Raw genomic sequence first — 57,671 nt, 5'->3', positions numbered from 1 at the left:
TCTACAGCACCATTCCCCTTCTCTTCTGCCGGCTGAAAAATAAATCTAACCGTACCACTTTTCCATCTCATATTTTTCAATTGTAAAATAAGTCCCATTACAATGGTCATATGAGCATCATGGCCACATGAATGGTTCGCTTTAAATTCTCCATTTACTTCTTGCCAAAGTGCATCCATATCAGCACGAATCGCAATAACTGGATTCCCGCCTCCAATCTCAGCAATTACACCTGGACAATCATCAAATGTTCTATATGAAATTCCTTCTTCTTTTAAAAAGTCAGTAATATACGCTGTCGTTTCATATTCTTTCCAACTTACTTCAGGGTTTTCGTGTAAATGCTGAAAAATCTCCGTTAAGCGCTCTTGTAGCTCTAATGTTTTCAACGTTCCAGTCTCCTTCCCACATTACAAACGATTCGGGTTAATTATACTTATGAAAAACAGATGTTTTTATGAACATATTGAATTTTAAGAAAAAAGTCAATTATTTATTTTTAAACACTTAAAAATCTTACTCTGCACTTATATTACAAACTAAACAAACAACTAGAACATTCCTTATTTTCTGTTTTTTATGTTGACGCTTACATAAACTTTTAGTTATCATAACCTAATAAACGTCTATTTTACGACAATTCTAAAAATACAAACAAACATACGTAACAAGGAGGAACTTTATGAAAAAAGAAATACCTTTTGGAATAGCGATTATCCCTATTATCATTACCGTTGCAGTTATGATGGTTACAATTGTTGTATTAAAACAAAGCCCTCACGTTCCACTTATTATCGGTACAACCGTTGCCTCTATTGTCGCTTGGCGTTACGGTTACAAATGGAATGATCTTGAAGAAGCAATGTATAAAGGGATTCGTCTTGCATTACCCGCTATCGTCATTATTATTCTTGTCGGCTTAACAATTGGTGCTTGGATTGGCGGTGGAATCGTCGCAACGATGATTTATTACGGTTTAAAACTTTTAACTCCATCACTATTTTTAGTTTCCATTACCGTCATTTGTTCTATCGTTGCATTAGCAATTGGTAGCTCTTGGTCTACAATGGGCACAATTGGTGTTGCTGGAATGGGAATTGGCCTAAGTATGGGAATTCCAGCTCCAATGGTTGCTGGTGCCATTATTTCAGGCTCTTATTTTGGCGATAAAATGTCACCGCTTTCAGACACAACTAACTTAGCCGCAGGATTAACAAATACAGATTTATTCGCACACATTCGTCACATGTTATTTACTACAGTTCCAGGTTTAATTATTACTCTTATCGTCTATGCTCTCTTAGGAAGAAGCTTCGGCGCTAACAATATTGATGCGAAGAGCATCGATCAAACGTTACAAGTATTGCAACAAAACTTTGTTATCTCGCCTTTCCTACTCATTATACCCGTAGTCGTTATGATATTGGTCGCTAAAAAAGTCCCTGCTATACCAGCGATTCTCGTCGGTATTATTTTAGGATTCTTATCACAAGTCTTTATTCAAGGTGGTTCTGTCTCAGCATCTGTCGGTGCACTCCAAGCTGGATTTGTTATAGACACTGGAAACAAACTAGTAGACGAACTATTTAACCGCGGTGGCTTAGATTCGATGATGAATACAGTCTCTATGACAATTGTCGCTATGACTTTCGGAGGAGTATTAGAACATACAGGTATTCTTCGCTCAATTGTAAATCAAATTTTAAAGTTAGCGAAATCAGCAAAAGGGCTTATCGCTTCTACTATCGCATCTTGTTTTGCAACAAACCTTACTTGCTCTGAACAATATATTTCAATTGTTGTCCCTTCAAGAATGTACGCAAATGCATACACGGAAAAAGGACTACATTCAAAAAACTTATCCAGAGCATTAGAAGATGGTGGAACATTAACTTCTGTCTTCGTTCCTTGGAATACGTGCGGTGTATTTATTCTCGCAACACTTGGCGTAGGTGCATTTGAATATGCTCCTTATGCTATTTTGAATTTCATCGTACCTATTATCTCAATCATTTATGGTATAACAGGCTTCACAATTGTAAAACTATCAGACATTGAAAAAGCAGAACTACTAAAGAAACAAAAAGCTCAACTAGAAGCTTAAAAATAGCGGTAAATTCAGTTCATATAGTGCGCGAGGTCGCCCTTGTTGATAGGGCATTTCCTCGCCGCAAATATGAGCATACCCGTAATCAACTAATTTCTTTAACAACCTTTCTGTCGATCTTCGAGTCACTTGTAAATACTCAGAAAGGTCAGCTGCTGTAAACTTCAATGACGGGTGCGATTGACTAAATTGAATGATCTTTGACAAGTTGGCCGGACTAAGCTTTGTTTCCTTCGCTATTTTCATTAGTTCCGGATTATCATTTTTCAAACTTTGTACTCTCTGTTCTTTCGGGAACGGACCAAATAAATCTTTATCACTTGTTAGTATATAAAAACAACGATCTATTGGATTGTTCTTTGCAAAACTTTGAGCAATTTTTGCATTTTGCTCCGCTTCTTTCACGGTTTTCCCATAACCAAATCCAATAGCTATCGTTCCTTCTACGCTCGCAAACAAGTTATCTATTGCATTTGTTTTAATAATTGATTCGATATCACCACGAGTTGTATACAAAATGCATGTCATTTCATCCACTTGTTTAAATGAACCACGTAGTTCTTTTGAAATGACATCTAGTTTTTCAAGCAAACTCGCTCGTAATTCTAAGGAAGAAATAATACAAGCACCAACAGTAGCTGAATAGCTTTTTGCTAACTCAGCTTTTATTTTTGCATCTTTTAGCCCATGTATAATGGATTGTGTTGGATCAATCATGCGCTCTGAAGGAACACCTATTTTTTGAAGCTCGTCGTAAACAGCGTGAATACTAGTTAAAGCTAAATGAGCTTCTCCAGATTGATATTTAGCTACATGAAAATCGATAACTCTATTTATCTCATCTTTACTCCACAGCATATTTTCATAATCCAACACTTGCGGACTTTCTTTTATACCGATATCATGGAACACATTTGTAATAAACGAGCGGTCTACTAAATCGATGGAAATGTTATGTGGTTGAATACTTTGATGATACATGATAGAAAGAATTGAAGATGCGACAGTTGTCTCGTCTTGCTGTAAGTATGTACTTGGAATTCGTAATTGTTCTCTTATTTCTTTTGCCATATAATAAGGTAAAGCACCTGAGAAAAAGATGACATCACAAGGCTTTAGACACTTTAATAGTTCAGAAGATTCCGCCGGATGAAGGTAAATATATGGATCAATTTCTATTCCCTCTAATTTTTGAGCAATAGGAAAAAGGTTCTCCATAAACTCCTTTGAACCGACAACTGCAATTTTTATCATCATTTTCTCTAACTCCTTATCATTAATTAACGACTATTTAACGTCAACTATATCAAATGTATAAAACTATTGTAAACAGGAAGGGGTTTCTATTCAATGAAAATTACAGCTATTCATCTTTACGCAATTCGTTTACCGCTTCGCAATCCGTTTGTTATTAGTTATGGCTCTTATTCTGATATGCCCTCTATTATCGTCAAAATGGAAACAGATGAAGGTATTATCGGTTACGGTGAAGGCGTTGCTGATGATCACGTCACAGGTGAATCATGGGAAAGTACTTTCCATACTTTAAAACATACGCTAACCCCAACTCTAATCGGACAAAATCCAATGAATATCGAAAAAATACACGACATGATGTACAATACAATTTACGGTGTTCCAACAGCGAAGGCCGCAATTGATATTGCTTGTTTTGATATAATGGGCAAAAAACTAAATCAACCTGTATATCAATTAATTGGCGGGCGCTATCATGAAGAATTCCCTGTCACTCACGTTTTAAGTATTGCCGATCCTGAAGATATGGCTGAAGAAGCTGCTTCTATGATTCAAAAAGGTTACCAATCTTTCAAAATGAAAGTTGGTACGAATGTAAAAGAAGATGTGAAACGTATTGAAGCTGTACGAGAACGTGTAGGAAATGACATTGCTATTCGCGTTGATGTAAACCAAGGCTGGAAAAATAGCGCAAACACATTAACAGCACTGCGTTCATTAGGACATTTAAACATTGACTGGATTGAACAACCTGTTATCGCGGACGATATTGATGCCATGGCTCATATTCGTTCTAAAACAGACCTCCCGCTTATGATTGATGAAGGATTAAAAAGTTCTCGTGAAATGCGCCAAATTATTAAATTAGAAGCTGCTGATAAAGTAAATATAAAACTAATGAAATGCGGCGGCATATATCCAGCTGTAAAGCTCGCTCATCAAGCAGAAATGGCAGGCATTGAATGCCAAGTGGGATCAATGGTCGAATCATCTGTTGCCTCTTCCGCAGGATTCCATGTCGCTTTCTCAAAGAAAATCATTACGAGCGTAGAGCTAACAGGGCCATTAAAATTCACAAAAGACATTGGAAACTTACATTACGACGTACCATTCATTCGCTTAAACGAAAAGCCTGGACTCGGCATTGAAATAAACGAAGATACATTACAAGAACTCACCGTCTTTCAGGACATTGTACGCTAAAGGAGGACTAACGCATGACAGTTCTATACAAAGGAACATTAAAACAAAATAACAATCCATTTCACGTTACATTACTATCACTAGAGCACATCGAGCAAATCTTATCACTACAAAACATTGTAGTTGAAGCACTAGAAGATAAAAGTCGTTTACAACCACTCTCACAAGAAGAATTTCAATACATTCTAGAAGGAAATGGCATGATGATCGGTGCTTTTATCGAAAACGAACTCATCGCATTTCGCGCTCTACTCGTCCCTCCTATCGATGATGAACATTTAGGGCTCGATATTGGTTTGCCAGAAAGTGAACTACACCGCGTCATCTATCAAGAAATCTCAAACGTTCACCCGAACTGTCGAGGAAATGGGATGCAAAAAATATTAGCAAACGTCATCATGGACGAATTACAAAAAGAAGATAGCAAATATGATTATGTATGCTGCACCGTTGCTCCTTTTAACATTCCGAGCTTGAAGGATAAGTTTGCGCAAGGGATGGAGATTGCTGCGCTGAAGGAGAAGTATGGTGGTAGTCTGCGGTATGTTTTTGTGAAGGAATTGCGCAGAGATAAGGAAAACGATTGGACAGATGTTCAAAGTATTCTAATGAGTGATGCTAGTGGACAGCAGGCTTTGCTTTCGGAGGGGTATCGTGGGTATGAGATGGAGAAAGTGGATGGGGATTTTGTTGTGATGTTTGGACGCTAATCTATATACTCGAAAAGAGGAGATGTCTGCTGTGACCTCTTCTCTTTTCGATTTGTTGAACAATCCTGTAGTAAATGAAATTATATCAACGATTTTTCGAATATATCTATCATAACTTACAATATATCAACGATTTTTAAAATATATCTATCAAAACTCACAATATATCAACGATTCGACAAGAAATATCGATTTACAGACAAAAATCGATATCCCTTCCTAAACCGTCATCTTCCAACTAGATAACGCTAACCAATTCTCCATTTCCTTATAATCAGGCATTATCTTCCCGACAAGACGCCAAAAAGAGCGATCATGATTTAAATGAACCATATGACACATTTCATGAACGACTACATAGTCAATTACTCGCTGTGGTGCCATTGCTAGCTTCCAATTGAATGTTAGTTGTAAATTCGAATCGCAAGTACCCCAAGTACGACTACTATCTGTAATACGAATAGAACGTGGTTTTGTCTTAAAGTTACTTTGATGCGCTTTAATACTCTTCTCTACTAAAGTTTTACACTGCTTATAATAAAATCGTTTTAAAGCTTGCTGTATTTTCTCATCCTTTAGCTCTTTTACATAAATATGTAACTTATCCCCTTCAAAAATCGCATTATCTTGCTCAATGCTTATATCTTGGGAAATCTGTATCGGATACGTATTCCCTAAATACAAAAAGCCCTCTCCTTGATCGTAATCCTTTTCCTGTGGTCCATGCGCTCGCTCCTGCATTTCCTTACGTGTTGTCTGAATCCAATCCCACTTCTCCTCTAGCAACTGGACTAAGTATTCAACAGGTGTTCCTTTCGGAGCTTGCACTTCCACATTTCCGTATGAATCTACAAAAAGACGCACGGACTTTTTCTTCTTATAAGTTATATGAAAATTAATTGTCTCACCTAAATATGTATGTACCATTTCATCACCTAGCATAGTATTTTTACAAATAAAAAAGAGTAGGATACAAACGTCCTACTCTACCTATTATATCATTTACTGCTTTAACGAACTCATTATCCTCTATACTTTACAGCTAATCCTTTAATGAAATTCCTTGCGTATTTATCGCCGCACTCTTTGTAATTTTTATGGCCTTTTTTTCTTAACAGAGCGCCTAACTCTCCTTTTGTTACCGTAACGCCCACGCTATCTAATATATCAAGTACATCCTCACTCGTTAAAGATAGTGCGATTTTCATTTTCTTTAGAAGAAGGTTATTGGCACTCTCCTTGCTTTGTACAGGTGTCGGTTGTCCTGGTTTCGGATCTTGCTTTCCTCTTTTTAAAGTAATAAATCCATTTAAAAATGCCTCTAACATCATCATATCGCATGTTTTTACGTACTCATCTTCAGCTACCTCATCATTTTCAGCTTCATGCTGAGGAGCCCTCTTTATTTTTGTAAGCATATCAACTACGTCTTCTTTCGTTACTTCCATCCCGCCAAGTTTAAAGATTTCTACCATATCTATATCTCTTATGTCTAAAGCGTATCGTACTCTTTTTAATATATCGTTGTTGCTCATTGCCATTGGGTTTCCTCCTGAAATGTTGATTATTTATTCAGCGGTTAAAGTTTATGCTATAACCTGCTTTAAATTATCATGTTTAATCTAACCTTTTAGTTATTGTCCGCTAAATTAATACTTTAACATTTTAAAGATATGTTTTATAGTCTTACCCGAACTTTTCTCTATCATTGTATCTACAGAGCTCTTACATGTTTTTTATATGCCTATAAAAAGATTTCTCTCTTAACATTAACTAAAAGAAAAAAACAGTGCTTTGATTTCTCAAATACACTGTTCTTTTCCAGCTCTGCACTTATTTTCAACTCACTCATGTCATGCACTACATATGAAATGATTTAACTGCTTAAAAGTTAAACCGTTTCACTATCCCTAGCCTCACCAGCACTATCCTCAAACTTATCCAACAAAGCACGCACCTCATCCGTCGACTTCGTGCTCATCAATTGATTTCTCAATTCCGCAGCTCCTGGGAAGCCCTTCACATAAATTTTGAAGAAGCGGTGAAGCCCTGTGATTGAGCGTGGCAGTACTTCTGCATATTGATCTTGTAAATCAAGTTGTAGTCTTAAAAGATCTAGATGTTCTTTGCTGCTATGCTCTCTTGGCTCTTTTTCAAAAGCAAATGGATTTTTGAAGATGCCTCGTCCGATCATTACGCCATCAATGCCGTATTTTTCAGCAAGTTCCAGTCCCATTTTACGATCAAGGATGTCTCCATTGATTGTTATTAACGTATTTGGTGCAATGCGGTCACGTAATTTTTTAATTTCCGGAATTAGTTCCCAGTGCGCATCTACTTGGCTCATTTCTTCTCTTGTGCGTAAATGAATAGAAAGGTTTGCAATATCTTGTTTAAAAATGTGCGTTAACCAATCTTCCCACTCGCTTAACTCTTTAAAGCCAAGTCTTGTTTTTACACTGACAGGTAGTCCGCCCGCTTTTGCTGCTTGAATAAGTTCTGCCGCAACGTCTGGACGTAGAATAAGACCACTACCTTTTCCTCTTGATGCTACGTTCGGTACAGGGCAACCCATGTTAATATCGATGCCTTTAAATCCTAGCTCTGCCATACCGATACTCATTTGACGGAAGTATTCGGGATTGTCTCCCCAAATATGTGCCACCATCGGTTGTTCATCTTCTGTAAAAATTAAACGGCCACGTACACTTTTCATACCTTCTGGATGACAATAGCTATCCGAGTTTGTAAACTCTGTGAAGAATACGTCCGGACGACCAGCTTCACTTACTACGTGACGGAAAACAACGTCTGTCACATCTTCCATTGGTGCAAGTACGAAAAATGGTCGTGGTAATTCACGCCAAAAATTATCTATCATTTCAAATTCAAATCCTCTCACTATGAATACAATTTCAAAATCTCAATTTATAATTTGTGAAAATCAGCAATATTTATTTTAACTAAAATCGCTTATGAATGGTATTTTTGTAAACCAAAAAGCAGGTGGTATAGATTTTTTCTATATCAACTGCTTTCCTATTATACTAACTTAAGCCAAGCCACACACTCCACATGCGTCGTATGCGGGAACATATCAACAGGTTGTACTTCCTGTGTTTTATATCCGCCTTCTTCTAGTACTTTTAAATCACGAGCTAATGTTGCTGGGTTACATGATACGTATACGACGCGGTTTGGCTTCATGTCGATGATTGTGTTTAGTAATGCTTCGTCACAGCCTTTACGTGGTGGGTCTACGACCATTGTGTCAGCAATTACGCCTTCTTTGTACCATTTTGGAATGACTACTTCTGCTTCTCCTACACCAAATTCAGCGTTTGTCATGTTGTTTAGTGCTGCGTTTCGGTTTGCGTCTTCGATTGCTTCTGGGACGATTTCAACGCCGTACACTTTTTTCGCTTTTTGCGCTAGGAATAAAGAGATTGATCCGATTCCGCAATAGGCATCAATTACTGTTTCGTTACCGTTTAATTTTGCGAATTCTAACGTTTTATCGTATAGCACTTTCGTTTGTTCTGGGTTTACTTGATAGAATGAACGTGCTGAAATCGCAAATTTAATGTCACCGATAAAGTCATAAATATATTCTGATCCGTACCGTACTGTCGTTTTATCTCCGAAAATTACATTCGTACGCTTCGTATTTACGTTTTGAACAATCGATTTTACTTCTGGAAATTTCGCTGCAATTTCTTCAATAATTGCTTTTTTGTTTGGTAGTTCTGCTGTACGTGTAATGAAGACAAGCATAATTTCCCCTGTTACTTGTCCATAACGAGCCATTACGTGACGAAGTGTTCCTTTGTTACGTTCTTCGTTGTACGCAGTGATACCGTGCTTTTCACAAATACGTTTTACTTCTTGAATTAATGTATCGTTTTCTTCTGCCTGAATTAAGCATGATTCCATATTAATGATGTCATGCGTTCCTTGGCGATAGAAACCAGCTACAAGCCCACCTTCACGTTCTCCGATTGGTACTTGTGCTTTATTGCGGTATACCCACGGATTCTTCATACCAAGTACAGGATGAACAGGAACATCGCCTAGTCCTCCGATGCGCTGCATAACGTCACGTACTTGTTTTTCTTTCGCTTGTAATTGTCCTTCATAAGTTAAGTGCTGAAGCTGACAACCGCCGCACTGATTATATACTGGGCATTCAGCATCTTTACGATATGGACTTTCTGTATGAAGCTTCATTAAACGACCAAATGCGAAGTTTTTCTTCACTTTAATAATTTTAATTTGCGCTTCTTCACCTGGTAATCCGTTTTTAACGAAAATAGGATAGCCCTTTACTTTCGCAACACCGGCACCATCATGTGTTAAATCTTCAAATACTACATCTATAAACTCGTTTTTCTCAACTGGTGGCGTCATTTTAGTACTCATTTTCCGACCTCTCTTTTTCATAACACTGCGTTACATTTTATCATACTTATATGGTCTTTTTCTATTGGAAGAAAAAAAGCTATTGACGATACTTCTCTGTTAATGTTACGCTACTACTAATTTAATACGGACGATGTTACCTCATATATACTTGATAATATGGATCGAGAGTTTCTACCCGGCAACCTTAAATTGCTGGACTATGGGGAAAACTAATGAATATTAGCCTATGCGCAAAAAAGGACTCATATTGATTAGCTTTCTCTCATAGATGAAAGTGAATCCATATGGGTCTTTTTTTATTTTTATTTTTCTAAAAGGTCAGACATCTTACGTATGACATAAAACCTCATTCCTTTATTTTTAGTAATATAACGAGCGTTTTATGTACAAACTTTATACGAACTTCTGAAAGGGGCAACTACATGCAATATGTAATGAGCATTATCGGTATTATTGCCGTGTTAGGTTTATGTTTTGCTTTGTCAAACAACAAAAGTAAAATCAACTTCCGTGCAATTGCAATTATGATTGGTTTCCAAATTTTAATCGGTTGGTTTATGTTTGCTACAAAGATTGGTCAACAAATCATTATTTTCATTAGTAAAGTTTTCAACAAACTAATTAAACTTGGTACGACAGGTGTCGATTTTCTCTTTAATGGAATTCAAAGAGATTTTGTCTTTTTCTTAAACGTATTATTAATTATCGTATTTTTCTCAGCACTACTTTCAATCTTTAGTTATTTAGGTGTTTTACCATTCATCGTTCGCGTTGTCGGCGGTGCAATTTCAAAAATTACTGGTTTACCACGCGTTGAGTCATTCCACGCAGTAAACTCTGTATTCTTCGGTTCAAGTGAAGCTTTAATCGTTATTAAAAACGATTTACAGCATTTCAATAAAAACCGTATGTTTATCATTTGTTGTTCTGCGATGAGCTCCGTTTCTGCTTCTGTTACAGCATCATACGTAATGATGTTAGATGCAAAATACGTACTAGCAGCTCTTCCGCTAAATTTATTCTCAAGCTTAATCGTTTGTTCGTTATTAACACCAGTTGATACGAAGAAAGAAGATGAAGTGATTCAAAAATTTGATAGAACTCTATTCGGGGACAGCTTTATCGGTGCAATGATTAACGGTGCGCTTGATGGTTTAAAAGTAGCTGGTATCGTTGCCGCATTAATGATTGCCTTTATCGGTGTGATGGAAGTTGTAAACTACGTAATTAGTGCAGCTTCAGGCGCAATGGGACATGCTGTTACTTTACAACAAATCTTCGGTTACGTACTTTCTCCATTCGCATTCTTAATGGGTATTCCAACTCAAGATATTATCCCAGCTGGTGGTATTATGGGTACGAAGATTGTTTTAAACGAGTTTGTAGCAATCCTTGATTTAAAAGACACAGCTACAACATTAGCTCCACGTACAGTTGGAATCGTTACAGTATTCTTAATTAGCTTCGCAAGTATTAGCCAAATTGGTGCAATCGTTGGTACAATCCGTGCCCTTTCTGAAAAACAAGGAAGCGTTGTTTCTAAATTTGGTTGGAAAATGCTATTTGCATCAACACTTGCTTCTATTTTATCTGCGACAATCGCTGGATTGTTTATTTAATAAAAAATCACCTTACTTTAACGAGTAAGGTGATTTTTTTGATTCTTTATGAAATCGAGTGAAATTCAACTGCTTCTTCTGTATTGATAATCCTATCTTTATATATACCTTTTATTGAAATGTAAATGATAGATTTGTTTATGTTTTTTAACTTTCCTAATGAAAAATGATAAAGTAATCCATCGCTTTTTAAAGTCCACATCTTCCCACTCCATGGACCAGTAGCTTTTTGTTCATCCGACGCCTTTATTTCACCTTCATATTCGCATTCTCCTAAAGGAGTTTTAATTATATTCTTCTCTGTATCAATTCGAATATTTTTAATTAGATTCAAATTTTCATCAGAGAGAATTTGAATTTCATGATCTTTCTGTTTAAAAAAGAGTTTTCCGTCTTTGGTATTTACATATTCTGCATTATTCATTTTATCTATCATAAAATCATATTCTTCTTTTGTAATACCTAAGTTTTGATGATAAGGAAACGTTTTTTTCGGTATAATTTCTTCTTCGGCATACTTCAAATACCAATCTAAATTATTTGTAATACTATCGCTCATTTTATTTCCTATTTTCTCTAATTTCTCTTTTATCTCATAAGGAAATTCTAGTGTCATAATATCCGCCGTTACTTCCGCATTCATAAGATGCGATGGAATATACTCTTCCACACTATTCGCTTTACTCACTTCACTTTGACAACCAACTATAAATAGCGATATGAAAAAGATATATATTATTTTTTTATATTTCATTTCTATTCGCCACTCCATACATTATTCTTACTTAGTTTTATAGCGGTTTTTATTATAGTATAAAATCTTTATATTTTAATAAAATACATATCCTTATGCAAAATTGCATATTAATAAGTCTTCTTCTTACTTTAAAATTAGCTTAAATTACTTTCCAAATTATACAAATAACAAGTATTAAATGTTATAATTTGTAAAAAAACATTGGAGGACCTTATGAAAATTCACGCCCTTTTCGATTTCTTACATTTACTAGTCTTAACGCTGAAAAGCTATTATGTATGGGGAATGCCTATCTATGTCTTCATTATTCCTCTTATCTTTGTAGTCGGTTATATTATTATTAATTCTAATAAGAAACAAAAAAATACATCTATTCAAAGTCACTAATCTATTACCTTAATAGCCTCCTAAAAATCATATTCCCCTCATTTTCTTCAAATGATATGATGAACAAGGGTATATCCCCACCACTCTTATAGCGGTGGGGATTTTAATGTCAATATGCAACATACTACACAATAGAAGGTGATTTTTATGAGAAAATACGCAGCAATTGCTTTATGTACGTCTGCCATTCTAGCAGGCTGCAATACTAGCAATGTAAGCCAAGAACCTAAAAAAGAGAAAAAGGTTCAAGAAGTAGCTATACAAAAAGAGACTGTACAAGAACAAGGTAACATTTCTTATACTCCCATCACACACGAATCTACAACCACAAGTATTCATATTACAGACTTAAAAGATTCTTTAAATGAAGTACAATATAAAATTTGGCGCACAGCTGATGACAAGGAAAGTGCTAAATTTTTTTCTTCTAAAGAAAAAGAGAAACAATTCACACTTCCTTTTGATATAAAGGAATTTGAAGGAAAACGTGGTGAGTTCCAAATTGAAGCAACAGGAATGAAAGAAGATGGGAAAACACTCCCGCTTACGAAATCTACTATTACTTTCGAACAAAAGGTTCCTGTTCTTATGTATCACGCAATTGATGATTATCATGGTCAAGGCATTAAAGACTTATTCGTATCACCAGCTAACTTTGAAGCACAAATGAAATATTTAAAGGACAATGGTTATACGCTGTTAACCTTTGAACGCTGGGGCGATATAAATAAAGTAAATAAGCCGATTTTCGTTACATTTGATGACGGTATGAAAAATAATATGAATGCATTTCGCATTTTACAAAAGCTAAAAGATGATACTTTTAAACCGGCAGCAACAGAATATATGATTGTTGATAACGTTGATGTAGAAGGAGCATTGTCTACTTCTGAAATAAAAGAAATGGTTGATTCCGGCATTTTCTCGGTGCAATCTCATACTGCAACACATGCAGATTTACCGAAAATTACAAACTATGAGGAAGAGTTAAAAGGTTCAAAAGAAAAGCTAGAAAAAATAACAGGTAAGCCTGTTATCGCGATTGCTTATCCATTCGGTCATGTAGATGATAAGGTTGTTGCAGAAACGAAGAAGTATTATCAATTTGCGACGACGACAAAGCCTGGGCAATTCATTACAAAGGGTGAACCTGATGAATTGTTAAAGATGAAGCGCGTTCGTATACACCATACAACGACTGTAGAGCAGTTTGCTTCTTCAATTAAGTAAATATAAGGGCTCAACACATTTTGAGCTCTCTTTTTACTTTATATTTATATATATTTTTAGAATTTTCTTGTATTATATATAGTAAGAAATCTTTCAAATTAAAGGAGATTATACATATGTCATTTGAACAAACGTTAGAGAAATATGCTGCTCTTGCAGTTAATGTTGGTGTTAATATTCAACCTGGACAAACTTTATCAATTAGTGCACCTCTTGAAGCTGTACAATTTGTACGCCTCGTTACAGAAAAAGCATATAAATCTGGTGCAAAACACGTATATGTAGATTGGAATGATGAGACGTTAACACGCTTAAAATTCGATCTAGCTCCTGAAGAAGCTTTCGCTGAATTTCCATCTTGGAAAGCACATGCTCGTGAAGAATTAGCAAAAGAAGGCGCTGCATTTATGTCTATCTATGCAGAAAACCCTGATTTATTAAAAGGTGTAGAACCATCGCGTATCGCAACAGCTCATAAAGTAGCTGGAGAAGCAATGAAAGTATACCGTGATTACGTACAAGCAGATAAAGTAAGTTGGTGTGTCATTTCTGTTCCTACGAAAGAATGGGCTGCGAAAGTATTCCCTGACATAGCGCCAGAAGAACAAGAAGCAAAGTTATGGGATGCTATTTTCAAAGCTACTCGTGCTGATTTAGAAAACCCTGTAGAAGCATGGAAAGAACATGATGAAACATTACATACAAAAGTGGATTACTTAAACGAAAAGCATTATAAAGCTCTTCACTATACAGGTCCTGGAACAGATTTAACAATCGAACTTCCAGAAAAACATGTATGGGCTGGTGCTGGTAGCTTAAATGAAAAGAACGTACCATTTATGGCTAATATTCCAACTGAAGAAGTATTTACAATGCCACTTAAAACAGGTGTAAACGGCCAAGTTTCTAGTACAAAACCGTTAGTATTTGCAGGTAATATTATCGATAATTTCACGTTAACATTTGAAAACGGACGTATCGTAGACTATAAAGCTGAAGCTGGTGAAGAAGCTTTAAAACATTTAGTAGAAACAGATGAAGGTTCTCACTTCTTAGGGGAAGTAGCTTTAGTACCTCATGACTCACCAATTTCAAACACAAATGTTTTATTCTACAATACACTATTTGACGAAAATGCATCTTGCCACCTTGCGATTGGAAATGCTTACGCATTTAACTTAGTTGGCGGAAAAACAATGTCTAAAGAAGAACTTGCTGAAAACGGCGCAAACGCTAGTATCACACACAACGACTTTATGATTGGATCAGCTGAGCTTGATATTGACGGTATTACTGCTGATGGCAGACATGAGCCTATCTTCCGTAAAGGTAACTGGGCGTTTTAAATCTATTACCATAAAGAAACACATTGGATAATCCAATGTGTTTCTTTATTTATTTGGTTTCAATTCAAATTTTATCGTTCTATTTTCACGCGTAAACTCCGGTCTATACGTAGCGATATACGTATTTTCTTTCGCTACGTCAAATAGCATGATATCTTGAATTTTTTCATCTGGTGCTAACTTTTTACTAATAAAGCTATCAGGGTTATTATATTCTTTAAATCTTGTACCTTTCTTATCGGTAATCTCAAATTCATAAAATGCAAAAGGTATTTCCTTTTTACTATTATTTTCTACTTTGAAAATAATCCCCAAAATCTCCTCTTTCTTTTTATCCTCATCATAATCCGGATATCCTAATTTAACTGAATCGATAGTTACTTGCAAACCATCTACGTCTACTGTCTCCCCTATTTTATACACTTTATCTTGAACATCTTCTTGTTTACTTTCATTACTATCTTTAGTCTCAGTGCAAGCACTTAAACTAAAAGCTATGCCAAAAATTAAAACAATTTGACTTACCTTTTTTAACATACTCTTTCCTCCACATAAGACAATATTTCATATGTATTATAACAAAACGCTTTACTCTTTCTTGTCATATTTTGTCGTATTAATTGCTAACTGCACAAATAGAAAAAAGCTATCTTCTACAAAAGATAGCTTTCAGGATGCCGATGAAACCTTAAGCCCAATGACACCCAAAACAATAAAAAGAATACAAAATGCTTGAAATAAACTAATATGCTCTTTAAAAAAGTACACACTAATGATTGTAATAAGTAATGTTCCAACGCCAGACCAAATAGCATAAGCAATACTTAAATGAATCTTCTTCACAACGATGGCGAACACACTGAAGCAAATTCCATAAAATACGAAAATCAATACACTTGGAACGAGCTTTGTTAAACCATTTGATAGTTTCATCGCAATTGTTCCAGCCACTTCAAAAATAATTGTAACAAGTAATAATAGCCAATATACCATACTAGAATCTCCTTCTCTGTTACCTTATAGAGATTCTAGTATACTACTTATAGTCCTAATGAAATATATTTAATTTCTAAATATTCCTCGATGCCGAAATGGCCTCCTTCACGGCCGATACCACTTTCTTTAAAGCCACCGAATGGTGCTTGTGCAACTGATGGAAGACCGTCATTTAGACCGATAATACCGTACTCTAACGCTTCACTAATTTGGAATGCTTGGCTAATGTCTTTCGTGAAAATATACGCAGCTAAACCGTATGGTGTATTATTTGCACGTTCGATTACTTCATCAACTGTTTTAAATTTCGCAACTGGTGCCACTGGCCCAAATGTTTCTTCATTCATACAAAGCATCGTATCATTTGCCAACCCAATTACAGTCGGTTGAATGAAATGTCCCTCTAACTCTGCGACCTTTTCACCACCATATAAAACGGTTCCACCTTTTTGAATAGCATCTTCAATATGTTCTTGTACTTTTGAAACTGCATTCTCATCAATAAGTGGTCCGACAGTCGTTCCGTCACCGAAACCGTCTCCTACTTTCAACTGCCCTACTGCCCTTTGGAACTTCTCTACAAATACTTCGTATACTTCTTCTTGAACGAATACTCGGTTTGTACATATACACGTTTGTCCTGCGTTACGGAATTTCGAACCAATCACCGCTTCTACTGCTTTATCTAAATCTGCATCATTCATTACGATAAACGGAGCGTGACCACCTAACTCAAGTGAAACTTTTTTCATCGTTTGCGCCGCACTAGCCATTAACTCTTTCCCAATTTCCGTTGACCCTGTAAAGGACACTTTTCGAACGCGACTATCTTCCATCCATGTATCAGCAATTGCTTTTGCACTACCTGTTACGATATTAATTACACCCTTTGGAATATCCGCTTCATGAGCTAATTCAGCTAATTTTAATGCAGTTAGCGGCGTTTGACTTGCCGGTTTCACAACGGCTGTACAGCCTGCTGCAAGCGCTGGGGCTACCTTTCTCGTAATCATAGCAGCTGGGAAGTTCCAAGGTGTAATAGCTGCCATAACGCCAACTGGTTGCTTCATAACTAAAATGCGCTTATTCGGATGAGCAGCAGGAATCATTTCACCATACACACGTTTCCCTTCTTCTGCATACCATTCAACAAAACTATTTGCATAATTTACTTCACCAAGCGCTTCTGCAAACGGCTTTCCTTGTTCCTTCGTCATAATCGCTGCGATCTCTTCTTTATTTTTATCAATAAGCATGAACCACTTTTTTAACTTCGTTGCACGATCTGCTGCCGTTAACTTAGACCACGTTTTAAAAGCTTCATGTGCAGCATCAACAGCTTGCTTTGCCTCTGTTACTCCGCCTTTTGGTACAGTTGCAAATATTTCCTTCGTCGCAGGATTATTTACTTCAATTTGTTCTTGTAGTGTAATCCACTCACCATTTATATACATCGCCTTTCTATCTATACTTACGAAAGTCGCCTTTTTATCCAATGTTTTCTTCCTCCTCTATGAACTTCTTAATTTTCCTAGTAGCAGCAGATTGACTAATTTGCAAAAACTCAGCTACTTTATAACTTGATCCATACGTTTTATACGCTTTAAGAATAATATTTCTCTCTACCTCTTCCAGCATTTTATAAAGGCTTTGCCCCGATTGTTCAACTGCAGCCTCTTGCATAGAGAGTGGCAAATCCTCTACCGTTACAACATCATCGACAGTAATAACAATTCTCTCAATTACATTCTCTATTTCTCTATTGTTTCCTTCCCACGGATATCCAACAAACATTTGTAACGTACTCGGCGCTAGTTTCACATCACGTCCGTATTTTTTATTAAAGTGCTGCAAGTAATGATAAATAAGCGGTAAAATATCTTCTGTCCTTTCCCTAAGCGGGGGAATTGCAATTGGAATGACATTCAAACGATAGTATAAATCTTTCCGAAATGTTCCTTGTTTCACCATCTCACTTAAATCTCTATTTGTTGCTGCCACAATTCGAACATCCACTTTTTTTAATTCTCTTCCGCCTATAGGACGAAATGTTTTTTCTTGCAATACTTGCAAAAGCTTCGCTTGAATTTCAATCGGCATTTCACCGATTTCATCTAAAAAAAGAGTTCCTTTATGCGCGGATTCTAATAGTCCCTTTTTCCCTTCACGATTCGCACCTGTAAAAGATCCACCTGAATATCCAAAAAGCTCTGATTCAATTAAATTAGTTGGCAATGCCGCACAATTAATTTCATAGAAACTTTCATTCTTACGGTGACTCACTTCATGTAAATGGCGTACTAATCGACTTTTCCCAACTCCAGTTTCGCCTAAAACGAGAACAGTACTATCCACTACAGATACTTTTTTAATTGTATCGACTATTTTTTGCATAGCTAGACTTTTAAAAATAAGTCCTTCATGCTCATATGTTTCTCTTAATTCTTTTTTATATGTTTTTAGCTGATTATCCATTTCCTCTACCTTTTGACGTAATTGATAGAGTTCAGTAAGGTCCCGAGAATAACTAATCACTCTTCTTAAATTTCCCTCATCATCAAAAACAGGCCTTGTACGAACGTGTAAATACTCTCCTGATTTTGTAGTTTGAACGAGTTCAATTGGCCTCTTTTTTTCAATCACTTCTAATGTCGCTGATGGATAAAAGATTCCATCCTTTTGTAGTTCTTTTACATGCTTACCCACTAACTCTTCGGCAGCTAGTTGGTAGTGCCTTTCACATGTACTATTTACACGCACAACGATTCCCTGCTCATCTGTAACAAAAATTTCGTCAAACGCATATTCAAATACATCTTTTAAATCCATTAAAACTCGTTCCTTTTCTGCAACCATCCTAGCCACCCCTAACTTCAAATCCATCGATCCACTTCACTACCTTTATTATAAAGCGAATTTTCTGTATTTAATATAGAGTCAGCTAGAATGTTTGCTATTTATCCTTCAGTTTTTAAACACGAGCTATGTTTGTTTGCTCATAACAAGCTTGCAATGATTCTTCAATTATTGTTAAACCTTCTTCAAGTTGCTCATCTGTAATAACTAAAGGCATTAACACACGGATAACATTTCCATATGTTCCTGCTGATAATAACAGTAACCCACGCTTATTTGCTTCTGCACATAGATTAGCCGTTAACGTTTTGTCAGGTGCTTTCGTCTTACGGTCTTGAACGACCTCAAATGCACACATTGCTCCTAACCCACGCACATCACCAATGCAATGATATTTATTTTTCATCTCTTCGAATCGGTTCATTACGACTTTTCCTAATTCTATCGCTCTATCATTTAAATTCTCTTTTTCTATTACATCCAGTACTGCTAATGCTGCCGCACATCCTAATGGACTTCCTGCATACGTTCCACCAAGTTCACCTGGTGCAGATTCATTCATAATTTCTTTACGTCCAATGACACCACTTATCGGTACACCAGCCCCTAATGATTTAGACACTGTAATTAAATCTGGAACGACATCATAGTGATCAATTGCAAAATATTTTCCTGTACGACTAAAGCCTGTTTGTATTTCATCCGCTACAAATAAAATGCCGTTCTCTGAACAAATGCGGCGTACTTCTTGAACAAATTTCTTACTTGGGACGATAAATCCACCTTCCCCTTGAACAGGTTCCATTACAACAGCTGCGATTGTTTCTGGTGCTACTTCCGATATGAAGAAGTTCTTAAACTCTTCAATAATAAAATCATCATACTGCTCTTCCGTTAATCCCTCTGGGCGACGGTATTCGTATGGAAATGGCGCTTTATATACTTCTGGAGCAAAGGGACCAAATCCAAATTTATATGGCTTCACTTTACTTGTCATCGTCATTGTCATTAATGTACGCCCGTGGAAACCTTTAGAAAATGCGATAATACCAGGTCTCTTCGTATATTTACGAGCGATCTTCACCGCGTTCTCAACTGCTTCTGCACCACTATTTAAAAAGAGGACTTGCTTATCGAAACTTCCCGGTGCCAATGCCGCAAGCTTTTCCGCTAATTCAATATATGGCTCATACATCATGACATTAAATCCAGTATGAATGTATTGATCGACTTGTTTATGGAGCGCTTCTTTAACCGTTGGATGACAATGCCCTACGTTAATTGTCCCAATTGCTCCTGCAAAATCAATGTACTGATTACCATCAACATCTGTTACAAGAGCACCATTGGCAGATTGTACAAACGTTGGGATGCCGTTACTTACTCCTTTTGGTACTATATTTTGACGGCGTTCTAATAAAGATGCCGCTTTCGGTCCTGGAATTTGTTCATTTACTTTAGCAAATTTTTTTGTGTTCATTGCGTACCCCATCCTTTTCTTTACATTGTTTTCTCTTTTTATTGCAAAATGTATGCCAACTTTCTTTTCTAGCATTTATCCTATATTCTTTGTATCCAGGCATAAAAAATAAGTCTATAAAGACTCATTAAGAGTCTTTATAGACTTATTTTCCTTACACATTAGACTTTTCTTTCTCCCAGAAAAACTCACCCGATTGAGAAATAAACTCTCCAACAGAATCTAACACTAAATCAGCAAGTGGTTCTAATGTTGGACGGTCTCCCGTACCAGATAGCACCCCAATTGCATAGCAATCGCCATTTTTGGCTAAATGTAAATCAGTTGGCGTATCTCCAACAACCGCAACCTCACATGATTCTAAATTAAATTTCTCACAAAACACTTCTATAATCTTTTTATCTGGTTTTTGCGCAGGGAATGTATCCGAGGCTATAATATAATCAAAAAAGTTCTCCAACTTATATTGTTTTAAAAATAATTCTGTTGGTGCGAAATCATCTGCCGTGACAACCCCTAATATAAATCCTTTATCTTTTAATGCCTGTAACACTTTCGGTAAATCTGCTGTCATTTTCATATGCGAACGATGCTCATACATAAGGGAAAATAACTTCTCACTTACCCAATGGTGCATCTCTTCTTCTCTAGCAGACTCAATATAATTACAAAGCCCCTTCGCTACATCAAGGCTTGTTCCAGCAGCTATTGCACTCCTCGGATTAACAAATGCTCCCTCTACACCAATCTCTTCTAATAAGGTCTGCCCTATTGTACTTGGTAAATGATATAAACTTATACATTCAGCTACAAGTTCTTCAGCTACTTTTATCCATATTGAATGAAAATCCATTAATGTCCCATCTTTATCAAATAGTATTGCTTTTACCTTCTCCATAGCATCCTACCTCTCGTTTCTTATCTCCTCCAGTGTATCAATAAAATATGGATGTAAAATAAAAGAATTGTAAAAATACCATAAAAATCAAACTAACTCCCAATTTACAATTCATTTTAACAAAGTAAAAAAGGATGCCTTTACAGGGCATCCTCTTGATGTTCAGGAACAAATAGTTCTAAACAATGATATATATTTTCGAATTCCATCGGTGCATCTCCACCATACTCACCATCTAAATTAATCATTAGTTTATCTGGTGAATGTACTTTAATTCGGTTCGCTTGTGTATATAACACTTTTGGATTATTAATATGTTCACCACGTTGTGCTTGTGTTGCTGCTTTAATTAAATCAGCGATAGAACCTTTTTTCAGTACTAATAGGTCAAATAACCCATCGTTAATAGATGCATACGGTGCTACCTTTTCAAATCCACCTACTGAACGAGTATTCGTAATTAAAAACATCGTAATTTCTTCTTGTAGTAACTTTCCATCATACTCAATTTCAACATATGTCGGATGCAATGATGGTAACATCTCGATACCTTTTAGGTAATAAGCAAGTTGTCCTAATACTGTCTTTAACTTACTCGGTACTTCGTATGTTAATTCTGTAATACGACCGCCACCAGCGATGTTAATAAAATATGTATCGTTCGCTCTACCAAGGTCTAATGGCACTGTTTTTCCTTCGCAAATAATATCTGCTGCCTCTTCAATAGAACGAGGTACACCAATTGCACGTGCAAAGTCATTTGTCGTTCCAACTGGAATAATTCCAAATTTCGGACGGAATTCATGCCCAACTAAACCGTTTACTACTTCATTTAATGTACCGTCGCCACCAGCCGCAATAACAACATCAAACTTACGATCCGCAGCTTGCCTCGCCGCCACAGTAGCGTCTCCAGGACCCGTTGTCGCATGACAAGATGTCTCATAGCCAGCTTGTTCTAATTTTTGTAATACTTCTGGTAAGCTCTTCTTAAATAGCTCACGCCCAGAAGTAGGATTATAAATAATTCTTGCTCGCTTCATCATTTATTAGCACAGGAAATTTCTTTATGTATCGAAAAAGAACATACTGAACTTCTATTCAGTATTCCCATGCCTACCTCCTCTCATCTTGCTATCCTTCTTTTATCCCGCTCAAACAGGCAGTAAGAACCCGATTCGTGTAGTCCATCAAAAGTAAATATTCATTTCAATGGTTTTTTATTTGACTCCAAAATTTATCCCGCTATTTGCGGGCAGTAAATGCCCAATTGGTGAGGGCTAATAATCAGCTTTGGATGAACCTCCTACTGATTAAAGTTTCACTTTATTTCTATCCATTCTTCCATAAAAATTTACATATAACGAATAATAACTATCTATTATTTCATGAGATGAAAAAAACCTCTATGTTTAGATTTATCATTATTCCCACCTTTTTGCAACTATCATACCATAGTTGCTATACAAACATTTTTCCACTTTTGACAGTTAATCAAACGTTTGTTTAAACGATTTTGTCTCATTTAAACAAACGTTTGATTAACCTAGAAAAACACCCATGTACGGGTGTTTTTCTGCTTAATCTTTAAAAGTCACTACTATTATCGCTTATTAATCTCTTCAAGTAAGATTTTGTTAACAAGTGGTGGATTTGCTTGTCCTTTTGTAGCTTTCATAATTTGACCAACTAAGAAGCCAATTGCACGGTCTTTACCGTTTTTAAAGTCTTCGATAGATTGCTCATTATTATCAAGAATTTCTGTTACAACTTTACGAAGTGTACCCTCGTCAGAAATTTGAACAAGACCTTTCGCTTTAACGATTTCTTCTGGGTCTCCACCTTTTTCAATTAATTCGTTAAATACTTTCTTCGCGATTTTAGAAGAAATTGTACCTTTTTCAATTAATTGAACCATTTTAGATAAACCAGCAGGCGTTAATGCAACGTCTTTTAATTCTTTTTGTTGTTTGTTTAAGTATGCAAGTACTTCACCCATTAACCAGTTCGATGTTAATTTCGCATCAGCACCGTCTGCAACAGTTGCTTCAAAGAAATCAGACATCTCTTTCGTTAATGTTAACACGTGTGCATCATAAGCTGGTAAGCCTAATTCTGCAACGTAGCGAGCTTTACGTGCATCTGGAAGTTCTGGAATAGAAGCTCGAACTGCTTCTTTCCACTCATCATCGATGTAAAGTTCAACTAAGTCTGGCTCCGGGAAGTAACGGTAATCGTCAGATCCTTCTTTCACACGCATTAAGATTGTTTTCTTTGTTGCTTCATCATAACGACGTGTTTCTTGTTGGATAATGCCACCAGATAACAGTTCTTTTTCTTGGCGCACTTGCTCATGCTCAAGACCTTTTTGTACGTAAGTGAATGAGTTTAAGTTTTTCAGTTCCGCTTTTGTACCGAACTTCTCTTGTCCAACTGGACGAAGAGAAATGTTCGCATCACAACGTAAGGAACCTTCTTCCATCTTACAATCAGATACACCGGTGTATTGAATGATTGATTTTAACTTCTCTAAGTATGCATATGCTTCTTCTGGCGTACGCATATCTGGCTCAGATACGATCTCGATTAAAGGCATACCTTGACGGTTGTAGTCTACTAATGAACCATCAGCTGTATGCGTTGATTTACCAGCATCTTCTTCTAAATGAAGACGTGTAATACCGATACGTTTCTTTTTACCGTCTACTTCGATTTCAATCCAACCATTTTCACCAATTGGCTTATCAAATTGAGAGATTTGGTAAGCTTTCGGGTTATCTGGATAGAAATAGTTTTTACGGTCAAACTTCGTTTCCGTTGCGATTTCACAGTTTAATGCCATTGCAGCTTTCATTGCAAAGTTAACTGCTTCTTTATTTAAAGTAGGAAGTACCCCTGGGTATCCTAAGTCAATTACACTTGTTTGTGTATTTGGCTCCGCTCCGAATTCTGTTGGACTCGCAGAGAAAATTTTCGAATTTGTTTTTAACTCAACGTGAACCTCTAAACCAATAATTGTTTCTAAATTCATCTATGCTCGCCTCCTTACAGACTTGCTTTTTTTGTATGATAGTCTGTTGCTTGCTCAAACGCATGTGCAACGCGGTAAATTGTCGCTTCATCGAAGTGTTTACCAATGATTTGTAGACCAAGTGGCATGTTGTTAGCACCGAATCCACATGGAACAGAAATCGCTGGAACACCCGCTAAGTTTACTGGGATTGTTAAAATATCATTTGCATACATTGTCATTGGATCGTCAACTTTTTCGCCCACTTTAAATGCCGGAGTTGGCGTTGTTGGTCCAATAATAACATCATAGTTAGCAAATACATTTTCAAAGTCGTTCTTAATTAATGTACGTACTTGTTGTGCTTTTTTGTAATATGCATCATAGTAACCAGAGCTAAGCGCAAATGTACCAAGCATAATACGACGTTTAACTTCATCACCGAAACCTTCACTACGTGTGTTTTTGTAAAGATCTAATAAGTTATTTACATTATCAGAACGAACACCGTAACGCACGCCATCAAAGCGTGAAAGGTTTGCAGATGCTTCAGAAGAAGATAGTAAGTAATACGTTGCTAGAGCGTATTTAGAGTGTGGAAGCGATACTTCCTCCCAAGTTGCGCCCATACCTTCTAATACTTTTAAAGCAGCTAGTACTGACTCACGAGCTTCTTCGCCAACACCTTCGCCTAAGTATTCTTTCGGTACAGCAATGCGTAAACCTTTAACATCGCCTGTTAAACCAGCTAAATAGTTTCCAACTTCAACGTTTGCAGAAGTTGCATCCATGCGGTCAATACCTGAAATAGCTTGTAATAAGTATGCATTGTCTTCTACTGTACGTGTAATCGGTCCGATTTGGTCAAGTGAAGATGCGAATGCTACTAATCCGTAACGAGATACGCGTCCATAAGTTGGTTTTAAACCTACAACACCGCAATATGCAGCTGGCTGACGGATAGAACCACCCGTATCAGAACCTAGAGAGAATAGTACTTCTCCTGCTGCTACAGCTGCTGCAGAACCACCACTAGATCCGCCCGGAACGTAATCTAAGTTCCATGGGTTTTTCGTAGCGTAGAATCCTGAGTTTTCATTTGAAGAACCCATTGCGAACTCGTCCATGTTTAATTTACCGATTGTAATTGTGTCAGCAGCTTTTAGCTTTTGCACAACTGTCGCATCATAAATTGGATCGAAGTTTGCTAATATTTTGCTCGCACAAGTTGTACGAAGACCGTTAGTTACAATGTTATCTTTTACACCAATTGGCATACCGAATAATAAACCATTATCTTCAGCGCCGATTTTTGCATCTAATTCTTTCGCTTTTGCGCGTGCATTTTCTTCATCTAATGTAAGAAAAGCTTTTACGTTATCTTCAACATCCGCAATACGTTTGTAAGATTCTTCTACTAAATCCGTAACGGAAATTTCTTTGTTGTTTAACTTCTTATGTAACTCTGATACTGAATGATCAAATAATGACATCGAAATTCCCCTCCTCTATTCTAATACTGCTGGAACACGGATTTGATTATCTTTGTGATCCGGTGCATTTTTTAATACTTCTTCAACTGGTAAACCTTTTTCTGGTACATCTTCACGCATAACATTTTTCATAGTTAATACATGAGTTGTTGGTTTTACATCTGTTGTATCTAATTCATTTAACTGTTCTGCAAATGTAACAATTGCATCTAGTTGTTTTTGAAATTTTTCTGCTTCTTGATCAGTAATTGCAAGACGTGCTAAATGTGCTACGTGCTTTACATTCTCAACGGAAATTCTTGACACGGCTAGGCCACCTCCATAATATATCGTTCAATCTACAATACTATTGATGATACCAAATTTTCAGTACTTCAAGCAAGTCAACACAGAGTACTTACGCCATTTTTACATAAAAAAAGAAAGGCAAATGCCTTTCTTTACAATTTACTCTTTATCTAACGGTTTATTTTTCGGAAATCTCTCGTTATCTTCTTCATTATCACGAATTGTTTTTTGTAATACAAAACAAGACATCGTTAAAAATAATGTTCCAATTAAATAGTATCCTTTTACACTAAGCGTTTCATCTAACGTATAAATCCCAATTAGCATACCTGAAAGTGCACAAACAAATGAAGTCCATGCTAAAAACGTGAACGCTTGCGTATTACGTCTTCTCATCGTTCTCCCCCTCGTTAGCTGTATACCCATTATAGATAAGTATATTTACCATGATGGATTTTTATGTAAATTCTAGTTTTATATTTATAAATCTATCATAAAAGAATACTATTTTAAAGAAAGTTTTCTGCCTAATCTGAAAAAACAATTAAAATCATTGACAATTATTTCTATTCTACATAAAATAAAAATAAATATTACGAACTTCGAAATATACGGGAGTGGAATTAATTGTTGCAATATGAACATTTTTTAGACTTACTGCTAGATAACGCCAAGAAACTTTTCTATCCTGAAGAATGGGTAAGCCTAGATTTAACACTTTCTAAAACAGAAGTATTTTGTTTACTTTGGATGGAACGAAATACAGATATTACAATGACGAAAATTGCTGATCTTCTTGATATACCGATGAGTACAACAACGGGCGTTGTAAATCGCCTTGTAAAAAAGGGATATATTGAACGCTACCGTGATGAAAATGACCGACGTATTGTATTAATTCGGTTAACAGAAAACGGCGTAATGCTCGTTCAAGAAGTAAAACAAAATGCGGCCCATTACTTTAGCTTAGTAACAGAAGCATTATCAGAAGAAGAAAAAGCATTCTTACTACAAATCTTCCAAAAAATCATGGATCACATCGCTACGTCACAGCAAAAAACAGAAGAAAAGATTTCTACACCTAAAATGAAAAACATTCCGATTGAATAAAACCCTATCTGGGTTTTTATTCAATCATTTACTTCGGCACTCGTAATATTCGACATTCGGAACAAAGGGGATATGAATGATGAGAATTATCTTGTATACAGGTAAAGGCGGCGTAGGAAAAACTAGCATTTCAGCAGCAACAGCAATTCAAAGTGCGAAACAAGGATTAAAAACATTAGTAATGAGCACAGATCCTGCTCATAGTTTAGGAGATTCATTTGGTATAAAGCTATCTTCTGAGCCATTAGAAGTTCGTAAAAATTTGTGGGCACAAGAAATTAATACGATTTATGAGATGGAAAAAGGCTGGGGAAAATTACAGAAATATATTACACTACTCTTCACTTCCAAAGCAGCCGATGATATTACAACAGAAGAATTAACGATGTTTCCCGGTATGGAAGATTTAATTAGCCTACTTCGCGTACTCGATTATTATAAACAAAACACATATGATGTTATCATTATTGATTGTGCCCCAACAGGAGAAACATTAGCAATGCTAAGCTTTCCAGACATGCTCGGCTGGTGGATGGAAAAATTATTTCCTATTAAAAGAAAAGTTTTAAAAGTCGTTCGTCCTGTAGCTCAACCACTCCTTGGTGTCCCTCTTCCAACCGACGATATTATGGACGAATTAACAAGTACACTTGAACAGCTCGGAGAAATGAGAGATATTTTATCAAATCGAGAAGTAACAAGTATCCGCATCGTTGTAAATCCTGAAAAAATGGTCATTAAGGAAGCCCAGCGCAGCTTTACTTATTTGAATTTATACGATTATAACGTAGATGCCATTATGATTAACCGCGTCATCCCTAACACTGTCACCGATCCTTATTTTCAGGCATGGAAAGATGCACAGAAGAAATATAAAACATTAATTCAAGATAGTTTTCAACCCCTTCCTATTTACGAAGCTCCAATGTTTGAACAAGAAGTTGTTGGTTTGTCTATGTTAGAACGTGTAGGAGATTCTTTATTTAAAACTGATCATTCCCCTACAGAAGTGAAATTTAACGGGCGCACTCAATATGTAAAAAAGGATGGCGATGAGTATATTTTCGTTCTGTCCATTCCCTTCTCAAACAAAAGTGAACTTTCCTTAAATCAAAAAGGTGATGAACTTATTATTCGAGCGGGTTCTGTTAAACGGAACATCACGTTACCAAAAACATTAACACACCTTTCTATTCAAGGAGCAAAATTTGATGAAGATGTACTAAATATTCGGTTTGGAGGTGTAGTCCATGCATGAGGAATTACTACGAAGGGTAATTCGTACAAAAGTAAAAGTCGGGATGCATATATTAGAAGAGCTACCTAATCCAATCCAGCAATCCGCTAAGCAAATATTAAATATTTTACAAGAGGAACTAGCTGCTTATTCGATAGAACGAGAGCATCATGAAGTTAATTTAAAAAATATCATAATTGATTAACTATCTCTGTATAGATGGCCTTTTTTTAGGCTTTCTATACTTTATTGGAGTGATGTAAATTGATGAAAAAACATTCCACTACTATACTCTGGATTATTCCCTTATTATTTTTCATTCATAACCTTGAAGAAGCTTTCCAAATGCCACAATACCTTGCTAATCAATTTTCAATCCGTCTTATAACTAGCCAACAATTTTTCATTGCCATTTCCGTATTAACAATCTTTGTATTACTTATCGTCTTTCTATATCAACTTAACTTCTTGTCTTCTATATGCTGGATTATTTTTATACAAGGGGCCATCTTCTTCAACTCTGTTCAACATATTATTTTGTTTTTCATTTATCGCTCCTATAACCCCGGCGTAATATCCGCATTTTTCATTACTCTCTTTTCTATTTTCTTTTTTTTATCAAAAAAACACTTAATTCATCAAAAGCAATTCGTAATTACACTCCTTTTCAGCTTATTTTCTTATCCCATTATAATTGGGATTACCTTACTACTCGCTAGCTGCTTTCAGTAATAAAAAAAGACCAGGAAAACTCCTGGTCTATTACTCTACTTAACAAACATTGGATTCTATATTATACAGAATTGGAAGGTACAGAATTATGGTTTGTTTTGTTTGTTAAGTAGATTATATGTTGAACGAACTAACAGCGGAGGGGTTCCTTCTGTTAGTCCATTAAACCCAATGATTATTTTACGATTTTTTCAAGCTCCTCAAGTGAAAGATCTACTGAAATGGAACCATCATTTGTTTCTTTCTTAATTGCATCTGTTACTTCTTTTGAATGGTATAATTCAATTACTTTTTTCAGTGTTGGATCATCTTTATCTTTCGTACGAGCTGCGAAAATATTAATATAAGGCTTCGCATTTTCATTCTTTGGATCTTCTAAGAAAATAGGATCCTTCGCTGGATCTAATCCAGCTTGACCAGCAACACCGTTATTAATAACTGATGCCGCTACATCTTTTAACACACGAGGTGTTTGCTGTGCGATAACCGGTGTAATTTTTAATTTCTTCGGATTTTCAGCAATACCACTTGGATCTCCAAATAGACCAAAGTCTTTTTTAAGCTTTAATAATCCAGCTGCATCAAGAAGTTTTAATGCCCGTGCTTGGTTCGTTGGATCGTTTGGAATTGCAATTTCTGAACCATCTGGGATTTCATTTGCTTTCTTATATTTTTCAGAGTATAAACCCATTGGCGCAATTTGCGTTGTACCAACAGCTGTAATATCTAACTTATGCTCTTTTTTAAATTGCTCTAAGAAAGCAATATGCTGGAATGAGTTTAGTTCAATATCTCCATCAGCTAGCGCCTTATTTGGCGTTGTGTAATCAGAGAACTCAACCAGTTTAATTTTAATTCCTTCTTTTTCAGCTTTCCTCTTCAAAATTTCCCAAGCGTCTCCATCCGTTCCAGTTACACCAACGCGAACTACTTTTTCTTTAGCTCCTGCCCCTATGTCTCCACTTGAACAGCCACTTAACGCTGAAACTCCTACAATCGCTGATAATGCAAATGCTAAAATTTTCTTCATTTTCTTTTACCCTCTTCCTTTTTATGATCTGCGTAAAAAGACTTTCGCAAAGTAGTTTCCTAAATTTTGAGCTACCTGTACAAGAATGATAAGTAAAACGACCGTTACGAACATAACTGATGTATCAAAACGTTGATAACCATATGTCATCGCTAAATCACCAAGACCGCCACCACCGACAAGCCCAGCAACTGCAGAAAATTCAATTAAACCAACTGTCATAAATGTAACCCCTAAGATCAATGGCGCTAACGCTTCTGGCACAAGAATTTCAAAAACAATTCTAATTGGCGAAGCCCCCATTGCTTGAGCTGCTTCAATGACTCCCTTTGGAACAGAAACAAGATTTGTTTCAACTATTCTAGCAATGCCGATTGATGCAACTAACGTCATTGGGAAGATTGCTGCTGCTGTTCCAATCGTCGTTCCGATAACACTTCTTGTTAGTGGGCTTAAAGCTACTAAAAAGATAATGAATGGAACCGGACGAATTGTATTAATAATGATATTAAGAATAGAAAAGACCCATTTATTTTCTAAAAAGTTTCCTTTTCTCGTTACATATAATAGTAAACCTAGGGGTATACCAAGAATTGTAGCGAATATAAGGGTTACAATTACCATTAAGAGGGTATCCCCCGTCGCATCTAGTATGCGCGGCCAAAATATACTCCAATCAACTCGCATGAGCTTCTACCTCCTTCAGCTGCACTTGCAGTCTTAGATGTTGTAATGCTTTTTGAATTTCCCTCTGCTCACCTTGCAACTCTACAAGAAGATTTCCAAATAGCACATTTTGAAGTTCAATAATATTTCCGTACAGTACATTTACATCGACGTTATAGTTTTTTGCGATATATGATAGTACCGGCTGTCCTGTCTCCTCACCAGTAAATGTTAGACGATAAATTTGACCACCATTTTGAATTTTCGCTAGAACACTTTCCGGTAAATGATCATTAATGACAGAACGTACAAAGTTTTGAGTCGTCTTTGTTTTTGGTTGCGTGAAAACATCAAACAGTTTTCCTTCTTCAATAACTTTTCCTTTCTCCATTACAGCTACACGGTGACAAATTTCTTTCACAACATGCATTTCATGTGTAATAAGAAGAATTGTTAAATTGTATTCTCTATTTACTTTCTTTAATAAGTTTAGAATTTCTGTCGTTGTTTCTGGATCTAAGGCTGATGTTGCCTCATCACATATAAGAATATCTGGCGATGTCGCAAGTGCTCTAGCAATGCCCACACGCTGCTTTTGTCCACCTGATAGCTGCTCTGGGTAATAGTTTGCTTTATCTTCTAACCCTACAAACTTCAGCAGTTCATTTACTCTTTCTTTTATCTCATTCTTTGGTACTTTCGCTAACTTTAATGGATAAGCAATATTTCCAAATACTGTTCTTGAATTAAATAAATTAAAACTTTGAAAAATCATTCCAATTCTTTGTCTCAGTTTACGTAATTCTTTCGTCGATAATGATGTAATATCTTTATCATCTATTGAAATCGTTCCTGCCGTCGGTCTCTCTAACATATTTACTAAGCGTAATAACGTACTCTTTCCAGCGCCACTAAAACCAATAATGCCAAAAATTTCGCCTTTCTCAACTGATAATGTTACATCCTCCACCGCATGAACAGATTGCCCAGCTGATTCATACACTTTACTTACATTGTTAAAAGAAATCATTTTTTCCCCTCCTATATGCTGTAAAAACTTGAAGCAGAGCTTTCGAGGTAAAATAAAAAGTGCCCTCCTTCTTATCAACCATAAAGATAAGAAGGAGAGCACTTATATGTACTCGTTCACATCTTCTCATCTTCCAAGCCTTTATATGGCTTGCTGGAGTTAGCACGGTATTAAAAAAACCCGTTGCTGAGGTATCGTAGGGCCAGTCCCTCCACCTCTCTGGATAAGAATGTATCGATTTAATTGTCGTTTAATTAATTCTCATTATAGAACTCAGAATAATAAGAGTCAATACATTTTTTAGAAAAATATTAATTATTCCTTTATTAAAATTTTCAGATGAAAATTCATGAGAAAATAGTAACTTTCAAGGTTATTTAAAATTCTTTTTCCTCATATTTTTAAACAGGAGAATCCTCTCTACGAATTGAATAAATTTATTTGAATATGAAACTCGGAGGAAGATAAATATATGAAAACAGCTCTTTTACTCGTCGATATTCAAAACGATTATTTTCCAAATGGAAAGATGGAATTGCGTAATCCAGTAGAAGCAAGCGAATATGCTAATCAGTTATTACAACACTTTAGAACAAACAACGAACCTATTTTTCATATCCAACACGTAGCTATAAAAGATGACGCTACTTTTTTCCTACCTAATACAGAAGGTGTACATATTCACGAAAGCGTACGTCCACTTAGAGAAGAAACAGTTATAGTCAAACATTATCCAAATAGCTTCCGAGAAACTAATCTTCTAGAGCAATTAAAACGTTTAGATATTGAACATGTCGTTGTATGCGGGATGATGACTCATATGTGTATTGATGCTACAGTAAGGGCTGCATTCGATTTTGACTTTCAATGTACCGTTATACATGATGCTTGTGCTACAAAAGACCTTTCTTTTAAGAACGCTACTATACCAGCTGTTTATATTCACAATACAATTTTAGCTAGTTTAAATGGTGTATATGCAAATGTAATAAGCACGAAAGAATTTTTAGCTACATAAAAAAAACACTCCTTTCAGTGAGCAAAACCGAAAGGAGTGTTCCTTGTCGAACCATAGATTTTCTTTCAAATTGTATTATACAGGAAATTCTCAAAATGAATACTAAAAAAAATGACTAATAAGTCAACTTTTCTCATCATTTTATTTCTGTTCACATGTTTATCCCGCTATTAATAGGTTTTAGCTCATTCCTTTCGAACGATAGTAATATATAGGATTTCAATTTTAAAAGGAGCTCTTCACATTCTGTGAAGAGCTCCTCTACTATTTCTTATAAAGTTTCAGAAGTAGTTTTTGCTTGCATGTGAAGTGCTAAGTAATCAGGTCCACCAGCTTTAGAGTCTGTACCAGACATGTTAAAGCCACCGAATGGTTGGTATCCTACGATTGCACCAGTACATCCACGGTTGAAGTATAAGTTACCTACGTGGAAGTCTTCACGTGCTTTTTCAATATGGTCACGGTTGTTAGAGATAACTGCTCCTGTTAAACCGTATTCTGTATTGTTTGCAATTGCAAGTGCATGATCGAAGTCTTTCGCTTTACAGAATGCTACTACTGGTCCGAAGATTTCTTCTTTCATTAAGCGAGCATCTTCTGCAACGTCAGCAACGATTGTTGGTTGGATGAACCAGCCTTTAGAATCGTCTCCTTCGCCACCTGCTAAGATTCTACCTTCTTCTTTACCAATTGCAACATAGCTCATTACTTTATCGAATGCAGCTTGGTCATTAACAGGACCCATGTTTGTACCTAATACTGCTGGGTTAGCAACTGTTAATTCTTTTGTTAATTCAACAGCACGATTTAATACGTGATCGTATACATCTTCATGGATTACTGCACGAGAACATGCAGAACATTTTTGTCCTGAGAATCCGAATGCTGATGCAACGATAGACTTAGCTGCTAATTCAAGATCTGCTTCTTTATCAACAACGATTGTATCTTTACCGCCCATTTCAGCGATAACGCGTTTTAACCAAATTTGTCCTGGGTTTACTTTCGCTGCACGCTCATAGATACGGATACCTACATCACGAGATCCCGTGAAGCTTACGAAACGTGTACGAGGATGATCTACTAAGTAGTCACCAACTTCAGAACCGTTACCTGGAACGAAGTTTACTACGCCAGCTGGTAATCCAGCTTCTTCCAATACTTCCATAAATTTCGCTGCTACTACAGGAGTTGTACTAGCTGGTTTTAGTAATACTGTGTTACCAGAAACTAAAGCAGCTGTTGTCATACCTGCCATAATTGCGAATGGGAAGTTCCAAGGAGAAATGATAACACCTACTCCTAATGGAATGTAAGAGAAACGATTATATTCAATTGGACGGCTTTCTACTGGAATACCGTCTTTTAATTTTAACATTTGACGACCATAATATTCCATAAAGTCGATTGCTTCTGCTGTATCAGCATCTGCCTCATTCCATGGCTTACCTGCTTCTTTTACAAGAATAGCAGAGAATTCATGTTTTCTGCGACGAACGATTGCTGCAGCACGGAATAAAATGTCTGCACGCATTTCTGGCTTTGATTTTCTCCAAGTTTGGAATGTTTCATCCGCTACTTGCATTGCTTTTTCAGCTAACTCACGGCTTGCTTTTGAAACACGACCAACAAGTTCCTCTTTATTTGCAGGGTTTACAGAAACAATTTTGTCTTCTGTAGTGATTTTTTCTCCCCCAATAATTAATGGATAGTCTTGTCCAAGATAAGATTCTACTTTCTTTAAACCTTCTTCAAACGCTAATTTGTTAGCCTCCACTGAAAAATCTGTAAATGGCTCATGTTTGTATGCTACTACCATTCTTTTTAGCCTCCCCTTAGAAAAACGTTTACATTTTACAACATTATTCTACACGATAATTTAGATTTATTCAAATATTCCTAGACTTATATTTTAAAAATTAATAAATTTTTAAAATATAATAAAAAAAGAGATCCATACATGGGTATGAATCTACAAAATATGAGTATATTCCAAAACATTTTTTCCAATCAATAATATGGTAACTAATAAAAATAAAGTCCTCACATATCCAACACCTTTTTGAACCGCAAACTTCGATCCAAAATAAGCACCTAAGATCATTGATAATCCCATGATAATACCGTATTCAAAATGAATTATGTCTAAAAATAAAAAAGTAATTAAAGATACAATATTACTAACAAAATTCAAAAGTTTTCCAGATGCTGCTGCTTGAATAAAATCCAAGCCAATTAATAAAAATGCAAAAATTAAAAACGACCCTGTCCCTGGTCCAAAAAATCCATCATAAAATCCTATCATTAAAATAACAAAGAAAAATATTAATGTTTTTCTTTGCGTCATCTTCTTATAGGTAGACACACTTCCCCAATTCTTTTTTGCAATAATATAAATAGCAATAAATACCAACATTACAAGTACTAATGGGCGTAAAATATCCGATGGAATAAATTTTACTACTAAAGCGCCTGCCACAGCTCCAACAATAGTTAACGGGATTAACTTTCCTACAATTTTAAAATCAACTTTTCCTGATCGAATGAAATACATCGCACTCGTAAATGTCCCCATTGTTGCCGCTAATTTATTCGTTGCAATTGCCGAAGCTGGCGATAGGCCAACAAACATAAGTGCAGGAAGCGAAATTAACCCTCCTCCTCCAACAACGGAATCAATAAAAGCTGCTAAAAAACCGAATGCAATTAATAAAATAATGACTTGAAAACTTAATTCGTCCATGAGCTTTACCCCTTCCCCCTATTTTTTACAACATTTTAAATTATAACAAAATTACATAAGAAAAAAAGCTGTTCCATAGAGGAACAGCCTTCATATTTAATCTAAAATTTTCACAAGTGGTTCATCTTTTTTTGCTTCACGTATAATAATAGCTTCTGGGCGTTCTACAGATTTAATCGTTACTTGTACTTTCATATAATTCGGGAAGTATTCCATAACAAGCCCTGCCACATATTGTGTAAAACCAACTATTTCAGCTTTTCCATTAAACTGGACAGGAATATCAAGCTTCATTTCTCTTAATTCATCATCTCTATACATACCAGTACCAATAACAGCTGTATAGTCTCCTTGGAAATAATCGCTTAGTTTTGCCTTAAAGTTGGATACTCTTGCAAGATCTTCACGTTTATTATCTGTTTTCGCTTGCTCTGATGGGAACAAATAATATTTTTCATTAATTTGTTTCCAATCTTCAACCGTTTCACTACCTTTTTCGACATTTGCATAAGAAACAAAATTACCTGGCACGAGCGAAGACTTTGGAGCTTGGCGATAAATCGCAAATGTTATCGGAATATTTTTTGTTTCAGGTTCTTTTTGATGTATGACTTTCAAAATTTCTTGCGCCATTTTTTTCCCTTCAGCTAACATCTTTTCATCTGGGATTGCAGCTTCACGTGGGTAACCATGCTCTTCGTTAAAATATTGAACAGAATTCATCGCTAATCCAACTACCATACCAACACGTTCCTCGTCGTTATCGCCTTTTTTCACATAATAATCATGCTCTAAAATATTTGAAATATATATTGGATTTTTTTTATTTTTCACTTCTAGTGATTCGGATCCTGTTCCTAAGGCAGGATTTAATCCTATATTAGGAAATTTAACTGCATCTTTTTTTAATTTTTCCTCTAGTTCCTTTTGTTCAGCATCTGTACGTTTTCTTTTAACAAGCATCTGTATAGTTTGAGTATCTAGAGCTTTTCCGCCTTTTAAAAAATTATCTTTCGTACTAAATGATTCTTTTGCAATTCGCATTAATCCTGTTTCAAATTCATCTATATCAAGGCGACTATTTAACCCTTGCACCACTAAACCACGTGCCTTTCCACCATCAAATGGAATAGTCGTCTTATAATATTCATCCGAAATAGCGTATTTTGGAACAACTGATTGTTCTTTTGCTTTCCCCGATTTCCCAGCCACTTTTTCATCTTTGTCGGCACCTGCACTACACCCACTTACAAGTAGGCCAAGGCTTAATACCGCTAATGCTATTTTTTTCATGGTAAGTTTGCACCTCTTACTTATTTAGCTCTTGTAAGAACCTCTCTTCATTCCAAACCTCAACATTATGTTTCTCCGCTTGTGCTAATTTCGAACCAGCTGCTTCACCTGCAACAACCAAATCCGTACTCTTACTAACACTTCCTGTTACTTTTCCACCTAATGCCTCAATCTTCTTCTTCGCTTCACTTCGTCCCATAACTTCTAGCTTACCTGTTAAAACAACCGTTTTTCCTGCGAAGTAAGATTCAACATTTTGTAAATCTGCAATTTTTATACCTTTGTATGTCATATTCACGCCATACTCTTTAAACTGCTGTAATAACTCTAATACATCTTCATTATCAAAATATGTCACAACAGATTGAGCCATTTTTTCGCCAATTTCATTAATTGCTTTTAGTTCTTCTTCCGTTGCTTTTACAAGCTCATCCATCGTTTCAAAGTGCTCTGCAAATGTACGTGCTGCTTTCGCTCCAACGTGGCGAATTCCAAGACCAAATAATAATCGCTCTAACGAGTTTTCTTTAGAATTTTCAATTGCTTGTATTAAGTTTGTTGCTGATTTTTCACCAAAACGTTCTAACTGTAATAATTGCTCTTTCGTCAATGCATATAAATCAGCAAATGTACGAATGTAATCAGCATCAAAGAGTTGTGTAATGACACGTTCTCCAAGTCCATCAATATTCATTGCATTTCTTGAAACGAAATGGATTAACCCTTCTCGAATTTGAGCAGGACAAGTTGGATTTATACAACGAAGTGCTACTTCTTCTTCTAAACGAACAAGTTCACTCTCACATGCTGGACAATGAGTTGGCATGCGGTATTCTTCTTCCTCACCAGTACGCTTATCAAAAATAACGTTCACAACTTCAGGAATAATATCTCCAGCCTTCTTCACAACAACGTAGTCACCAATTCGAATGTCTTTTTCGCGAATTAAATCTTCGTTATGTAAAGAAGCACGACGAACAATCGTACCAGCAACTCTCACTGGCTCTAGTTCTGCAGTCGGTGTTACAACCCCTGTTCGGCCAACACTTAATTCAATGCCTGTTAATCTCGTTACAACTTCTTCAGCCGGAAATTTATAAGCAATCGCCCACCTTGGACTCTTCGCTGTAGTTCCTAGACTTTCTTGAAGAGCAACATCATCTACTTTTATAACGATTCCATCAATCTCATAATCAAGATGCGGACGTTTTTCTTGCCATTCTTCTACATAAGCTATAACTTCTTCAATTGTTTCACATGTACGGCGATTTGGATTTGTCTTAAATCCAAGTTCACCTAAGAAATCCAGCGATTCACTATGTGATGAAATTGTTTTTTCTTCTACATTCGCAAGACCATACACAAACATAGATAAGTTACGCTTCGCTGCAATTTTCGGATCAAGTTGACGTATTGAACCTGCTGCTGCATTACGCGGATTCGCAAATACATCTTCTCCATTTTGCTCTTTTTCTTCATTTAGTTTAACGAATGAACGCTTCGGCATATAAGCTTCGCCTCGTGCTTCTAACGTTACTTCTTCATTTAAACGAAGTGGGATAGCTTTAATCGTTTTTAAATTTTGAGTAATATCTTCACCCGTTACACCATCACCACGTGTCGCCCCTTGAATGAAGCGTCCTTTTTCATAATGAAGCGAAACGGCAAGCCCGTCAATTTTTAATTCACATATATATCTTACATTTGCACCATCAATTCCTTGACGTACTCTTCTGTCGAAATCACGTAAATCTCCTTCGTTAAATGCATTTCCTAAACTTAACATTGGTGACTTATGTGTTACTTTTTCAAATATATCAAGAACAGTTCCCCCAACGCGAACGGAGGGAGAATCTTCACTCATAAACTCTGGGTTCTCTGCTTCTAATTTTATAAGCTCCTGCATATTACGGTCATATTCCGCATCAGAAACAGAAGGATTGTCTAATACGTGATATTGATAGTTAAATGTATTTAACAAATCACGTAATTCTTCTATACGTTTTTTTGCTATCTCTTTTGACATATCCTCATTCCTTTCTATTGTTTCGTCACAGGTGCAAATTTTGCTAACAAACGTTTAACACCAATCGGGCTTGGGAACGCAATATCTAATTCTTTTGCATCACCTTCACCTTTTACACTTACAACTGTACCGATTCCCCATTTTTGGTGGGAAGCTTTATCGCCTACTGCCCAGCCAATTTGCTCACCGCCTGTCGTCTTAGCTGCAGGACGCGCGAAAGCTGAACGAGAGCGTGTTGTGGTTGTCGTTGTCATTTTACTGCTACTTGCTGTTCTGCCTTTTGCACCAAACGAATTTTCACGCTTCGGCGCTGTTTCATTTAATGATTCCACTAGTTCTGTCGGGATTTCTGTAATGAAGCGAGACGCAGCGTTCATACTTGTTCTACCAAATAAAGTACGCATTTGCGCATTAGATAAATATAGCTCTTCTTCTGCACGAGTAATACCTACATAAGCAAGACGACGTTCTTCTTGCATTTCATCCTCTTCCATAAGAGAACGAGTATGAGGGAATATCCCTTCCTCTAAACCAACAATAAAGACAACCGGGAACTCTAATCCTTTCGCTGAGTGCATCGTCATTAAGATAACTTCTTCACCAGCAGTTGGGTCTTCATCTACACGATCAATATCAGCAACAAGTGCTAAATCTGTTAAGAATGCAACAAGGCTCTTATCTTCGCTTTGAGATTCAAATGTTTGCGTAACAGATAAGAACTCGTCTAAGTTTTCTAAACGACCTTCCGCTTCTAAAGAACGTTCATTTTTCAACATATCGCGATAGCCTGTTTTTTCAATAACTTCTTCTACTAATTCTGTAACAGATAAATACTCTTGCATATTTACCCAGTTATTTAATAAATTCGCGAATTCTTTTACTGCCTTTGTAATTTTTGCACTTACTCCAACATGCTCAATCTCATCAAATACAGCAGTTAATGAAATTCCATTTTGCACACCGTAATTAATAATTTTATCGATAGAAGTCGCACCAATGCCACGCTTTGGCACATTTATAATACGTGCAAAACTAATTTCATCATCTGGATTACCGATTAAACGTAAGTACGCCAAAATATCTTTAATCTCTTTACGATCGTAGAACTTCGTACCCCCCACAATTTTGTACGGAATGTTAGATTTAAGGAAAATCTCCTCGACCATACGAGACTGAGCATTCGTACGATATAGCACTGCAAAATCAGTATATTTTCGTTTCCCCATTTGAATATCGTCACGAATTTTTTTTGCAACAAAATACGCTTCGTCCTTTTCAGTTGCGGCACGATAATACGAGATTTTACTTCCAACTTGATTGTCTGTCCATAATTTCTTCGGCTTACGATTCGTATTTTTTTCAATAACGGCATTCGCTGCATTTAAAATATTTTGTGACGAACGATAGTTTTGTTCTAATAAAATTACTTGTGCATTCTCATAGTCTTTTTCGAATGACAAAATGTTAGAAATATCTGCACCACGCCAGCGATAAATAGACTGGTCAGAGTCACCTACAACGCAAAGATTTTTAAAACGCGCTGCTAAATGTTTAACAAGAAGATATTGCGCTTTGTTCGTATCTTGATACTCATCAACATGAATATATTGGAACTTACGCTGATAAAACTCTAATACTTCTGGAACACGTTCAAATAGCTGAATCGTCGTCATAATTAAATCATCAAAGTCTAATGAATTATTTTTCAAAAGACGTTTTTGATACTCTGTGTATACATCGCTCGTTAATTTTTCGTATGGATCAGCCATTGTAATTTTTTTTGCATATTTATCCGCAGATAACAGTTCATTTTTCGCATTACTAATACCCGCTAAAATAGAGCGCGGCTCAAATTTCTTCGGATCAACATTGCGCTCTTTCATAATTTTTTTGACTACAGTTAGCTGATCACCTGAATCTAAGATTGTAAAGTTACGATTAATACCAATACGATCGATATCGCGTCGTAAAATACGTACACACATAGAGTGGAACGTCGAAATCCAAATATCTTCTGCTTCTGGTCCCACAAGTGTATCAATACGCTCACGCATTTCACGAGCTGCTTTATTTGTGAAGGTAATAGCTAGTACATTCCATGGTGCTACACCTTTTTCACCAAGTAAATACGCAATACGATGTGTTAACACACGTGTCTTACCACTACCTGCACCTGCCATTAGTAGAAGTGGTCCATTCGTTGTTTGTACTGCTTTTTGTTGCTGTGGATTTAAACCGTTTAATAACTTATCTGTCATACTCATATACGCCTGCACCTACTCTCCTTTTACTGCTTTAACTGTTTTTAACGCCGATTTTATATCATCATAAATAATATTTCCAACAACTACTGTATCAGCATATTGTGCCATTTCTTTCGCCTGTTCTGCATTAGAAATACCACCGCCATAGTATAACTTAGCTTGTTTCAATTCTGCTTTTACATTTTTAACAAGTTCAACATCTCCATACGTACCGCTATATTCTAAATAAAATATCGGTAAATGTAATAACTTGTCTGCTAAACGAGCATATGCAATAACGTCATCTTCTGTTAAATCACATTTCGCTTCTGTAAGCTGGGCTACTTTCGCTTCTGGATTTAAAACACAATACCCTTCCATAAAAATTTCGTCCCAGTCCATAATATCCCCAAATTCTTTCAATGCCTCATGATGAACACCTGTTATCCATTCTACTTTTCGGCTATTTAAAACACTTGGGATGTAATAAAAATCAAATCCTGGTGTAATTGCTTCTACATCAGAAACCTCTAATACACAAGGAACTGCATATCTACGAATGCTAACTAGCATGTGTAATACGTTATCAATTGTAACTCCATCACTTCCGCCTACAATAACCGCATCAGTTCCAGACTCACAAATCATTTCTAAATGTTCATCGCTTAACTCCTTATTTGGATCAAGCTTAAATACATGTTTCCATCCGGAAATATCGTACATGAAAACACCCTTTCTTTTCTCTAGTTATATATATTTCTGTTCAAAATAACAGTTTATTTTCATCATTATTGTTTTAACTTCATCTTAAATATTTGTTTAAAACGGAGAATTAAGTTTGGAATTACCTCTTCCATATTTTTTAAACTAGAGGATTTAATTTTGAAGTTCCTTTTATGCATTCTTTCATTATAACAAAAAAAGTTACTTACACACACGCACATTCCAACATCTTTTTCCACGTCAAATGTTGGATTACATATCCCAAAAATCAAACGGGATACTAATAAAAGAAATAGTATTATCTATTTCAACTTTCATAAAAAGGAGTGTTTTTCTAATGAAGCAAAATATCGGGACAATAAACGCTCTAATTCGAATTACACTTGGGCTTGTCCTCTTCGGATGTAGTGCAACTAAACTTGTACGCAAGCCGTGGTGCACTTGGTCTAACATTTTTCTATGGATTGGTGCAATGAAAGTTGCAGAAGGAATTGTTCGTTTCTGCCCTGTTGTTGAAATGTGGAAATTCGGAAAATACATGAATATGGGGGCATTTAAAATGCCTAGCATGAATTTTGCTAAAAAAGGACATGCTAAAGAAGAAGTGAATCAAACTTCCACTCATGACAAGCCAGAGTCAAAAGGAAGTTATGACGCTTCTGACAAAGAGATTGAGTCAGCGATTGAAGATATAATCCTGGCAAAACCGCTTTGAATCATTTGTCACGATGCAAGATGCTCTCAAAGGGACTTAGCTGCTGCAGTGGGCGGTTAAGTCTTCTTTATTTTATCATAAAACAGAACGTATATTCTCTTTTTCGACCTTAAAATGTATATAAAAGATATCAATCAATAAAATTCAGAAAATTAGATACATACCTCTTGCTTAAAATGATATAAAAGTGATATCATTTTTATATCAGGAGGCGATCATATGAAAGAAAAACAAGTATTTTATGTAAATGGTTTTCTCGGTATTATTGGAATTTTGATTTTAGCTGCTATCGGTGTATTTTTCCTTGCACAAGAAATTTTCATAGGAGCGGCACTAACTATTATATTAGCCGCAGTTCTCGCTACAGGTATCGGTATTGTTCAACCGAATCAAGCGAAGGTTATTACGTTCTTCGGTAATTATTTAGGAACAATTCGTCAAAACGGTTTATTTTTAACGATTCCGTTCGCATTCCGTCAAACTGTATCTTTACGTGTTGAAAACTTTAACAGTAAAAAATTAAAAGTAAATGACGTTGATGGAAATCCAATTGAAATTGCAGCTGTTATCGTATATAAAGTTGTTGATTCTGCAAAAGCGATGTTTGGTGTTGAACATTATGATCGATTTGTAGAAATTCAAAGCGAAACGGCAATCCGCCATGTTGCAACAAAATATCCTTATGACAATTTCCAAGATGAAACCTGCGTTACGTTACGCGGAAATACTGAAGAAATCTCTGAAGAATTAAAACGTGAGTTAGAAGCACGTCTTGAAATTGCTGGTGTAGAAGTATTAGAAACTCGTTTAACGCACTTAGCTTACGCAACAGAAATTGCCCATGCAATGCTACAACGCCAGCAAGCAAAAGCAGTATTAGCTGCTAGAAAAGAAATTGTTGAAGGCGCTGTGAAGATGGCAAAAGATTCCATCCATATGTTAGATGAAGAAGGCGTACTAGAACTCGATGACGAGCGTAAAGCAAATATGGTAAACAACTTATTAGTTGCCATCGTTTCAGATAAAGGTGCGCAGCCAGTTATTAATACAGGAAGCCTATACTAAGGGCTATAAGTAATTAATTATGGCTAAAAAGAAAAGCTTTCCATTACGTATTGATCCTGAATTACACGCAGTCATCGAAAAATGGGCAAATGATGAATTTCGTAGCGTCAATGCACACATCGAGTATTTACTTCGAGAAATGGCAAAGCAAAAAGGGAAATTAAAAAAAGATAAAGATGCATAAAAATCCCGCTGATTCCTCAGCGGGATTTTTACATATTAACTTTTCGTCATCTCATGCCCAATTGCACGATATCCTATATCACTTCGATAAAATAGACCATCACTCTCAATTTTACCGATTTCTTTATATACTTTATCTTTTGCTTCTTGTAAACTATTTGCCTTACAAGCAACAAATAATACACGGCCACCGTTCGTTACAAAGTCCCCATGTTTCATTGCTGTACCTGCATGGAAAACAATCACATCTTGCAGTGCATCTAGTCCGCTAATAATATCACCTTTTTTATATGCTTCTGGATATCCTTTAGAAGCAAGTACAACACCGATTACCGCTTCTTCTGACCATTGTAACGTTAGTTCACTTTCATCTAATACAGCGTTACATACATCAACTAAATCGTTTTCTAATCGAGGTAATACAACTTCTGTTTCAGGATCACCGAAGCGTGCATTAAATTCAATTACCTTCGGACCATCATTTGTTAAAATAAGACCTGCGTATAAAATACCTGTAAACGAACGGTTTTCTTCAATCATCGCCTTAGCAGTTGGATGCAATACGGTTTGAATCGCTTCTTGAACTGCTGATTCTGGAATTTGTGGTACTGGAGAATATGCACCCATTCCGCCCGTATTTGGACCTTTATCACCATCAAAAGCTCTTTTATGATCTTGGGCGATTACCATTGGATGTACAGTTGTTCCATTCACGAATGCCATTAATGAAAATTCTTGTCCATCTAAAAACTCTTCAATAACGACCTTCTTACTTGCCGCGCCGAATTTCACATCTTGTAGCATTTCTTTCACAGCTTGTAATGCCTCTTCAAGCGTCATTGCTACCGTTACCCCTTTACCCGCAGCTAGGCCGTCAGCTTTAATAACGATTGGTGCACCAACTTTTTGAATGTACTGTACTGCTTCTTCATAATCTGTAAAAGTTTCGTACGCCGCAGTTGGAATATCATACTTTTTCATAAGCTCTTTTGTAAAAGCTTTACTACCTTCAATAACAGCAGCCGCTTTATTCGGACCAAATACACGAAGTCCCTCTTCTTTAAAACGATCAACAATTCCATTCATAAGCGGAATTTCTGGTCCAACGAAAGTTAACTCAACATAATTCTCTTTTGCAAATAAAACTAATGCATCAAAATCATTTTCATCAATGTCAACTGGTGTTGCAACATCTCGCATACCTTCATTACCTGGTGCTACATATACCTTTTCTACTTTTTCAGATTGTGCAAACTTCCAAGCTAAAGCATGCTCACGCCCACCGCGGCCAATTACTAAAACATTCATATTTCATCCCCCAATAATTAAATAAGTACAAACTAGAAGCTATGCTCCTAGTTTGCTTTTTCATATCAATAAAAGGTTATCTCAATCGGATTTTTAAACATCCTCTATTAGTGTTTGAAATGACGTACGCCAGTGAACACCATAGCAATCCCATACGTATCTGCCACTTTAATAGAATCTTCATCACGGATTGATCCGCCCGGTTGAATGATTGCTGTAATTCCTGCTTTTGCTGCTTCTTCTAATGTATCTGGCATTGGGAAGAAAGCATCAGATGCAAGCGCGCTACCTTGTGCTTTTTCACCAGCTTGTGTAATTGCGATTTTTGCAGAACCTACACGGTTCATCTGTCCCGCACCGACACCAATCGTCATGTCATCTTTCGCTAAAACAATTGCGTTTGATTTCACATGTTTTACAACTTTCCAAGCTAGTTTTAAATCTTTCCATTCTTGCTCTGAAGGTTCACGTTTCGTTGGAATTGAAATTGTACTTTCATCTAATGATAACGTATCTTCCTCTTGAACTAGAAGTCCACCTTGTACAGAAGTTAGTTTTTTGCTTGCACTTGTCGCTTTTTCAATATTTATAGTTAATAAACGTAAGTTCTTCTTACTTTGCAACACTTCTAAAGCTTCTTGCGAGAACGAAGGTGCGATAACAATTTCTAAGAAAATTTCATGTAACTTTTCTGCTGTAGCTTTATCAATTTCACGATTTGCTGCAATAATACCGCCGAAGATTGATACCGGATCTGCTTCATAAGCACGAGTATATGCTGCGTGAATATCAGTTCCTACTCCAACACCACATGGATTCATATGTTTTACTGCTACTACTGCTGGTTCTGTAAATTCTTTTACGATGCTAAGCGCTGCGTCTGCATCATTAATATTGTTATACGATAATTCCTTACCGTGTAATTGTTCTGCGTATGCAACAGAAGAAGTTGCTGCGAATGGCGCTTTATAGAAAGTTGCTTTTTGATGTGGGTTCTCGCCATAACGTAAGTCTTGCTTTTTCTCAAATGTCACAGTTAATGTTTCTGGACTTTCTTCACCCATTTGCTCTGTTAAGTAGTTAGAAATTAACGCATCATACGCTGCTGTATGACGGAATACTTTCGCTGCTAATTTACGTTTCGTTTCTTCTTTTACTTCACCGTCTTCTTTCAGTTCTGCTAATACAACATCGTAATCTACTGGATCTACAATTACCGATACAAATTTATGATTTTTCGCAGCAGAGCGAATCATTGTCGGGCCACCGATATCAATATTTTCAATTGCATCAGCAAATGTTACATCAGGCTTAGCGATTGTTTCTTTAAATGGGTATAAGTTAACAACAACAAAGTCAATTGGCTCTATACCTAACTCATTCATTTGTGTTACATGTGTTTCATTATCACGAACTGCTAATAGACCACCATGAATATTTGGATGTAATGTTTTCACACGGCCATCCATAATTTCAGGGAAACCAGTTACTTCAGAAATACCAATTACTTGTAAACCGTTTTCTTCTAGTAACTTTTTCGTACCACCTGTTGAAATAACTTCAATCCCTTGTTCTAGTAACCCTTTAACAAATTCTACTACTCCTGTTTTATCTGAAACACTTACTAATGCACGCTTTTTCATTTATCCTTCACCCCTGGTTGTATGTTAGTTAACAGTTGACTCTTTCACAGACTGAACAATTTGATTCACTGTATTTACGTATAATTTATGTTCAACTTGTTGAATTTTCTTTTGTAAGCTTTCTCTCGTATCCCCTTCAGAAACAACCACTGCTTCTTGCGCAATAATTGGCCCTGTATCCATACCTGCATCTACATAATGAATTGTTACTCCAGTTACTTTCACACCTGCTTCTAACGCTTGACCGACAGCATCTTTACCCGGAAAGCTCGGTAGTAATGATGGATGAATATTAATAATCTTCCCGCCGTATGCTTCTAGTAACGTCGGCCCGATTAAACGCATATATCCAGCTAAAATAACATAATCAATTTCATATTCTTCTAGCTTCTTTAATATCTCTTTTTCAAACACTTCTTTTGACTCATATGCTTTCGCTGAAAAAGCAAAACACGGAATATGATGATAATTTGCCCGTCCAACAGCGCGTGCTTCTGGTTTATCACATACTAATAAACTAATTTCTGCATCCAATCTTTTTTCTTCTACCGCATTAACGAGAGATTGAAAGTTAGATCCACTTCCAGAAGCAAAAACTGCTAATCTACTCATAGTGCTGTGCCCCCATTAAAAGTAACGCCAGCTCCTTGTATAGTACGTCCAATAATACGAGCCATTTCTCCTTGCTCTTCAAGAAGACGAACAACATCTTTTGCATCTTCTTCCTTCACTGCTACTACCATACCAATACCCATGTTAAAAATATTGAACATTTCTTTCTCTTCCAGTTTTCCAACTTCTTGAAGCAAACTAAAGATCGGCTGAATTTCCCAAGATCCTAGTTCAATCTCAGCACCGATTCCTTCTGGCAACATGCGTGGAATATTTTCAATAAATCCGCCACCTGTAATATGCGCCATACCGTATACTTCATGTTTCTTCAATAGTTCTAAAATAGGTTTGACATAAATTTTCGTTGGTTTTAATAATTCTTCACCAAGAGGTAGTTCTAAGCGGCTATAAATACGCTCTAAAGATAGTTCTCCATCTTCTAGTAACACTTTTCGTACTAAAGAGTAACCATTGCTATGAATACCGCTAGATGCTAAGCCAATTAGCACGTGACCAGCTTCAATCTTTTCACCTGTTACAATTTTCTTTTTATCAACAATCCCAACTGTAAAACCAGCTAAATCATATTCTTCCGTAGAATACATTCCTGGCATTTCAGCTGTTTCTCCACCGATTAATGCACAACCAGCTTGGCGACAGCCCTCTGATATACCTTTGACGATGTTTTCAATTTTACTAGGTTCAGCTTTACCACAAGCAATATAATCAAGGAAGAAAAGCGGCTCTGCTCCTTGGACAACAATATCATTTACACACATTGCTACTGCATCAATACCAATTGTGTCATGTTTATCTGCCATAAAAGCGAGCATCAATTTCGTTCCCACGCCATCTGTTCCAGATACTAATACAGGTTCTTCTAATGCAAATTTTGATAGATCAAACATACCTCCAAAACCGCCTAAACCGCCTAGTACTTCTTTTCTCATAGTTGTTTGTACGTGTTTTTTCATGCGAGATACCGCTTCATATCCAGCTTCAATATCTACTCCTGCTTGCTTATATGCATTCGCCATCGTTATTTACACCTCGTCTTTTAATTTCTTCCCATCCAGGGCGGGCTATTTTAAGAAAGGAGCTAGCTTCTACATCAAAAGAAGTAGAAGCTTTTCTCACTTTTCTTATTTCATACTTTCTAAAAGCTCTTGCTCATAATCATAAAGAGCTGTTGGATAGTCCCCATTAAAGTAAGCCATGCATAGGCCGCCATATTTCCCTTCATATGGACGTCCAATTGCATCTACTAATCCATCTTCACTTAAAAATGTTAAAGAATCTGCTCCGATTATTTCACGGATTTCTTCTACTGTATGATTTGCTGCAATTAATTCTTTTCTCGTTTGAATATCAATGCCATAGAAACATGGATATTTCAGAGGTGGTGAAGCAATTCTTACGTGAACTTCTGTCGCTCCAGCCTCACGAAGCATACGAACAATTCGTTTACTTGTCGTTCCTCTTACGATAGAGTCATCAATCATAACAACTCGTTTCCCTTCAACTACACCTCTTACTGCGGAAAGCTTCATCTTAACCCCTTGCTCGCGCAGTTCTTGAGAAGGTTGGATAAACGTACGTCCAACGTAACGATTTTTAATTAATCCTAACTCATATGGAATACCTGTCGCCTCCGCATAGCCAATCGCAGCTGAAATACTAGAGTCTGGTACACCAGTAACAACATCTGCTTCAATAGGAGCTTCTGCCGCTAAACGTTTCCCCATATTCTTACGTGCTGCATGAACGTTAACGCCTGCAATATTAGAATCTGGTCGTGCAAAGTAAATATATTCCATACTACAAATTGCATGTTCTACATCGTTTGTGAAACGATCTACGTGAATTCCTTCATCATTAATGATAAGTAATTCACCCGGTTCTACATCACGAATGTATGTTGCACCTACTACATCAAAAGCACATGTTTCAGATGCTACAACGTAAGCATCCCCCATCTTTCCAATTGAAAGCGGACGGAACCCATTCGGATCTAATGCAACGATCATTTCATTTCCAGTTAGTAAAAGATACGCAAACGCACCTTTCACTTTATTTAAAGCCTCTTTTACACTTTCAATTAAAGAATCTTTCGTGCTACGTTTAATAAGATGTAAAAGTACTTCTGTATCTGAACTAGTTTGAAAAATACTGCCCTCTGCTTCTAATTCACGACGAAGCATTTTTGCGTTAATTAAATTTCCGTTATGAGCTAATGCCATACTATGATCGGAAAAACGGAACAACAATGGTTGAACGTTAGCAACTTCACTTCCACCAGCTGTTGCATATCGTACATGTCCGATTGCTGATTTTCCATTTAATCCTTCTAGCTCACCTCTTGAAAACACTTCTGATATTAAACCTAACCCCTTGTGACCGACGATTTTTTCCCCATTATTTACGACAATGCCTGCGCCTTCTTGCCCACGGTGCTGTAAACTGTGCAATCCGTAGTATGAAACTTGTGCTGCATTTTCATGCCCCCAAATTCCGAAAACACCACATTCTTCGTTTAACCCCTTTATTTCAGCAAGCATGGGATTGCCCCTTTCCAAGCCTTTCTCATTTCATCTACATTTGCTGTAAGTAATACTTCATTTTCTTCATTATGAATTGTTACTTCATTTGTACTTGTTACTTCTCCAACTTGGATTGCTTCTACTGCTTTCTCAAACGCCTCTTTATTTTCACGTTTTACAGTTATCACAAAGCGAGACTGTGATTCAGCGAATAATGCTGCTGTTGCTTCTCCATCTAATTTCACAGTAGCACCTAAGCCTTTAGCACCAATTGCACTTTCTGAAATCGCAACTGCTAAACCACCTTCAGCAACATCATGTGCAGATTGAACAAGACCAGCTTGAATTGCTTCTAATACTTGTTTTTGGCGTCTTAATTCTACATCTAAATCGATACTTGGTGATTGACCGAAAATTTTGCCGTGAATCATTTTCTGTAATTCACTTCCGCCAAACTCAGCTTTCGTCTCACCAATTACATACACTAAATCACCAGCTTGCTTAAACTCTTGTGTTGTTACATGTTTTAAGTCATGCACAAGTCCGACCATCCCAACTGTCGGTGTTGGATATACAGCTTCACCACTACGCTCGTTATACATCGATACGTTTCCGCCGATAACTGGTGTTTGTAATGTGCGACAAGCTTCACTCATACCGTCTACTGATTTCTCAATCTGCCAGAAGATTTCTGGTTTTTCTGGGTTACCGAAGTTTAAGCAATCTGTAATTGCAAGTGGCTCTCCGCCAGAACATACGATATTACGCGCTGCCTCTGCTACTGCAATTTTACCGCCCATCTCTGGGTCTAGATAAATGTAGCGAGAGTTACAATCTGTCGTCATTGCTAATCCTTTTTCTGTACCGCGTACACGTACAACTGCAGCATCTGAACCTGGCGTAACAACTGTGCTTGTGCGAACTTGGTAATCGTATTGATCGTATACCCACTCTTTACTTGCAATGGTTGGTTGCTGTAATAGAGCAAATAACGTTTCTTTATAATTTTCTACTTTTGGCGTTTCCATTTTCATTGCTTGGAATTCAGTAAAGTATGCTGCTTCTTTTGATGGCTTATGATAAATTGGTGCTTCTTCTGCTAAAGCATCTGCTGGAACTTCAGCTACCTTTTCACCTTTATGGAATAAACGAAGCATTTTATCTTCTGTTACTTTCCCCATCGTAACCGCTGCAAGACCATACTTCTCAAATAAATCTACTATTTCTTGTTCTCTACCTTTTTTCACAACAATTAACATACGCTCTTGTGATTCAGATAGCATCATTTCATATGGTGTCATTCCTGTTTCACGCTGTGGTACATCATCTAAGTACATTTCAATACCCATTCCTGCTTTACTTGCCATTTCTGCAGATGATGATGTTAAACCAGCCGCACCCATATCTTGAATTCCAACAAGTGCATCGGATTGAATTAATTCTAAACACGCTTCAATAAGAAGTTTTTCCATAAATGGATCCCCTACTTGAACCGCTGGACGTTTCGCTTCTGAGCTTTCAGATAGTTCTTCCGACGCGAATGTTGCACCGTGAATACCGTCACGACCAGTTGATGCTCCTACGTACATTACTGTGTTACCAGCACCGTGCGCTTGCCCTTTTTTAATGTCTTCGTGGTTAATCAAACCTACGCACATTGCATTTACAAGTGGATTTCCTTCATAACATGGATCAAATTGTACTTCGCCGCCAACAGTCGGAATACCGATGCAGTTACCGTATCCTGCAATTCCTGCTACTACTTCTTCGAATAAATATTTCACACGTGGTGACTGTAATTCACCGAAACGAAGTGAGTTTAATAGAGCTACCGGACGTGCTCCCATAGAGAATACGTCACGAATAATACCACCAACACCTGTTGCAGCTCCTTGATATGGTTCAATAGCTGAAGGATGGTTATGACTTTCCATTTTAAATACAACTGCTTGATTATCACCGATATCTACAATTCCAGCACCTTCTCCAGGTCCTTGCAGAACGCGCTCACCTGTAGTTGGAAACTTACGAAGAACTGGTTTCGAATTTTTATAACTACAATGTTCAGACCACATTACAGAGAATAACCCTGTTTCTGTATAATTTGGCAGACGACCTAAAATCTTTTCAACCATGGCAAACTCTTCGTCTGTTAGCCCCATTTCCGCATATATACGCTCTTCTTTAATTTGTGTTGGATTTGGTTCAAGCATTAACGACATATGTTTCCCTCCACTGTTTTAAGATAGATTGAAAGACTTTTAACCCTTCAGCACCGCCAAGTAATTCATCTACAGCACGCTCTGGGTGTGGCATCATACCAAGTACATTTCCTTTTTCATTTACAATACCAGCAATATCTGAAACGCTACCGTTAGGGTTTTCTACGTAACGGAATGCGATTTGATTGTTCTCTTCTAATTGTTTAAGCGTCGCTTCATCACAATAGTAATTCCCCTCACCATGCGCGATTGGAATATTAATTACTTCATCTTTTCCATATTGTGATGTAAACATCGTTTCATTATTTTCAACACGCAACTGAACAGTGCGACACATAAATTTTAAGTTTTCGTTTCTCATTAATGCTCCTGGTAGTAATCCTGATTCAACAAGAATCTGGAATCCATTACATACACCTAAAATCGGCTTTCCTTGCTCAGCAGCTTTTTGCACTGCTTTCATTGCATTAGCAAAGCGAGAGATAGCACCGCAGCGTAAGTAGTCACCATAAGAAAATCCACCTGGTAGTAGAATTGCATCATATTCATCTAAATTCTCTGTATCGTGCCAAACGTAATCTACTTCTTCGCCAAGCTCATCTTTAATTGCATGGAACATATCGACATCACAGTTCGAACCCGGAAATACTATTACGGCAAATTTCACTGTGCGACAACCTCCTCAACTTCATAACGGAAGTCTTCCATTACAACGTTCGCTAATAGTTTTTCACACATTTCTTTTACCTTGCTATCTAAATCAGATACAGATTTATCAATTGTTAGTTCCATGTACTTTCCGATTCGAACGTCTTGTACTTCTGTGAATGAAAGACTATGAAGTGCTCCTTTTACTGCTGTTCCTTGTGGATCTAATACGCTTTCTCTTAATGTTACATATACCTTAACTTTATACATGTGAAATTCCCCCTAAACGTTTTAAAATCTCTTCATAAGCATCTGTTAAATTTCCAAGATCGCGACGGAATACGTCTTTATCAAACTTTTCATTGCTCGTTTCATCCCATAAACGGCAAGTATCTGGTGAAATTTCATCCGCTAAAATGATTTCTCCTTCTTCCGTTACACCAAACTCTAATTTGAAATCTACTAATCTTACACGACAGCTTGCGAAATGATCAATCAACACTTGATTGATTTGTAGAGCCATATCTCGTAATACACTTACTTGCTCTGGTGATGCAACGTTTAATACACGAATATGATCTTCCGTTACAAGCGGATCTCCTAAATCATCATCTTTGAAGTAAAATTCTACGATTGGTTCTGCAAGTGCAGTTCCCTCTTCCATTCCTAATCGTTTTGAAAGACTTCCTGCAATTACATTTCTTGTGACAACTTCTAAAGGAATAATACTCACTTTTTTAACAAGTTGTTCTGTTTCAGATAACTTCTCAACAAAATGTGTTTTAATTCCCACTTCTTGTAACTTTCTGAACAATAAAGTTGTAATTTCATTGTTCAAACGACCTTTTCCTGTAATCGTCTCTTTTTTCTCCCCATTGAAAGCAGTCGCACTATCTTTGTACTCTACCCAAACCATATCTGCTGATTCTGTACGATAAATTCTTTTTGCCTTACCTTCATACAGCAATTCTAGCTTTTGCATTTCGCAAGCCCCCTGTAGTTTGAAAAATGTGAATAATGTTTTTATAAAGAATGGCACAGAATGACTCTATTCTGTGCCATATGAAATTTTACGCTTCGTTTAATCCTAAGCGTTCAAAGATTGTATCAACGTGTTGCATATGATGCTCATAGTTGAAGCATTCATTAATTTCTTCCTGTGTTAACTTGCTTGTAATACGCTCATCAGCTTCTACAAGCTCTTTAAATTGTACTTGTGTTTCCCAAGCTTCCATCGCTTTAGGCTGTACGATATCATAAGCTTCTTCACGTACCATACCTTTGTCGATTAGTGTAAGCATTACGCGCTGAGAATAAATTAAGCCGTATGTTCTTGTCATATTGCGTTTCATATTCTCTGGGTATACAGTTAAGTTTTTAACGATATTACCAAAGCGATTTAACATGTAATTTAATGCGATTGTAGCATCTGGTAAAATTACGCGTTCTGCCGAAGAGTGAGAAATGTCACGCTCATGCCATAATGGAACATTTTCGTAAGCTGTCATCATATAACCGCGGATAACACGAGCTAAACCAGTCATATTTTCAGATCCAATTGGATTACGCTTATGTGGCATTGCAGAAGAACCTTTTTGACCTTTTGCGAAAGCTTCTTCAACTTCACGTGTTTCACTCTTTTGTAAACCACGAATCTCAACTGCCATCTTTTCGATAGATGTTGCGATTAATGCAAGTGTTGACATGTAATGAGCATGACGATCACGTTGCAATGTTTGTGTTGAAATTGGTGCTGCTTCTAATCCTAAGTTTTCACAAACATACTTTTCTACGAATGGATCGATATTTGCGTATGTACCAACCGCACCAGATAATTTACCAACACGAACTGTATCAGCAGCTTGTTTGAAACGCTCTACGTTACGTTTCATCTCTTCATACCAAAGACCAAGTTTTAAACCAAATGTCGTTGGTTCTGCATGAACACCGTGTGTTCTTCCCATCATGATTGTGTATTTATGCTCTTTCGCTTTGTTAGCTAAAATGCTTACAAAGTTCTCTAAGTCTTTTAATATAATTTCATTCGCTTGTTTTAAGATGTAAGATAATGCTGTATCTACTACATCTGTAGATGTTAAACCGTAATGAACCCATTTACGTTCTTCGCCTAATGCTGGCGTTTCTGATACAGCACGAGTGAATGCAACTACGTCATGACGTGTTTCTTTTTCAATTTCATAAATACGATCAATATCAAATGATGCATGTTCACGAATTTTTTTAACATCTTCTTTTGGAATATCGCCAAGCTCAGCCCATGCTTCACAAGCTAAAATCTCAACTTCTAACCACGCTTTAAATTTGTTCTCTTCCGTCCAAATCGCACCCATTTCAGGGCGTGTATAACGACTAATCATCTTTTTCCCTCCAACAGTTGTTCTTGATGGTCCCAAATATGCAAACTCTTCGCTTTTTCTAGAGCGACTTCAATATTATCATTTAAAATATTAACATGCCCCATTTTTCGCTGTGCTTTTGCTTCTTCTTTTCCATACAAGTGTAAATAGCACCCGGTTAATCTATTCACTTGTCTTAGGACCCCTTCTATATGTTCGCCTAAAATGTTTACCATGACAACTGGTTTTAACAAATTTGTTTCTCCTAGAGGTAAATTACAGATTGCTCGAATATGTTGACCAAATTGACTCGTTTCACATGCATCCTGTGTATAGTGTCCTGAATTGTGAGGTCTTGGCGCTAATTCATTAATATAAATCTCACCATTATCTGTAGCAAACATCTCTACAGCTAGTGTTCCCACAAGTTCTAATTCATCCGCAAGTACCTTTGCATAAGCAATTGTTTTTTGAGAAAGCTCTTCTGTAATGCGAGCTGGAACGATAGATTCATGTAAAATGTTATTTACATGAATATTTTCTGCTACTGGAAACACTTTTGTTTCACCACTTACACTACGAATCACAATAACTGATACTTCTTTTTCAAAAGGCACCCATTTCTCTAAAATACATTCTGCTTTATCCACAAGATTTCTTGCTGCCTCAACATCAGCTTCACTTCTTAAAACAACTTGCCCTTTCCCATCATATCCACCTGTCGTCGTTTTTAAGACGGAAGGGAATGATAACTCAGCAATTGCTTCTGTAAGCTGATCTTGATTTTGAACTAATCTATACGTTGCTACTGGTAACCCAGCCTTCTCAATCGCATTCTTTTCTGTAAAACGATTTTGCGTTGTATTTAACAACTGACTACCTTGTGGTAAGTACGCATGTTTTTCAAGCCATTGTAAACATCTATAATCAATATTCTCAAATTCATATGTGACAACATCACTTATCTCTGCTAAATGCTGAATTGCTTTTAAATCGTCATATGATGCAACAATTTCAATATCAGCAACTTGTGCACATGGTGAGTTTTTTGTAGGATCTAAAACAGCAATTTTATATCCCATCTCCTTAGCTGCCAATGCCATCATTCTTCCTAGCTGGCCGCCTCCAATAATACCGATTGTTTTTCCAGGTAAAATGATTCTCGTCATACTAGCTCACTACCTTCGCGCACATCTTTTTCAATTGCTTCTCTTCTCAATTCTAATGCATCATGTATGTCATCATGGAATGATCCAATTATTTGTGCAGCAAGTAAACCAGCATTCGTTGAACCAGCCTTACCAATTGCAACAGTTGCAACTGGAACTCCTCCTGGCATTTGGACAATGGATAATAATGAATCTAAGCCGTTTAACGCTTTTGATTGAACTGGAACTCCGATTACAGGAAGATTCGTCTTCGCTGCAACCATTCCTGGTAAATGTGCTGCTCCACCAGCTCCAGCAATAATAACTTTCAATCCACGTTCACGAGCCGTCTCTGCATATTCAAACATATAATCCGGAGTCCGATGAGCGGATACAACCTTTTTCTCATACGGTATATTTAATTCATCTAAAATGTCACAAGCATATTTCATTGTTTCCCAGTCTGACGTGCTTCCCATTATGACTCCAACTAGTGATTTCATATTAGAATCCCCCCGATTCAAATAAAAAAAGCCTGAAATAGAACAGTTTCTCTTTTACTATGAGAGAAAGCGCTCTACTCAGGCATACGTATCCCTTGTGAATAGAAAAATACCGAGTGACTTTCCCTCATAGTCTAACGAATAACGGTCGTTAGGTAGAGACTTGCAGGCCATATCCCCGCGATTATATGAGGTCTTATATATTATTCTTTCTATGGCTATATTAACAATATTTCATAAACAATGTCAACAAATAATCGAATGTTTTTTTATTACTAATCAATAACGTTCGTGTTTTAGTTATATTCAAAAGAATAATTGTAACTATATGCAAGAAGGATAAGAAATTAGAATATATATTTCTAGAGATCTATCATACACAAAACGGTTTGTGTACAAATTCCATATGCTTTAATATAAAGCATATCGTTTATATTCCTTTGTATCGCAACCATTACTATAATGATCGAATACTTGTTTATATCATCCCGCTTTTTTCACTCTCATTATTTAAAATATATACTTGTAGTAGAAATAACAGTTCCTATTATAAGGATTGTTTGGGAGCACTTAGAAAACCTGACAAGCAAAAAATCATTCCTATTACTCTCAATACCCTCATTTTCATTCTTTTTCCTCATTAAGATTTGGATATAAAAATAAACACAAAAAAACCTAAGTCGAAACGACTTAGGTTTTTGCTTGGCGACGTCCTACTCTCACAGGGACAAGGTCCCAACTACCATCGGCGCTAGAGAGCTTAACTTCCGTGTTCGGTATGGGAACGGGTGTGACCTCTCTGCCATCATCACCAAAC

The 57,671-nt window shown here is 36.6% G+C and carries 54 protein-coding genes, 1 rRNA gene and 3 riboswitches (1 of these 58 running past the window's edge); of the genes, 15 read left to right on the top strand and 40 right to left on the bottom strand.

Going from position 1 to position 57,671, the window contains the following annotated elements:
• A protein-coding gene (locus CGQ22_RS19680) for a M20 peptidase aminoacylase family protein (protein ID WP_089149202.1) crosses the window boundary here: on the bottom strand, positions 1 to 389 show its beginning. Its footprint begins 703 nt before the window's first position; only the first 389 of its 1,092 coding nucleotides appear in the window; it begins with the start codon at positions 387 to 389; its stop codon lies beyond the left edge, outside the window.
• Between the two features lie 293 nt (positions 390 to 682).
• On the opposite strand from CGQ22_RS19680, the gene nhaC reads away from it, so the two are divergent.
• Positions 683 to 2,104 (top strand): Na+/H+ antiporter NhaC, encoded by a 1,422-nt coding sequence (gene nhaC / locus CGQ22_RS19675; RefSeq protein WP_089149201.1) that lies wholly within the window; start codon positions 683 to 685, stop codon positions 2,102 to 2,104.
• Here the strand turns inward: nhaC and CGQ22_RS19670 are convergent.
• Positions 2,093 to 3,364, bottom strand: coding sequence for a hypothetical protein (locus CGQ22_RS19670; protein ID WP_000972806.1), 1,272 nt, complete (start codon positions 3,362 to 3,364; stop codon positions 2,093 to 2,095). The genes nhaC and CGQ22_RS19670 overlap by 12 nt on opposite strands.
• 93 nt (positions 3,365 to 3,457) lie before the next feature.
• Here CGQ22_RS19670 and CGQ22_RS19665 point away from each other — a divergent pair, with 93 nt between their 5' ends.
• Positions 3,458 to 4,567, top strand: coding sequence for a mandelate racemase/muconate lactonizing enzyme family protein (locus CGQ22_RS19665; RefSeq protein WP_089149200.1), 1,110 nt, complete (start codon positions 3,458 to 3,460; stop codon positions 4,565 to 4,567).
• A 14-nt stretch (positions 4,568 to 4,581) separates the two neighbouring features.
• A complete protein-coding gene (locus CGQ22_RS19660; RefSeq protein WP_089149199.1) occupies positions 4,582 to 5,277 on the top strand; it encodes an N-acetyltransferase in 696 nt (231 codons plus the stop codon).
• 219 nt (positions 5,278 to 5,496) lie between these two features.
• On the opposite strand, the gene CGQ22_RS19655 is transcribed toward CGQ22_RS19660, so the two are convergent.
• The 4 genes from CGQ22_RS19655 to rlmD form a co-directional block, all read right to left on the bottom strand.
• A complete protein-coding gene (locus tag CGQ22_RS19655; protein WP_000233767.1) occupies positions 5,497 to 6,204 on the bottom strand; it encodes a M48 family metallopeptidase in 708 nt (235 codons plus the stop codon).
• Between the two features lie 95 nt (positions 6,205 to 6,299).
• Positions 6,300 to 6,818, bottom strand: a complete 519-nt coding sequence (locus CGQ22_RS19650; RefSeq protein WP_001251729.1) for a YehS family protein — start codon at positions 6,816 to 6,818, stop codon at positions 6,300 to 6,302.
• A gap of 350 nt (positions 6,819 to 7,168) precedes the next feature.
• Entirely contained in the window at positions 7,169 to 8,158 is a 990-nt protein-coding gene (locus CGQ22_RS19645; protein ID WP_000566704.1) for a tRNA dihydrouridine synthase, read from the bottom strand.
• A 161-nt stretch (positions 8,159 to 8,319) separates the two neighbouring features.
• Complete coding sequence (gene rlmD / locus CGQ22_RS19640) at positions 8,320 to 9,696, bottom strand: 23S rRNA (uracil(1939)-C(5))-methyltransferase RlmD (protein ID WP_089149198.1); 1,377 nt, start codon at positions 9,694 to 9,696, stop codon at positions 8,320 to 8,322.
• A gap of 121 nt (positions 9,697 to 9,817) precedes the next feature.
• A riboswitch (purine riboswitch) is annotated at positions 9,818 to 9,919 on the top strand.
• 202 nt (positions 9,920 to 10,121) lie between these two features.
• Between rlmD and CGQ22_RS19635 the strand changes: the two genes are divergently transcribed.
• The gene (locus tag CGQ22_RS19635) at positions 10,122 to 11,318 is read left to right on the top strand and encodes a NupC/NupG family nucleoside CNT transporter (protein WP_001200485.1); all 1,197 of its coding nucleotides are present in this window, start codon (positions 10,122 to 10,124) and stop codon (positions 11,316 to 11,318) included.
• 46 nt (positions 11,319 to 11,364) lie between these two features.
• On the opposite strand, the gene CGQ22_RS19630 is transcribed toward CGQ22_RS19635, so the two are convergent.
• The gene (locus tag CGQ22_RS19630) at positions 11,365 to 12,072 is read right to left on the bottom strand and encodes a hypothetical protein (RefSeq protein ID WP_074593411.1); all 708 of its coding nucleotides are present in this window, start codon (positions 12,070 to 12,072) and stop codon (positions 11,365 to 11,367) included.
• A 216-nt stretch (positions 12,073 to 12,288) separates the two neighbouring features.
• Here CGQ22_RS19630 and CGQ22_RS32090 point away from each other — a divergent pair, with 216 nt between their 5' ends.
• The 3 genes from CGQ22_RS32090 to CGQ22_RS19620 all read left to right on the top strand — a co-directional run bounded on the left by CGQ22_RS32090 (position 12,289) and on the right by CGQ22_RS19620 (position 15,038).
• Positions 12,289 to 12,462, top strand: coding sequence for a hypothetical protein (locus CGQ22_RS32090; protein WP_000690673.1), 174 nt, complete (start codon positions 12,289 to 12,291; stop codon positions 12,460 to 12,462).
• A 147-nt stretch (positions 12,463 to 12,609) separates the two neighbouring features.
• Positions 12,610 to 13,692, top strand: a complete 1,083-nt coding sequence (locus CGQ22_RS19625) for a polysaccharide deacetylase family protein (protein WP_089149197.1) — start codon at positions 12,610 to 12,612, stop codon at positions 13,690 to 13,692.
• A gap of 116 nt (positions 13,693 to 13,808) precedes the next feature.
• Entirely contained in the window at positions 13,809 to 15,038 is a 1,230-nt protein-coding gene (locus tag CGQ22_RS19620; protein WP_088069919.1) for an aminopeptidase, read from the top strand.
• Between the two features lie 45 nt (positions 15,039 to 15,083).
• Here CGQ22_RS19620 and CGQ22_RS19615 read toward each other — a convergent pair whose 3' ends face one another.
• The 11 genes from CGQ22_RS19615 to CGQ22_RS19565 all read right to left on the bottom strand — a co-directional run bounded on the left by CGQ22_RS19615 (position 15,084) and on the right by CGQ22_RS19565 (position 26,455).
• Complete coding sequence (locus tag CGQ22_RS19615; RefSeq protein ID WP_000915104.1) at positions 15,084 to 15,575, bottom strand: DUF4352 domain-containing protein; 492 nt, start codon at positions 15,573 to 15,575, stop codon at positions 15,084 to 15,086.
• A gap of 132 nt (positions 15,576 to 15,707) precedes the next feature.
• Positions 15,708 to 16,031: a DMT family transporter gene (locus tag CGQ22_RS19610; RefSeq protein ID WP_000263262.1), complete on the bottom strand. Its 324-nt coding sequence runs from the start codon at positions 16,029 to 16,031 to the stop codon at positions 15,708 to 15,710.
• Between the two features lie 47 nt (positions 16,032 to 16,078).
• Positions 16,079 to 17,530, bottom strand: a complete 1,452-nt coding sequence (gene gabD / locus CGQ22_RS19605) for an NADP-dependent succinate-semialdehyde dehydrogenase (RefSeq protein WP_074593414.1) — start codon at positions 17,528 to 17,530, stop codon at positions 16,079 to 16,081.
• Positions 17,523 to 18,890, bottom strand: coding sequence for a sigma-54 interaction domain-containing protein (locus CGQ22_RS19600; RefSeq protein WP_000225140.1), 1,368 nt, complete (start codon positions 18,888 to 18,890; stop codon positions 17,523 to 17,525). Before CGQ22_RS19600 ends, gabD begins: the two co-directional genes overlap by 8 nt.
• A 115-nt stretch (positions 18,891 to 19,005) precedes the next feature.
• Complete coding sequence (gabT, locus tag CGQ22_RS19595) at positions 19,006 to 20,370, bottom strand: 4-aminobutyrate--2-oxoglutarate transaminase (RefSeq protein WP_002163831.1); 1,365 nt, start codon at positions 20,368 to 20,370, stop codon at positions 19,006 to 19,008.
• Between the two features lie 154 nt (positions 20,371 to 20,524).
• Positions 20,525 to 21,268, bottom strand: coding sequence for an HAD family hydrolase (locus tag CGQ22_RS19590; RefSeq protein ID WP_000416660.1), 744 nt, complete (start codon positions 21,266 to 21,268; stop codon positions 20,525 to 20,527).
• 140 nt (positions 21,269 to 21,408) lie between these two features.
• On the bottom strand, positions 21,409 to 22,314 hold the full coding sequence (locus tag CGQ22_RS19585; protein ID WP_000977679.1) for a diacylglycerol kinase: 906 nt from the start codon (positions 22,312 to 22,314) through the stop codon (positions 21,409 to 21,411).
• A gap of 557 nt (positions 22,315 to 22,871) precedes the next feature.
• Entirely contained in the window at positions 22,872 to 24,299 is a 1,428-nt protein-coding gene (gatB, locus tag CGQ22_RS19580) for an Asp-tRNA(Asn)/Glu-tRNA(Gln) amidotransferase subunit GatB (RefSeq protein ID WP_001047685.1), read from the bottom strand.
• 14 nt (positions 24,300 to 24,313) lie between these two features.
• Complete coding sequence (gene gatA / locus CGQ22_RS19575) at positions 24,314 to 25,771, bottom strand: Asp-tRNA(Asn)/Glu-tRNA(Gln) amidotransferase subunit GatA (RefSeq protein ID WP_000051433.1); 1,458 nt, start codon at positions 25,769 to 25,771, stop codon at positions 24,314 to 24,316.
• Positions 25,772 to 25,786: 15 nt separating this feature from the next.
• Positions 25,787 to 26,077 (bottom strand): Asp-tRNA(Asn)/Glu-tRNA(Gln) amidotransferase subunit GatC, encoded by a 291-nt coding sequence (gene gatC, locus CGQ22_RS19570; protein ID WP_000086999.1) that lies wholly within the window; start codon positions 26,075 to 26,077, stop codon positions 25,787 to 25,789.
• 141 nt (positions 26,078 to 26,218) lie between these two features.
• Complete coding sequence (locus tag CGQ22_RS19565; protein WP_001254393.1) at positions 26,219 to 26,455, bottom strand: YiaA/YiaB family inner membrane protein; 237 nt, start codon at positions 26,453 to 26,455, stop codon at positions 26,219 to 26,221.
• Between the two features lie 231 nt (positions 26,456 to 26,686).
• Between CGQ22_RS19565 and CGQ22_RS19560 the strand changes: the two genes are divergently transcribed.
• The 4 genes from CGQ22_RS19560 (at position 26,687) to CGQ22_RS19545 (ending at position 29,138) form a co-directional block, all read left to right on the top strand.
• Positions 26,687 to 27,169 (top strand): MarR family winged helix-turn-helix transcriptional regulator, encoded by a 483-nt coding sequence (locus CGQ22_RS19560; protein ID WP_000942479.1) that lies wholly within the window; start codon positions 26,687 to 26,689, stop codon positions 27,167 to 27,169.
• A 76-nt stretch (positions 27,170 to 27,245) separates the two neighbouring features.
• Positions 27,246 to 28,427, top strand: coding sequence for an ArsA family ATPase (locus CGQ22_RS19555; protein WP_002181833.1), 1,182 nt, complete (start codon positions 27,246 to 27,248; stop codon positions 28,425 to 28,427).
• Entirely contained in the window at positions 28,420 to 28,611 is a 192-nt protein-coding gene (locus CGQ22_RS19550; protein WP_000544110.1) for a DUF3926 domain-containing protein, read from the top strand. Before CGQ22_RS19555 ends, CGQ22_RS19550 begins: the two co-directional genes overlap by 8 nt.
• Positions 28,612 to 28,673: 62 nt before the next feature.
• Positions 28,674 to 29,138: an HXXEE domain-containing protein gene (locus CGQ22_RS19545; protein ID WP_002163829.1), complete on the top strand. Its 465-nt coding sequence runs from the start codon at positions 28,674 to 28,676 to the stop codon at positions 29,136 to 29,138.
• Between the two features lie 175 nt (positions 29,139 to 29,313).
• On the opposite strand, the gene CGQ22_RS19540 is transcribed toward CGQ22_RS19545, so the two are convergent.
• From CGQ22_RS19540 to CGQ22_RS19530, 3 genes are read right to left on the bottom strand one after another with little or no spacing between them, the layout of a single operon-like run.
• Complete coding sequence (locus CGQ22_RS19540) at positions 29,314 to 30,168, bottom strand: MetQ/NlpA family ABC transporter substrate-binding protein (protein WP_000721592.1); 855 nt, start codon at positions 30,166 to 30,168, stop codon at positions 29,314 to 29,316.
• A gap of 21 nt (positions 30,169 to 30,189) precedes the next feature.
• Entirely contained in the window at positions 30,190 to 30,855 is a 666-nt protein-coding gene (locus CGQ22_RS19535) for a methionine ABC transporter permease (RefSeq protein ID WP_089149196.1), read from the bottom strand.
• Entirely contained in the window at positions 30,845 to 31,864 is a 1,020-nt protein-coding gene (locus CGQ22_RS19530) for a methionine ABC transporter ATP-binding protein (RefSeq protein WP_000622969.1), read from the bottom strand. Before CGQ22_RS19530 ends, CGQ22_RS19535 begins: the two co-directional genes overlap by 11 nt.
• A gap of 123 nt (positions 31,865 to 31,987) precedes the next feature.
• Positions 31,988 to 32,094, bottom strand: a riboswitch (SAM riboswitch).
• A 242-nt stretch (positions 32,095 to 32,336) separates the two neighbouring features.
• On the opposite strand from CGQ22_RS19530, the gene CGQ22_RS19525 reads away from it, so the two are divergent.
• Complete coding sequence (locus tag CGQ22_RS19525; protein ID WP_000844905.1) at positions 32,337 to 32,882, top strand: cysteine hydrolase family protein; 546 nt, start codon at positions 32,337 to 32,339, stop codon at positions 32,880 to 32,882.
• A gap of 271 nt (positions 32,883 to 33,153) precedes the next feature.
• Here the strand turns inward: CGQ22_RS19525 and pruA are convergent, their stop codons facing one another.
• From pruA to pcrB, 6 genes are all read right to left on the bottom strand, one after another.
• Positions 33,154 to 34,701, bottom strand: coding sequence for an L-glutamate gamma-semialdehyde dehydrogenase (gene pruA, locus CGQ22_RS19520; protein WP_000259554.1), 1,548 nt, complete (start codon positions 34,699 to 34,701; stop codon positions 33,154 to 33,156).
• A gap of 153 nt (positions 34,702 to 34,854) precedes the next feature.
• Entirely contained in the window at positions 34,855 to 35,625 is a 771-nt protein-coding gene (locus CGQ22_RS19515) for a TSUP family transporter (RefSeq protein ID WP_000343974.1), read from the bottom strand.
• Positions 35,626 to 35,721: 96 nt separating this feature from the next.
• The gene (locus CGQ22_RS19510; RefSeq protein ID WP_000717032.1) at positions 35,722 to 36,918 is read right to left on the bottom strand and encodes a CamS family sex pheromone protein; all 1,197 of its coding nucleotides are present in this window, start codon (positions 36,916 to 36,918) and stop codon (positions 35,722 to 35,724) included.
• A 16-nt stretch (positions 36,919 to 36,934) separates the two neighbouring features.
• Complete coding sequence (ligA, locus tag CGQ22_RS19505) at positions 36,935 to 38,944, bottom strand: NAD-dependent DNA ligase LigA (RefSeq protein WP_000031452.1); 2,010 nt, start codon at positions 38,942 to 38,944, stop codon at positions 36,935 to 36,937.
• A gap of 14 nt (positions 38,945 to 38,958) precedes the next feature.
• Positions 38,959 to 41,208 (bottom strand): DNA helicase PcrA, encoded by a 2,250-nt coding sequence (gene pcrA, locus CGQ22_RS19500; RefSeq protein ID WP_131251920.1) that lies wholly within the window; start codon positions 41,206 to 41,208, stop codon positions 38,959 to 38,961.
• Positions 41,209 to 41,220: 12 nt separating this feature from the next.
• On the bottom strand, positions 41,221 to 41,910 hold the full coding sequence (pcrB, locus tag CGQ22_RS19495) for a heptaprenylglyceryl phosphate synthase (RefSeq protein WP_000272080.1): 690 nt from the start codon (positions 41,908 to 41,910) through the stop codon (positions 41,221 to 41,223).
• A gap of 337 nt (positions 41,911 to 42,247) precedes the next feature.
• Here pcrB and CGQ22_RS19485 point away from each other — a divergent pair, with 337 nt between their 5' ends.
• The 3 genes from CGQ22_RS19485 to CGQ22_RS19475 all read left to right on the top strand — a co-directional run bounded on the left by CGQ22_RS19485 (position 42,248) and on the right by CGQ22_RS19475 (position 43,874).
• Positions 42,248 to 42,625 carry a YgaP family membrane protein gene (locus CGQ22_RS19485; RefSeq protein WP_000812347.1) on the top strand — a complete coding sequence of 126 codons (378 nt, stop codon included), beginning with the start codon at positions 42,248 to 42,250 and terminating at the stop codon, positions 42,623 to 42,625.
• Positions 42,626 to 42,844: 219 nt separating this feature from the next.
• On the top strand, positions 42,845 to 43,690 hold the full coding sequence (locus tag CGQ22_RS19480; RefSeq protein WP_000660669.1) for an SPFH domain-containing protein: 846 nt from the start codon (positions 42,845 to 42,847) through the stop codon (positions 43,688 to 43,690).
• A 19-nt stretch (positions 43,691 to 43,709) separates the two neighbouring features.
• Positions 43,710 to 43,874 carry a type II toxin-antitoxin system antitoxin gene (locus tag CGQ22_RS19475; protein WP_001085171.1) on the top strand — a complete coding sequence of 55 codons (165 nt, stop codon included), beginning with the start codon at positions 43,710 to 43,712 and terminating at the stop codon, positions 43,872 to 43,874.
• A gap of 35 nt (positions 43,875 to 43,909) precedes the next feature.
• On the opposite strand, the gene purD is transcribed toward CGQ22_RS19475, so the two are convergent.
• From purD to rrf, 13 genes are all read right to left on the bottom strand, one after another.
• The gene (purD, locus tag CGQ22_RS19470) at positions 43,910 to 45,181 is read right to left on the bottom strand and encodes a phosphoribosylamine--glycine ligase (protein ID WP_001101982.1); all 1,272 of its coding nucleotides are present in this window, start codon (positions 45,179 to 45,181) and stop codon (positions 43,910 to 43,912) included.
• A 107-nt stretch (positions 45,182 to 45,288) separates the two neighbouring features.
• Positions 45,289 to 46,824, bottom strand: coding sequence for a bifunctional phosphoribosylaminoimidazolecarboxamide formyltransferase/IMP cyclohydrolase (purH, locus tag CGQ22_RS19465; protein WP_000745435.1), 1,536 nt, complete (start codon positions 46,822 to 46,824; stop codon positions 45,289 to 45,291).
• 24 nt (positions 46,825 to 46,848) lie between these two features.
• On the bottom strand, positions 46,849 to 47,436 hold the full coding sequence (gene purN, locus CGQ22_RS19460; protein ID WP_000088593.1) for a phosphoribosylglycinamide formyltransferase: 588 nt from the start codon (positions 47,434 to 47,436) through the stop codon (positions 46,849 to 46,851).
• On the bottom strand, positions 47,433 to 48,473 hold the full coding sequence (gene purM / locus CGQ22_RS19455) for a phosphoribosylformylglycinamidine cyclo-ligase (protein WP_001262444.1): 1,041 nt from the start codon (positions 48,471 to 48,473) through the stop codon (positions 47,433 to 47,435). Before purM ends, purN begins: the two co-directional genes overlap by 4 nt.
• A 105-nt stretch (positions 48,474 to 48,578) precedes the next feature.
• A complete protein-coding gene (gene purF / locus CGQ22_RS19450; RefSeq protein WP_000879023.1) occupies positions 48,579 to 49,994 on the bottom strand; it encodes an amidophosphoribosyltransferase in 1,416 nt (471 codons plus the stop codon).
• The gene (purL, locus tag CGQ22_RS19445; RefSeq protein ID WP_000055571.1) at positions 49,979 to 52,198 is read right to left on the bottom strand and encodes a phosphoribosylformylglycinamidine synthase II; all 2,220 of its coding nucleotides are present in this window, start codon (positions 52,196 to 52,198) and stop codon (positions 49,979 to 49,981) included. The genes purF and purL overlap by 16 nt, the downstream gene beginning before the upstream one ends.
• Positions 52,182 to 52,865 carry a phosphoribosylformylglycinamidine synthase subunit PurQ gene (purQ, locus tag CGQ22_RS19440; RefSeq protein ID WP_000666787.1) on the bottom strand — a complete coding sequence of 228 codons (684 nt, stop codon included), beginning with the start codon at positions 52,863 to 52,865 and terminating at the stop codon, positions 52,182 to 52,184. The genes purL and purQ overlap by 17 nt, the downstream gene beginning before the upstream one ends.
• The gene (purS, locus tag CGQ22_RS19435; protein ID WP_000278823.1) at positions 52,862 to 53,116 is read right to left on the bottom strand and encodes a phosphoribosylformylglycinamidine synthase subunit PurS; all 255 of its coding nucleotides are present in this window, start codon (positions 53,114 to 53,116) and stop codon (positions 52,862 to 52,864) included. The genes purQ and purS overlap by 4 nt, the downstream gene beginning before the upstream one ends.
• The gene (gene purC, locus CGQ22_RS19430; protein WP_001170538.1) at positions 53,109 to 53,828 is read right to left on the bottom strand and encodes a phosphoribosylaminoimidazolesuccinocarboxamide synthase; all 720 of its coding nucleotides are present in this window, start codon (positions 53,826 to 53,828) and stop codon (positions 53,109 to 53,111) included. The genes purS and purC overlap by 8 nt, the downstream gene beginning before the upstream one ends.
• Positions 53,829 to 53,916: 88 nt before the next feature.
• Entirely contained in the window at positions 53,917 to 55,224 is a 1,308-nt protein-coding gene (gene purB, locus CGQ22_RS19425; protein WP_000625682.1) for an adenylosuccinate lyase, read from the bottom strand.
• Positions 55,221 to 56,372, bottom strand: coding sequence for a 5-(carboxyamino)imidazole ribonucleotide synthase (gene purK, locus CGQ22_RS19420; RefSeq protein ID WP_046944998.1), 1,152 nt, complete (start codon positions 56,370 to 56,372; stop codon positions 55,221 to 55,223). Before purK ends, purB begins: the two co-directional genes overlap by 4 nt.
• A complete protein-coding gene (gene purE, locus CGQ22_RS19415; protein ID WP_000839366.1) occupies positions 56,369 to 56,854 on the bottom strand; it encodes a 5-(carboxyamino)imidazole ribonucleotide mutase in 486 nt (161 codons plus the stop codon). The genes purK and purE overlap by 4 nt, the downstream gene beginning before the upstream one ends.
• Positions 56,855 to 56,964: 110 nt before the next feature.
• A riboswitch (purine riboswitch) is annotated at positions 56,965 to 57,066 on the bottom strand.
• Positions 57,067 to 57,554: 488 nt separating this feature from the next.
• A 5S ribosomal RNA gene (rrf, locus tag CGQ22_RS19405) occupies positions 57,555 to 57,670 on the bottom strand.
• Between the last annotated feature and the right edge of the window lies 1 nt (position 57,671).

This window comes from Bacillus sp. M13(2017) (genome assembly GCF_002218325.1).
In the GTDB taxonomy this organism is placed as follows: domain Bacteria; phylum Bacillota; class Bacilli; order Bacillales; family Bacillaceae_G; genus Bacillus_A; species Bacillus_A thuringiensis_K.
The sequence above is the reverse complement of the archived record's forward strand: the minus strand, read 5'-3'. Positions and strand labels throughout refer to the sequence as shown.

Excerpts from the sequence above, each read along its gene's own strand:
- nhaC (WP_089149201.1), top strand. The coding sequence starts at position 683 with ATGAAAAAAGAAATACCTTTTGGAATAGCGATTATCCCTATTATCATT.
- CGQ22_RS19670 (WP_000972806.1), bottom strand. The coding sequence starts at position 3,364 with ATGATGATAAAAATTGCAGTTGTCGGTTCAAAGGAGTTTATGGAGAAC.
- CGQ22_RS19665 (WP_089149200.1), top strand. The coding sequence starts at position 3,458 with ATGAAAATTACAGCTATTCATCTTTACGCAATTCGTTTACCGCTTCGC.
- CGQ22_RS19660 (WP_089149199.1), top strand. The coding sequence starts at position 4,582 with ATGACAGTTCTATACAAAGGAACATTAAAACAAAATAACAATCCATTT.
- CGQ22_RS19655 (WP_000233767.1), bottom strand. The coding sequence starts at position 6,204 with ATGGTACATACATATTTAGGTGAGACAATTAATTTTCATATAACTTAT.
- CGQ22_RS19650 (WP_001251729.1), bottom strand. The coding sequence starts at position 6,818 with ATGGCAATGAGCAACAACGATATATTAAAAAGAGTACGATACGCTTTA.
- CGQ22_RS19645 (WP_000566704.1), bottom strand. The coding sequence starts at position 8,158 with ATGATAGATAATTTTTGGCGTGAATTACCACGACCATTTTTCGTACTT.
- rlmD (WP_089149198.1), bottom strand. The coding sequence starts at position 9,696 with ATGAGTACTAAAATGACGCCACCAGTTGAGAAAAACGAGTTTATAGAT.
- CGQ22_RS19635 (WP_001200485.1), top strand. The coding sequence starts at position 10,122 with ATGCAATATGTAATGAGCATTATCGGTATTATTGCCGTGTTAGGTTTA.
- CGQ22_RS19630 (WP_074593411.1), bottom strand. The coding sequence starts at position 12,072 with ATGAAATATAAAAAAATAATATATATCTTTTTCATATCGCTATTTATA.
- CGQ22_RS32090 (WP_000690673.1), top strand. The coding sequence starts at position 12,289 with ATGAAAATTCACGCCCTTTTCGATTTCTTACATTTACTAGTCTTAACG.
- CGQ22_RS19625 (WP_089149197.1), top strand. The coding sequence starts at position 12,610 with ATGAGAAAATACGCAGCAATTGCTTTATGTACGTCTGCCATTCTAGCA.
- CGQ22_RS19620 (WP_088069919.1), top strand. The coding sequence starts at position 13,809 with ATGTCATTTGAACAAACGTTAGAGAAATATGCTGCTCTTGCAGTTAAT.
- CGQ22_RS19615 (WP_000915104.1), bottom strand. The coding sequence starts at position 15,575 with ATGTTAAAAAAGGTAAGTCAAATTGTTTTAATTTTTGGCATAGCTTTT.
- CGQ22_RS19610 (WP_000263262.1), bottom strand. The coding sequence starts at position 16,031 with ATGGTATATTGGCTATTATTACTTGTTACAATTATTTTTGAAGTGGCT.
- CGQ22_RS19600 (WP_000225140.1), bottom strand. The coding sequence starts at position 18,890 with ATGGTTGCAGAAAAGGAACGAGTTTTAATGGATTTAAAAGATGTATTT.
- gabT (WP_002163831.1), bottom strand. The coding sequence starts at position 20,370 with ATGAACACAAAAAAATTTGCTAAAGTAAATGAACAAATTCCAGGACCG.
- CGQ22_RS19590 (WP_000416660.1), bottom strand. The coding sequence starts at position 21,268 with ATGGAGAAGGTAAAAGCAATACTATTTGATAAAGATGGGACATTAATG.
- CGQ22_RS19585 (WP_000977679.1), bottom strand. The coding sequence starts at position 22,314 with ATGATGAAGCGAGCAAGAATTATTTATAATCCTACTTCTGGGCGTGAG.
- gatB (WP_001047685.1), bottom strand. The coding sequence starts at position 24,299 with ATGAATTTAGAAACAATTATTGGTTTAGAGGTTCACGTTGAGTTAAAA.
- gatA (WP_000051433.1), bottom strand. The coding sequence starts at position 25,771 with ATGTCATTATTTGATCATTCAGTATCAGAGTTACATAAGAAGTTAAAC.
- CGQ22_RS19565 (WP_001254393.1), bottom strand. The coding sequence starts at position 26,455 with ATGAGAAGACGTAATACGCAAGCGTTCACGTTTTTAGCATGGACTTCA.
- CGQ22_RS19555 (WP_002181833.1), top strand. The coding sequence starts at position 27,246 with ATGATGAGAATTATCTTGTATACAGGTAAAGGCGGCGTAGGAAAAACT.
- CGQ22_RS19550 (WP_000544110.1), top strand. The coding sequence starts at position 28,420 with ATGCATGAGGAATTACTACGAAGGGTAATTCGTACAAAAGTAAAAGTC.
- CGQ22_RS19545 (WP_002163829.1), top strand. The coding sequence starts at position 28,674 with ATGAAAAAACATTCCACTACTATACTCTGGATTATTCCCTTATTATTT.
- CGQ22_RS19540 (WP_000721592.1), bottom strand. The coding sequence starts at position 30,168 with ATGAAGAAAATTTTAGCATTTGCATTATCAGCGATTGTAGGAGTTTCA.
- CGQ22_RS19535 (WP_089149196.1), bottom strand. The coding sequence starts at position 30,855 with ATGCGAGTTGATTGGAGTATATTTTGGCCGCGCATACTAGATGCGACG.
- CGQ22_RS19530 (WP_000622969.1), bottom strand. The coding sequence starts at position 31,864 with ATGATTTCTTTTAACAATGTAAGTAAAGTGTATGAATCAGCTGGGCAA.
- CGQ22_RS19525 (WP_000844905.1), top strand. The coding sequence starts at position 32,337 with ATGAAAACAGCTCTTTTACTCGTCGATATTCAAAACGATTATTTTCCA.
- pruA (WP_000259554.1), bottom strand. The coding sequence starts at position 34,701 with ATGGTAGTAGCATACAAACATGAGCCATTTACAGATTTTTCAGTGGAG.
- CGQ22_RS19515 (WP_000343974.1), bottom strand. The coding sequence starts at position 35,625 with ATGGACGAATTAAGTTTTCAAGTCATTATTTTATTAATTGCATTCGGT.
- CGQ22_RS19510 (WP_000717032.1), bottom strand. The coding sequence starts at position 36,918 with ATGAAAAAAATAGCATTAGCGGTATTAAGCCTTGGCCTACTTGTAAGT.
- ligA (WP_000031452.1), bottom strand. The coding sequence starts at position 38,944 with ATGTCAAAAGAGATAGCAAAAAAACGTATAGAAGAATTACGTGATTTG.
- pcrA (WP_131251920.1), bottom strand. The coding sequence starts at position 41,208 with ATGAGTATGACAGATAAGTTATTAAACGGTTTAAATCCACAGCAACAA.
- pcrB (WP_000272080.1), bottom strand. The coding sequence starts at position 41,910 with ATGTACGATATTTCCGGATGGAAACATGTATTTAAGCTTGATCCAAAT.
- CGQ22_RS19485 (WP_000812347.1), top strand. The coding sequence starts at position 42,248 with ATGAAGCAAAATATCGGGACAATAAACGCTCTAATTCGAATTACACTT.
- CGQ22_RS19480 (WP_000660669.1), top strand. The coding sequence starts at position 42,845 with ATGAAAGAAAAACAAGTATTTTATGTAAATGGTTTTCTCGGTATTATT.
- CGQ22_RS19475 (WP_001085171.1), top strand. The coding sequence starts at position 43,710 with ATGGCTAAAAAGAAAAGCTTTCCATTACGTATTGATCCTGAATTACAC.
- purD (WP_001101982.1), bottom strand. The coding sequence starts at position 45,181 with ATGAATGTTTTAGTAATTGGCCGCGGTGGGCGTGAGCATGCTTTAGCT.
- purH (WP_000745435.1), bottom strand. The coding sequence starts at position 46,824 with ATGAAAAAGCGTGCATTAGTAAGTGTTTCAGATAAAACAGGAGTAGTA.
- purN (WP_000088593.1), bottom strand. The coding sequence starts at position 47,436 with ATGAGTAGATTAGCAGTTTTTGCTTCTGGAAGTGGATCTAACTTTCAA.
- purM (WP_001262444.1), bottom strand. The coding sequence starts at position 48,473 with ATGGCGAATGCATATAAGCAAGCAGGAGTAGATATTGAAGCTGGATAT.
- purF (WP_000879023.1), bottom strand. The coding sequence starts at position 49,994 with ATGCTTGCTGAAATAAAGGGGTTAAACGAAGAATGTGGTGTTTTCGGA.
- purL (WP_000055571.1), bottom strand. The coding sequence starts at position 52,198 with ATGTCGTTAATGCTTGAACCAAATCCAACACAAATTAAAGAAGAGCGT.
- purS (WP_000278823.1), bottom strand. The coding sequence starts at position 53,116 with ATGTATAAAGTTAAGGTATATGTAACATTAAGAGAAAGCGTATTAGAT.
- purC (WP_001170538.1), bottom strand. The coding sequence starts at position 53,828 with ATGCAAAAGCTAGAATTGCTGTATGAAGGTAAGGCAAAAAGAATTTAT.
- purB (WP_000625682.1), bottom strand. The coding sequence starts at position 55,224 with ATGATTAGTCGTTATACACGCCCTGAAATGGGTGCGATTTGGACGGAA.
- purK (WP_046944998.1), bottom strand. The coding sequence starts at position 56,372 with ATGACGAGAATCATTTTACCTGGAAAAACAATCGGTATTATTGGAGGC.
- purE (WP_000839366.1), bottom strand. The coding sequence starts at position 56,854 with ATGAAATCACTAGTTGGAGTCATAATGGGAAGCACGTCAGACTGGGAA.